This is a genomic window from Streptomyces sp. NPDC058664, from assembly GCF_042716635.1.
Classification (GTDB): domain Bacteria; phylum Actinomycetota; class Actinomycetes; order Streptomycetales; family Streptomycetaceae; genus Streptomyces.
Map to the genome: position 1 here is coordinate 233,909 of NZ_JBHXRW010000002.1, position 57,231 is coordinate 291,139.

The following is a 57,231-nucleotide window of genomic DNA, read 5'->3' on the forward strand; positions in this document are numbered from 1 at the left end:
GGGGCGCCCGGGGTCTTTCTAGATAGCGGGGTGGCGCCGCCTGGGGTCGCCCCCCGCCCGGGCGCCCCTCGGTGTGCTCCGGTGCGGAGCGGGGTAACGCTACTGGTTCTGGTTCTCGCCGCGGTAGAACTCGAAGACCCAGCCGAAGAGGCCGACCAGGATCAGCGGGGCGGAGAAGTACAGGATCCACCAGCCCATCGCGATGGCGAGGAAGGCGAGCGCACCGCCGATGCCCAGCGAGAGCGGCTGCCAGCTGTGCGGGGCGAAGAAGCCCACTTCACCGGCCTCGTCCGCGACGTCGGCCTCCTTGTCGTCCTGTGCCATGGCGTCGACACGCTTGGCCGTGAAGGCCAGGTAGTAGCCGATCATGATGGCCAGGCCGAAGGCCAGGAAGAGCGCCGTCGTGCCGACCGGCTCCTTGGACCAGACGCCGTACAGGATCGCCATGGCAAGGATGAAGACGCTCAGCCAGATGAACATCTTGCCCTGGATCTTCACTTGCCGGCCTCCTTGCTGCCCGCGAGGGCCTCGGCAGCGTGCCCCTTGTTCTCGAGCTGGTCGAGAGCGGCGATCTCAGGGTGGTGCAGGTCGAACGCCGGGGATTCGGAGCGGATCCGCGGCAGGGTGAGGAAGTTGTGCCGCGGCGGCGGGCAGGACGTCGCCCACTCGAGCGAACGGCCGTAGCCCCACGGGTCGTCGACCTCGATCTTCTTGCCGTACTTGGCGGTCTTCCAGACGTTGTACATGAACGGCAGGATCGACAGGCCGAGCAGGAAGGAGGAGATCGTCGAGATCGTGTTCAGCGCGGTGAAGCCGTCGGCGTCGAGGTAGTCCGCGTAACGACGCGGCATGCCCTCGGCACCGAGCCAGTGCTGCACCAGGAAGGTGCCGTGGAAGCCGATGAACAGCGTCCAGAACGTCATCTTGCCGAGCCGCTCGTCCAGCATCTTGCCGGTGAACTTCGGCCACCAGAAGTGGAAGCCGGCGAACATCGCGAAGACCACGGTGCCGAAGACGACGTAGTGGAAGTGCGCGACGACGAAGTACGAGTCGGAGACGTGGAAGTCCATCGGAGGCGAGGCCAGGATGACGCCCGTCAGACCACCGAAGGTGAAGGTGATCAGGAAGCCGATCGTCCAGAGCATCGGTGTCTCGAAGGACAACGAGCCCTTCCACATCGTTCCGATCCAGTTGAAGAACTTCACGCCCGTCGGTACGGCGATGAGGAACGTCATGAAGGAGAAGAACGGCAGGAGCACGCCGCCCGTGACGTACATGTGGTGCGCCCACACCGTCACGGACAGACCGGCGATCGCGATGGTCGCGGCCACCAGACCGATGTAGCCGAACATCGGCTTGCGGCTGAAGACCGGGATGACCTCGGAGACGATGCCGAAGAACGGCAGCGCGATGATGTACACCTCAGGGTGTCCGAAGAACCAGAAGAGGTGCTGCCAGAGCAGCGCTCCACCGTTGGACGCGTCGAAGATGTGCGCACCGAACTTGCGGTCCGCCTCCAGGGCGAACAGCGCGGCCGCCAGGACCGGGAAGGCGAGCAGGACCAGGACACCGGTCAGCAGCACGTTCCAGGTGAAGATCGGCATGCGGAACATCGTCATGCCGGGAGCGCGCATGCAGATGATCGTGGTGATGAAGTTGACCGAACCGAGGATCGTGCCGAAGCCGGAGAAGGCCAGACCCATGATCCACATGTCGGCGCCGACGCCCGGCGAGCGGACGGCGTCCGACAGCGGGGAGTAGGCGAACCAGCCGAAGTCGGCCGCACCCTGCGGGGTGAGGAAGCCGGCCACCGCGATGATCGAGCCGAACAGGTACAGCCAGTAGGCGAACATGTTCAGCCGCGGGAACGCCACGTCGGGCGCGCCGATCTGCAGCGGCATGATCCAGTTCGCGAATCCGGCGAACAGCGGCGTCGCGAACATCAGCAGCATGATCGTGCCGTGCATCGTGAACGCCTGGTTGAACTGCTCGTTCGACATGATCTGCGTACCCGGACGGGCCAGCTCGGCGCGCATGAAGAGCGCCATGAGTCCGCCGATGCAGAAGAAGACGAACGACGTGACCAGGTAGAGCGTGCCGATCGTCTTGTGGTCGGTGGTGGTCAGCCACTTGACCACGACATTGCCGGGCTGCTTGCGCCGTACGGGCAGCTCGTTCTCGTACGAGTCCTCAGCTGCGGCGGCACCCTGGGTTTCGTTGTGGATGCTCACAGTTGGTTCTTCTCCGCATTCCTGGCCGGGTCCGTCTGCTCGATGCCAGACGGGATGTAGCCGGTCTGCCCCTTCTCGGCCAGCTCCTTCAGGTGCTGCTGGTAGCGCTCCGGGGAGACCACCTTGACGTTGAAGAGCATCCGGGAGTGGTCGACACCGCACAGCTCGGCGCACTTGCCGAGGAAGGTGCCTTCCTGCGTCGGGGTCACCTCGAAGGAGTTCGTGTGACCCGGGATGACGTCCTGCTTCATGAGGAAGGGGACCACCCAGAAGGAGTGGATGACGTCACGCGAGGTCAGGACGAACCGGACCTTCTCGCCCTTCGGCAGCCACAGGGTCGGGCCCGGGTTGCCGGTCTGCGGGTTGCGGTCGCCGGGGATACCGGCGTCGTAGACACCGCCGGCGTTCTCCGGGAAGTCCTTGAGGAACTTGTCCGGGATCGAGGCGAGGTTCTTGTCCGTCTTGGCGTCGCCCGTCACACCGGGCACGTTCTCGACGTAGTTGAAGGCCCAGCTCCACTGGTAGCCGACCACGTTGACCGTGTGCGCCGGCTTCGGGGTGAGCTCGAGGAGCTTCGACTCGTCGCGTGCGGTGAAGTAGAAGAGCACCGAGACGATGATGAGGGGGGTGACCGTGTACAGCGCCTCGATGGGCATGTTGTAACGGGTCTGCGGAGGTACCTCGACCTTGGTCCGGCTGCGCCGGTGGAAGATGACGGCCCAGAGGATCAGGCCCCACACCAGGATTCCGGTGATCAGAGCGGCAGCCCACGAGCCCTGCCACAGGGAGAGGATCCGAGGAGCCTCTTCCGTGACGGGGGTGGGCATTCCAAGGCGGGGGAAGTCTTCCCAGTTGTACGAGCAGCCGGTGGCTGTCGCCAGGATCAGGCCCGCAGTCAGCACCTGCGGCAGCTTCCGCCGCATCGGGCGCCGCGACGAGCGGTCGGAGCCGTTGGGACTCACGTAGCGCCTTCCCGAGAGTCTCGGCCCGCGCTTGGTCGGCCACGGCCGTCCGTCTCGCTGGTCGGTCGCCGCCCCGTGCCGCGGGCAGGGGTTTGGATGTTTATGCGGACCAAACCCTACTGGACGCTATTTGGGGTCGCGCGGGGAGGGTGCCCAACGCGCCGTCCAAGTCCCCGAAGGGGTGGACCCGGGGGTTCCGGAGGGAGGCCGGACGCGTCCGTTCGGCCGCCTGCCGGTGCGCCACGCCCCCCTTCTGACGAGGGCTCATGGGGGGGCGAGGCGGGGGATGCGGGGGGGCGAGTGGGGTGGGCGTGGTGGGGCGCCGGGCCGGGTGCGGTGGAGCACCGGGCCCGGGCGTGGCGGGCTGTCCGGCCCGGGGGAGGCGGGTTGTCCGGCCCGGGGGAGGCGGGTTGTCGGGTCCGGGGAAGGGTGGGCTGTCGGGTCCGGGCCCGGCGAGGGCCCGCGCGGCCGGTGCGGTGGGGCCCCGGGCCCGGGTTGCGGCGGGCTGTCGGTTCCGGGGCGGCAAGGGCCCGCGCCCTGGCGCGGCGGGGTCCCGGGCCCTGGCGCCCTGGTGCGGTGGGGACCCGGACCCTGGTGCGGTGGGGGTGCCGGGGTGGGCCGGGGGCAGGCTCTACCGTGGATGGATGCCGTACTTCGACGCCGCGTCCGCCGCCCCGCTGCACCCCGTCGCCCGTCAGGCGCTGCTCGCCTCCCTGGACGAGGGCTGGGCCGATCCGGCCCGGCTGTACCGGGAGGGCAGGCGGGCCCGGCTGCTCCTCGACGCGGCGCGGGAGGCCGCGGCGGAGGCCGTGGGCTGCCGCCCGGACGAGCTGGTGTTCACTCCTTCGGGGACGCGCGCGGTTCACACGGGGATCTCCGGGGCCCTCGCGGCGCGTCGGCGTGTCGGAAACCGGCTCGTGGTCTCCGCGGTCGAACACTCCTCCGTCCTGCACGCGGCCGAGACGCACACGGCGGCCGGCGGCACCGTGACCGAGGTGCCGGTGGCGCGGTCCGGGGCGGTCGACGCGGCCGTCTTCGCGGCGGCCCTCGGCCCCGGGACGGCCCTGGCGTGCCTCCAGTCGGCCAACCACGAGGTCGGGACCGAGCAGCCGGTGGCGGAGGTCGCCGAGGCCTGCCGGGCGGCGGGCGTGCCGCTGCTCGTGGACGCGGCGCAGTCGCTGGGCTGGGGGCCGGTGGACGGCGGCTGGTCGCTCCTCGCGGCGAGCGCGCACAAGTGGGGCGGTCCGGCGGGGGTGGGGCTGCTCGCCGTGCGCAAGGGGGTCCGGTTCGCGCCGCAAGGCCCCTCGGACGAACGCGAGTCGGGACGGGCGCCCGGCTTCGAGAACCTGCCGGCGATCGTGGCGGCGGCGGCCTCGCTGCGGGCGGTCCGGGCGGAGGCGGCGGCCGAGGGAGCACGGCTGCGGGCCCTGGTGGACCGGATCCGGGCGCGGGTGCCGGAGCTCGTACCGGACGTGGAAGTGGTGGGTGACCCGGTGCGCCGGCTCCCGCACCTGGTCACCTTCTCCTGTCTGTACGTCGACGGGGAGACGCTCCTCCACGAGCTGGACCGGGAGGGTTTCTCCGTTTCGTCCGGTTCGTCGTGTACGAGTTCCACGCTGACGCCCAGCCATGTGCTGCGGGCGATGGGGGTGCTGAGCGAGGGGAACGTCCGGGTGTCCCTGCCGGCCGGCACCGCGGCGGGGGACGTGGACGGCTTCCTCGACGTCCTGCCGAGGGTGGTCGCGGGGGTACGGGAGCGGCTCGGCGCGCCGGCCGCTTCGGCGGCCCCGGCGGGCGCGTCCGGGCCGCTCGTCGTGGACGCCCTGGGCAAGCGCTGCCCCATCCCGGTGATCGAACTGGCGAAGGTGTTCGGAGAGGTCCCCGTGGGCGCCACGGTGACGATCCTGTCGGACGACGAGGCGGCGCGTCTGGACATTCCGGCGTGGTGCGAGATGCGGGGGCAGGAGTACGTGGGCGAGGAGGCGTCGCCTCGGGGCGGCTCGGCGTACGTGGTGCGGCGGGTGGCCTGATCCCCGGCCGCCCGCGCCCGGTCGCCGCCCGCTGCGCCGGGCCCCTGCCTGCCCCGCGGGCCCTCGCCCCGCTGGGCCGGGCCCCCCGTGTGGGGGGGGCGGGCCGGGTCCCCCACCCCCCGTGTGGGCAATCGTCCCGCAGGGCGGGACGGGTGGGCACACGGGACGGCGCCCTCGGCAGGCGCCTCCGCCCCTTGCGCCTGAACCCTCACCACCAGCGGCGGTGCACCCGGGGTGCGGGCTGCACGAACTGTGCGGCGCCCACCGGGTGCGGGTTCGGGCGCGAAAGCCTGGGCCCGGCAAGGGGGCACCGTTCCGTTGTGCCCACCCTCCCCCAAGCTCCCGGCTTCGCTCGAGCAGGGGGGACCCCCATCGCCCCAGCGGAACAGATGCCCACAACGGGGTGAGCGCCGCCCAGCGGGACGCGTGTCCGCAGCGGGGTGGGCGCCGGCCGGCGGAACGGATGCCCGCGACGGGGTGGGCGAGGGTGGGTGGGCGTCGCGCCCCGCCGGGCGGGTGGGACCGCTCGGCGGAACCGTTGCCCACGGCGGGGTGGGTGGGGCCGGTCGGGGTCAGGGGAGGTGGGGCTGGACCTCCGTGGCGGCGTCCTCGCCGTACGCCTTCGTGAAGCGCTCCATGAAGTTGGCGCGCCGCAGCGTGTACTCCTGGGTGCCCAGGGTCTCGATGACGAGGGTGGCGAGCATGCAGCCGACCTGCGCGGCGCGCTCCAGGCCGACGCCCCAGGACAGCCCGGTCAGGAAGCCCGCGCGGAACGCGTCGCCGACGCCGGTCGGGTCGACCTTGGCGGTCTCCTCGGGGCAGCCGACCTCGATCGGGGTGTCGCCGACGCGCTCGATGCGGACACCGCGCGAGCCGAGCGTGGTGACCCGGTGGCCGACGCGGGAGAGGATCTCGGCGTCGGTCCAGCCCGTCTTGGACTCGATGAGGCCCTTCTCGTACTCGTTGGAGAAGAGGTAGGTGGCCCCGTCGAGGAGGGTGCGGATCTCCTCGCCGTCCATGCGGGCGATCTGCTGCGAGAAGTCGGCGGCGAAGGGGATCTCCCGCGTCTTGCACTCCTCCGTGTGGCGGAGCATCGCCTCGGGGTCGTCGGCGCCGATGAGGACCAGGTCGAGTCCGCCCACGCGGTCGGCGACGGCCTTGAGCTCGATCAGCCGGGCCTCGCTCATCGCGCCGGTGTAGAAGGAGCCGATCTGGTTGTGGTCCTTGTCGGTGGTGCAGACGAAGCGGGCGGTGTGCAGGACCTCGGAGATCCGCACGGAGCCGGTGTCGACGCCGTGCCGGTCGAGCCAGCCGCGGTACTCGTCGAAGTCGTATCCGGCGGCGCCCACGAGGATCGGGTTCCCGCCGAGCTGGCCCATGCCGAAGCAGATGTTGGGGCCGACGCCGCCGCGGCGGACGTCGAGGTTGTCGACGAGGAAGGAGAGGGACACCGTGTGGAGCTGGTCGGCCACGAGCTGGTCGGCGAACCGGCCGGGGAAGGTCATGAGGTGGTCGGTGGCGATGGAGCCGGTGACTGCGATACGCACGGCGGGGTGCTCCTGCGGGATTCGATAGGGGCGCGCGGGGCGCCGGTGAGCGACAGTTCACGCTACCGGGTGGGGCGCTCCCTGCCGAACAGTGGAAACTACCCCAGAGTAGGCCTTTTCTCCGGAGTGGTGCGGTGCATACGGTGCGCCCATGACCATGCATCCCGCTCCTCGTGAGCGACACGAGTCCGAGCTGAGCCTCGCGCAGCTGTGCGGTGACGGTGCCCGGATGGCCCCCCACTGGGTCACTCCGGTCTCTCCCGCGCCCGCTCCGGTCTCCCCCGCGCTGATCCACGGGGTCGTGGTTCCGGCGGCCTCGGCACGGCTGATCGACGCCACCGCGGAATACGGGGGCTGACGGACGGAACCGCCGGCCCGTCCGCTCCGTCCCATCGGCGTCCGGTCGAGACGAGGGAGCGTTACGGTGAGCGGTACGGAGAGCGTACGGAGGCGACGGAGCGTCCTGGCCGCCTCGGTGGCGGCGGGTGTGCTGCTCGCCGGGGGCGGTGGCGTCTACCTGGCCACCGCGGCGTCCGGCGGCGGTGACGGCCCCGCCACCCGGGCCGCCGACGCGGCCGGGCCGCCCCCGCCGCTGAGCCTGGAGGGCGACGGTGGCAGCGGCACGCGGGGCGGTCCCGGGATCGCGCCCGGCGAGCCGGATCCCGGAGGCGGCCCGAGCGGGACCGTCTACACAGCCAAGGGCCCACTCCCCCAAGGGCCCTCCTCGGCCGCGGTCCACCGGCCCGAGGGCCTGGTCACCTCGGCGGAGGTGACCAGGCTGGCCGAAGCCCTGGGCATCTCCGGGAGTCCCTCCCTGGTCGGCGAGGTGTGGACGATCCGCCCCGAGAAGGACGGTTCGGGGCCCCGCCTCGACGTGGCGCGGAAGGCGCCGGGGAACTGGACGTACTCCTGGTACGACGGCGGCCCGGCCGGCGACACCTGCCTGAAGGGCAGGGCGTGTCCGCCGCCGGGAGAGACGAAGCCCTCGCCGGGCGGTACGCCGCTGAGCGAGGCCGCGGCGAAGGCGGCGGCCGCTCCCGTCCTGAAGGCGCTCGGCCAGGACGACGCGAAGGTCACCGCGACCCAGGTGATGAACGGTTCGGTACGGGTGGTCAACGCCGATCCGGTGATCGGCGGGCTGCCCACCTACGGCTGGTCCACGGGGCTGCACATCGCGCGGGACGGCCGGACGGTCGCCGGGAGCGGGATGCTCAAGGAGCCGGCCGAGGGGGCCGTGTATCCGGTGACCGGAGCGGCGAAGGCGCTCGCCGAGCTGAACGAGGACTCCAAGGGCACCGGTCCGATCGGCATCGGGGGCTGCGCCACCGCGCCGCCGGCCGGCGAGGTGCCCGACGCCGGACGGCCGGACGTCGGGACCGGCCAGGAGCCGGCGCCGGGGAACGCCGCCCCGACCCCGCCCTGCCAGACGATCGTGGACCGGGTGGCCCCGGAGCAGGTTCCGGTGACGGGCGCCGTGTTCGGCCTGGCCGCGCGGGACGTGGACGGCGGGCGGCTGCTCGTACCGTCGTGGCTGTTCACGGCGGACCCGGCGGACGGGGCGCCGTACACGGTGGTGCGGACGGCGGTGACGCCGGAGTTCCTGGCGCCGCCGGCGAAGCCCTCGCCGACGCCGACGCCGTCTCCCGAGGACGGTACGGCGCCGGTGCGGCAGGTCGAGTCGTTCCGGACGGACGAGGCCGGGCGGAAGCTGACGGTCACCTTCTGGGGCGGGGTGTGCAGCACGTACACCGTCACCGCCGACGAGCGTTCCGACCGGGTCGTCGTCCGGGTGTCGGAGGCTCCGACCGATCCGGACAAGGTGTGCATCGCGATCGCCGTGGAGGTCACGAAGACGGTGACGCTCGACGCTCCGCTCGGCTCGCGGCCGGTGGTCGACGGGGCGAGCGGGGAGGCGGTGCCCCGCCGCTGAGCCCCGTGGGACATGCGTGAGGGCGGCGGCCCGGGGGTTCCCGGGCCGCCGCCCTCACGTATGCGCCCCGGCCGGTGCGGCTCGACCGATGGTGCTCGGCCGGTACCGCTCAGCCGCTACGCCCTAGCTGAACGAGTCGCCGCAGGCGCAGGAGCCCGTGGCGTTCGGGTTGTCGATGGTGAAGCCCTGCTTCTCGATGGTGTCGACGAAGTCGATCGAGGCGCCGCCGAGGTACGGAGCGCTCATCCGGTCGGTGACGACCTTGACGCCGTCGAAGTCCTTCACGACGTCGCCGTCGAGCGAGCGCTCGTCGAAGAACAGCTGGTAACGCAGGCCGGAGCAGCCGCCGGGCTGAACGGCGACGCGCAGGGCCAGGTCCTCGCGGCCTTCCTGGTCGAGGAGGGCCTTGACCTTGGCCGCGGCGGCGTCGGACAGGAGGATGCCGTCGCTGACAGTGGTCTTCTCGTCCGATACGGACATCTGCTTCTCTCCCGGTGTGTACGGAGACTGCTTGCCGACGGTTGCAACCGACGGTGCCCCGGATTCATTCCGGGCCGAGTGGGGTGTTCCCTCTTTCATGCTCGCACACCCTGTCCAGCGACGGGGACGATGAGGCGGAGGTCCCGGACCAGCGAATTCGTCACATCGACACTATGGACATCGTCAACGTGACGTGAAGCGGTTATGATAGATAACGTCATTTCGACGAAAAGGCTCCCCGAAGAATCTCCGAAGAAAGGGTGCGTGACGTGACCACGGCCCAAGCCCGTCATGAGCTCGACGTACAGCCGACGCCGCTCGCCCTGCTCCTGCTCGGCCGCGAGGCCGACCCCAAGAGCGAGCGCGGTGTGGAGTGCCCCGGCGACCTGCCGTCGCCGTCCGACCCGGACCTCGTGGAGCGCGCCCGCGCGGCCAAGGAGAAGCTCGGGGACAAGGTCTTCGTGCTCGGCCACCACTACCAGCGCGACGAGGTCATCCAGTTCGCCGACGTCACCGGCGACTCCTTCAAGCTGGCGCGCGACGCGGCGGCGAAGCCCGAGGCCGAGTACATCGTGTTCTGCGGTGTGCACTTCATGGCGGAGTCGGCCGACATCCTCACCGGCGACGACCAGAAGGTCGTCCTGCCCGACCTCGCGGCCGGCTGCTCGATGGCCGACATGGCCACCGCCGAGCAGGTCGCCGAGTGCTGGGACGTGCTGACCGAGGCCGGCGTCGCCGAACAGGTCGTGCCCGTCTCGTACATGAACTCCTCGGCCGACATCAAGGCCTTCACCGGCAAGCACGGGGGCACGATCTGCACCTCGTCGAACGCCGAGCGGGCCCTGAACTGGGCCTTCGAGCAGGGCGAGAAGGTGCTGTTCCTGCCGGACCAGCACCTGGGCCGCAACACCGCCGTCCGCGACATGGGGATGTCCCTGGACGACTGCGTGCTCTACAACCCGCACAAGCCGAACGGCGGGCTGACCGTCGAGGAGCTGCGCGCCGCCAAGATGATCCTGTGGCGGGGTCACTGCTCGGTGCACGGCCGCTTCTCGCTGGACTCGGTGAACGACGTGCGCGAGCGCATCCCCGGGGTGAACGTGCTCGTCCACCCCGAGTGCCGCCACGAGGTCGTCGCCGCCGCCGACTACGTGGGCTCGACCGAGTACATCATCAACACCCTGGAGGCGGCCCCCGCCGGTTCCAAGTGGGCGATCGGCACCGAGCTGAACCTGGTCCGGCGACTGGCGAACCGCTACGCCGACCAGGGCAAGGAGATCGTCTTCCTCGACAAGACGGTCTGCTTCTGCTCGACCATGAACCGCATCGACCTGCCGCACCTGGTGTGGACCCTGGAGTCCCTGGCCGAGGGCAACCTCGTCAACCAGATCCAGGTCGACAGGGAGACGGAGAGCTTCGCGAAGCTGGCGCTCGAGCGGATGCTCGCTCTGCCGTAACGGTTCTCCCCTCGTATGCGCCGAAGGGCGCCCCGCACGATCGCGGGGCGCCCTTCGGCGTACTGCCGAGCCCGGGGCTCAGTCCAGGACGTCGAGCAGGGACGCGTCCAGCGGGGAGACGTCCGGCTGCTCCGGATTGTCCGTCGGGTCGCCCTTCTTCTTGCCCTTCTTGCCCTTCGACGTCCTCTCCTCGCCCTTCTTCGCCGCCTTCTTCTTCGCGCGGCGCTCCTTGCGGAGCTCCACCATCGCGTAGAGCGTCGGGACGAGGAGCAGGGTCAGCAGCGTCGAGGTGATGAGACCGCCGATCACGACCACGGCCAGCGGCTGGGCGATGAAGCCGCCCTCGCCGGTGATGCCGAGGGCCATCGGCAGCAGGGCGAAGATCGTCGCCAGGGCGGTCATCAGGATCGGGCGGAGCCGGTGCCGGCCGCCCTCGATCACCGCTTCGACGACGCCCAGTCCCTGGGCCCGGTACTGGTTGATCAGGTCGATCAGGACGATCGCGTTGGTGACGACGATGCCGATGAGCATCAGCATGCCGATCATCGCCGGGACGCCCATCGCGGTGTCGGTGACGACCAGCAGACCGATCGCGCCGGTCGCCGCGAACGGGATCGACACCAGCAGGATCAGCGGCTGGATCAGCGACCTGAAGGTCGCGACGAGCAGCATGAAGACGATCGCGATGGCCGCGAGCATCGCCAGGAACAGGTTGGTGAAGGCCTCGGTCTGGTCCTCGGAGACACCGCCGATGCTGGCGGTGGCGCCCTTGGGCAGGTCCAGCGCGTCGATCTTCTGCTGGAGGGTGGCGCTCACGGCGCCGGTGTTGTCGCCGACCGGCTTGGCCGTGATCGTCGCGGCGCGGGCGCCGTCGATCCGGGTCATGGAGACCGGGCCGGGGACCAGCTCGACGGTGGCGATGTCGCCCAGCCTCACCGGGCCGAGGGGCAGCGCCTTCAGCCCCGCCAGGGTGGTGACCGGCCGCGCCGAGGTGATGAGGACGTCCCGCTCGCTGTCGTCGAGGATCGCCTTGGCGGCCGGGGTGCCCCGGACGGCCTGGGCGACGACCATGCCGAGCGAGGCGGAGTCGAAGCCGGCGTCGGCCGCCGCGGGCTTCGCCGTGACGGAGACGCGCGGGACGGACTGCGACAGGTCGCTCTGGACGTCGGTGACGTCCTCGATGCCGGCGATCGCGGTCCGGACCTGCTCGGCGGCCTTCTTGAGGACCTCGGCGTCGGCGGCCTTGACGACCACGCTCAGGTCCTGGCTGCCGAAGCCGTCACCGGCCGCGAGCTTGGTGTCGCCGACGCCGTCGAGGGCGGCGAGGCCCTTCTCGATGGCGTCACGGGTCTTCTCGTACGAGGCGGATTCCTCCAGGCTGACCTGGTAGGTGGCCTGGTTGGTGCCGGTGCCGCCGCCGAAGGCCGCCATGAAGCCGGACGAACCGACGTTGACCTGGTAGTCCTTGACGCCCTCGGTGTCCGCGAGGAGCTTCTCGATCTTCTTCGCGGCCTCGTCGGACGCGTCCAGGGAAGTGCCGGGCGCCAGCTCCTGCTGGATGCTCAGCACCTCCTGCTCGCCCTGGTCGAAGAAGTTGGTCTTCAGGAGCGGGGCCATGCCGAAGGTGACGATCAGGACGGCGAAGGCGATGGCGATGCTCGTGAGCCGACGCCGGGTCGCGAACTTCAGGACGGGCACGTACAGGCGCTGGAGACGGCTCTTCTCCTCCTTCTCCTCGGCCAGCCTGCGGGCCTCGGCCAGGTCCTCGGGAGTGCCCTTGGGGGCGCGCAGGAACCAGTACGAGAGGACCGGGACGACGGTCAGGGAGACGAGCAGCGAGGCCAGCAGGGCCGCGGTGACGGTCAGCGAGAACGAGCCGAACAACTCGCCGATCATGCCGCCGGTCAGACCGATCGGCAGGAACACCGCGACGGTGGTGAGGGTCGAGGAGGTGACCGCGCCCGCCACCTCGCGGACCGCGGTGAGGATGGCGGTCTGCCGCTCCTCGCCGTAGCCGAGGTGCCGCTTGATGTTCTCCAGGACCACGATCGAGTCGTCGACGACCCGGCCGATGGCGATGGTGAGCGCGCCGAGCGTCAGCATGTTGAGCGAGAGGTCACGGGTCCACAGCACGATGAGCGCGAGGACGACCGAGAGCGGGATGGAGACCGCGGTGACCAGGGTGGAGCGGATCGACGCGAGGAAGACCAGGATCACCAGGACGGCCATGACGAGGCCCAGCGCGCCCTCGGTGGTCAGTCCGGAGACCGCCTTGGCGACGGCCGGGCCCTGGTCGGAGACCACGGTCAGCTCGGCGCCCGCGCCGAGGTCGGCGCGCAGCTCCGGCAGCTTCTCCTCGACGGCGTCGGAGATCGCGACGGCGCTGCCGTCCTTGTCCATGGTGGCCATGACGGCGAGGCTGGGCTTGCCGTTGGTACGGGTGAGGGAGACGCGCGGCGACTCCTCCTGGCGGACGGTGGCCACGTCGCCGAGACGGACCGCCTTGCCCTTGCCGGGGACGGCCGCCGGGATGCGGAGGTCCTCGATCTGCTTCAGCGAGGTGTAGCCGCCGCCGACCTGGATGGTGCGGCTCTTGCCCGTCTCGGAGAAGGAGCCGGCCGGCAGGGTGCCGCCGCCGGAGCGGAGGGCCTCGGCGAGCTTCATGGAGCTGAGTCCGGCCGCGGCCAGCTTCCGGTCGTCCGGGGTGACGGAGACCTGGAGGTCCTGGACGCCGCTGACCGAGACCTGGCCGACGCCCTCGATGCCCTCGAGGGCGGGCACGACGGTCCGGTCCAGGAGGTCGGCCAGGGCCTGCGGGTCCTGGTCGGAGGCGGCGGCGAGGACGACGGTCGGAATGTCGTCCGTCGAACCGGCCACGACCTGCGGGTCGACCGTGTCGGGCAGCTGGGCGCGGGCCCGGTTGACGGCCTGCTGGACGTCGGCGACGAGCTGCTTCGTCGATTCGTCGCCGTAGTCGAAGGAGGCCATGACGAGGGCCATGCCCTCGGAGGCGGTGGAGGTGACCGACTTCAGCCCGTCGACGGCCTTGAGGTTGTTCTCCAGGGGCTCGACGACCTGCTTCTCGACCACGTCGGGAGAGGCGCCCTGGTAGGGGGCGAGGACCGAGACCATGGGCAGCTCGATCGAGGGGAACAACTGCTGCTTCAGCTGCGGTATCGCGATCGCCCCGAACACGAGGGCGACGATGGAGATCAGCCCGATCAGGGCCCGTTGCGCGAGGCTGAATCTGGACAGCCAGGACATGGGGTCTCTCTTCTGTGGCGTACTCGTCGACAGGCGGGAGCAGCCAGGACCCCGGTCCGGATCCACCGGATCCGCCGGAGGCGCGCCCCCCCCATCCATACGATCTGCCATCGGGGCCGGGAATTCCTCGCCCCCCGGGTCCACATCCTTATCCCCCGCATACCGCGTCTGGAGTACGCCGGGGGCCCCGGTCACTCCACCCTCGGGCGGACCAGTCCCGATTCGTAGGCCGTGACCACCAGCTGGGCCCGGTCGCGGGCGCCCAGCTTCGCCATGGCCCGGTTGACATGGGTCTTCACGGTGAGCGGGCTGACGTCGAGCCGCTCGGCGATCTCGTCGTTGGACAGGCCTCCCGCGACGAGCACGAGGACCTCGCGCTCCCGGGCGGTGAGCGCGGCGAGCCGCTCGGTCCTGGCCCGGCCGCCCTCGCCCACGGCCGCCGTGCCGGCGCCCTGTGCGAGGAACGACGCGATCAGGCCCTTGGTGGCGGCCGGGGACAGAAGGGCCTCGCCCGCGTGCGCGATCCGGATCGCGCCGAGCAGTTCCTCGGGCTCGGCCCCCTTGCCGAGGAAGCCGGAGGCCCCGGCGCGCAGCGACTGCACGACGTACTCGTCGACCTCGAAGGTGGTCAGCATGACGATCCGCACGCCGGCGAGCTCCGGGTCGGCGGTGATCATGCGGGTGGCGGCGAGGCCGTCGGTGCCCGGCATCCGGATGTCCATCAGGACGACGTCGGCCCGCTCCGAGCGGGCGAGGGCCACGGCCTGGGCGCCGTCGGCGGCCTCGCCGACGACCTCCATGTCCGGCTCGGAGTCCACCAGGACCTTGAAGGCGCTGCGGAGCAGGGCCTGGTCGTCGGCGAGCAGCACCCGGATGGTCATGTGTCCTCCCCCGTACGGGACGTCACCGGCAGTATCGCCTGCACCCGGAAGCCGCCGCCGTACCGGGGGGCGGCGGTCAGGGTGCCGCCGAGCGCGCCGACCCGTTCGCGCATGCCGAGCAGCCCGTGGCCGCCGGCCGGTGCGGGGTCGGGGGCGGCCGGGGGGCGGCCGTTGTCGAGGACGGTGATCTCGACCGTACGGCCCACCCGGACGACGCTCACCTCCGCCTCGGCGTCCGGTCCCGCGTGCTTGCGGACGTTGGTCAGGGCCTCCTGCACGATCCGGTACGCGGCCAGGTCGACGGTCGCGGGCAGCGGCTTCTCCCCGTCGGTACGGGCCAGGGCGACCGGGAGCCCGGCCTTCCGGAAGCTGTCGAGGAGCCCGTCGAGGACGGCGAGGCCGGGGGCCGGTTCGGTGGGGGCCTCCGGGTCGCCGGACTGGCGCAGCAGGCCGACGGTGGCACGCAGCTCGTCGAGCGCGGAACGGCTGGCCTCCCGCACGTGGGCGAGGGCCTCCTTGGCCTGGTCGGGACGCTTGTCCATGACGTGGGCGGCGACACCGGCCTGGACGTTCACCAGGGCGATGTGGTGGGCGACGACGTCGTGGAGGTCACGGGCGATCCGCAGCCGTTCCTCCGCGACCCGGCGCCCGGCCTCCTCCTCGCGGGTCCGCTCGGCCCGTTCGGCGCGCTCCCGTATCGCGTCGACGAAGGCCCGGCGGCTGCGGACGGCGTCCCCGGCGGCCGCGGCCATGCCGGTCCAGGCGAAGACGCCGAGGTTCTCCTGCGCGTACCAGTGGGTCGGGCCGAAGGTCATGGCGGCGGCGGTGAGCACCGCCATCGTGGCGAGGCCGACGCGCCAGGTGGTGGGGCGGTCGGTGCGGGAGGCGACCGTGTAGAGCGCGACGACGGCGCTCATCGCGATGGGGGCGGGCCGGGTGTCGTTGATCAGCTCGAAGAGGCTGATCATGACGGTGAAGCAGAGCACCCGGAAGGGGTGGCGCCGTCGCAGCACGAGCGCGACGGCGCCGGCGACCATGATCAGCACGCTCCACACGTCGGGCGTGTGGTCGCCGAACGTCGGCCCGTCCGGACTGCCGTGCGGGTCGGTGAAGGACCCGGCGATCATGCAGACGAGCGCGCCGAACGCGATCGTCGCGTCGAAGGAGAGCGGATGGCCGCGGAACCAGTCACGGAGACGGGTGTAGAGCGTGCCGGTGGCGGGGCCGGTGGAGGTCACGGGGGACAACGGTACGGGGGCGGGGCGCGGCACCGGTAGCGGCCGGTTCCGGAGCGGTACGGGGTGGTACGGAGTGGGGGCGGTGCCCGGGCCGGGCTCGGGCGCGGTGCGGTGCGGTGCGCGGGGCCCGGGCGGGACCGACGGCCGGAACCGGGATCAGGACGCGGTCCGGGGCCGGGATCGGGATCGAAGCCAGGGGCCGGAATCAGATCCGGGGACCGGCCAGGACCGGAACGGAACCAGGGGCCAGGGGCCAGGACCGGGGCTGGAGCCGGGGCCAGGGGCCAGGACGGAGTCGAGGGCCAGGGCCGGGGCCGGTGGTTGTGTTCGGAGAGCGCGGTGTCCCGCCGCCCCGGTCGGGGGGTGGCGGGAGACCGGTGGTTCGTGCGTCAGCCCGGGATCAGGCCGTCGTCCGAGAGCATCTTCCTGACCTCGTCGAGGCTCGCGTCCGGCGCGGGGAGGATGAGCTCCGAAGGTTCGAGGGCCTCGTCGGGCAGCGGCTCGCCGAGCCGCCGGACCGCGTTCAGAAGGGCGACCAGTGTGCCCCGGAACCCTTCCCCGTCCCCCGATTCAATCTCTTCGAGCAGCTCGTCGTCGAGCCTGTTCAGCTCGACGAAGTGGCTGTCGGCCAGCTTCCACTGGCCCTCCCCCATGATCCGTACGATCATGACGCGTCCTGTCTGTCGGCGTCGGTTGCGAGCCGTCGTCTACTTCTCGAAGCGCGGGTGGGACTGCTGCTGCGTGCGGTCCTGCGGCGCGGCCGCGCCACCGCCCTCGAGCGCCTGCTGCTGCGCCGACGGGCCGCCGGCCAGCTCCGCCTTCATGCGCTGGAGCTCCAACTCGACGTCCGTACCGCCGGAGAGCCGGTCCAGCTCCGCCTGGATGTCGTCCTTCGCGAGACCGGACTGGTCGTCAAGGGCTCCGGAGGCGAGCAGCTCGTCGATCGCGCCCGCGCGCGCCTGGAGCTGGGCGGTCTTGTCCTCGGCCCGCTGGATCGCGAGACCGACGTCGCTCATCTCCTCCGAGATGCCGGAGAAGGACTCGGCGATCCGGGTCTGCGCCTGGGCCGCCGTGTAGGTCGCCTTGATGGTCTCCTTCTTGGTGCGGAAGGCGTCCACCTTGGCCTGGAGACGCTGGGCGGCGAGAGTGAGCTTCTCCTCCTCGCCCTGCAGCGTCTGGTGCTGCACCTCCAGGTCGCTGACCTGCTGCTGGAGCGCGGCGCGCCGGGACAGCGCCTCGCGCGCCAGGTCCTCGCGGCCGAGCGCCAGCGCCTTGCGGCCCTGGTCCTCCAGCTTGGCGGACTGGCCCTGCAGCTGGTTCAGCTGGAGTTCGAGCCGCTTGCGGGAGGTGGCGACGTCGGCGACGCCCCGTCGCACCTTCTGCAGCAGCTCCAGCTGCTTCTGGTAGGAGTAGTCGAGCGTCTCGCGCGGATCCTCGGCCCGGTCCAGGGCCTTGTTCGCCTTCGCGCGGAAGATCATCCCCATACGCTTCATGACACCGCTCATGGGCTTCGCGCGCCCCCTTCTGACGGACTTCGGCTCAGCTCTTCGACAGGATCCACACTACGGGCCCTGTCTCCATTACCGCACTGTTCGGAGCGGGATGCGCTCCTCCCCAAGGACGACTGCGTCCCGCTTCCCCTCCCGCCCAGGGAGTAGACGGATCTCGGGGAAAGCACGCCCGTCCTTCCGTACGTACCGCCGAAGACGCAGTCCGTTAGCGGATCGTTCCCGCCCGGCATGGGGTTCATGCCCACCACCCCGTACCCTTGGGTTTTGTGTTCCGTAGCCGTTCGAAGGACGAGAAGGCCCCCACCGACAAGGTGACGGCGGACCTCTCCACCAAGCAGCCCCGCGACCCCGAGGCCCCCAAGGGCCGCCCGACCCCGAAGCGGAGCGAGGCGCAGACCCAGCGCCGTCGCGCCGTGACGGTGCCGACAGACCGCAAGGAGGCCGCCAAGCGCCAGCGCGAGGCACGCCGCTCGGACCTGGCCCGTCAGCGCGAGGCGCTGGCCAGCGGCGACGAGCGTTATCTGCCGGCCCGCGACAAGGGTCCGGTCCGCCGCTTCGTGCGCGACTTCGTCGACTCCCGGTTCGCGATCGCCGAGTTCTTCCTGCCGATGGCCGTGGTGATCCTCGTGCTGTCGCTGTTCGGCAACGCCAACCGGTCGCTGCAGAACATCTCCCTGCTGCTGTGGCTCGGTGTGATCATCCTGATCGTCATCGACTCGATCGGCATCTGGATCCGACTGCGGAAGCAGCTCAACGCGCGCTTCCCGAACGAGCCGAAGCGCGGCGCCGTCGCGTACGGCCTGATGCGCACGCTCCAGATGCGCCGACTGCGGCTGCCGAAGCCGCAGGTCAAGCGCGGAGAGCGGCCCTGAGCGCCGACAGCTCGGAGCCCGTCGGGCGCGCTTTCGGAGCGGCGACGTCGGAGGCGGGTGGCCCCGTGCTGCCCGCCGTCGCGCACTGGCCCGCCGGATCCGGCGGGCTGCGCGACACCATCCGGCAGGAGATCGTCGCCCGCCAGCTCGACGAGCAGATATCCGGCCGCTATCCCGTGGGGCAGCGGCTGCGGATCCTCGACGCGGGCATGGGCCAGGGCACGCAGGCGCTGCGCCTCGCGCGCGCGGGGCACACGGTGACCGGCCTCGAGGCCGATCCCGACCTCCTCAAGACGGCTCGCGAGTCGCTGTCGACGGAGCCCGCCGGGATCCGGGAGCGGGTCCGGCTGATCGAGGGCGACGGTCGCGAGACCGGCGTGCACTTCCTGCCCGGCAGCTTCGACGTGGTCCTCTGCCACGGCGTGCTCATGTACGCGGACGAGCCGGACGCGCTGCTCGCGGGCCTGGCCCGGATGCTGGCTCCCGGCGGCCTGCTCTCCCTGGTCGTACGGAACGCGGACGCCCTCGCCATGCGGCCGGGGCTCGCCGGGGACTGGCAGGGCGCGCTCACCGGCTTCGACTCGGACGTCTACACGGACGACCACGGCGTGAAGGTGCGGGCCGACCGTCTCGACGCGCTGACGGCGACGCTCGCGGGGATCGCGGCGCCGCTGCACGCCTGGTACGGGGTGCGGGTCTTCACGGACGGCGTCCCCGCCGAGGCGGGCCTGCCGGCCGCCGAGGAGCTGGACCGGCTGCTCGCCGCCGAGGACCGGGCGGGTCGCACGGAGCCGTACCGGCGGGTGGCGGCACTGCTGCACCTGTGCGGGGTACGGGGCTGAGACCGCCGGGAGCGGATACGGGAGCGGGTACGCGGACGCGTGCCGGGGCCGCGACGACCGGGCGCCGGTGCGGGGTCCGGCACCCCTGATCGGGTGCGTTCGTCGGGCCCAGCCAAGGGGCGAAACGGATACTCCGGACATGGACGTATCCCGTGCCCACGCCCGTACTCCCCGCCTCCTCCTTCCCCTCACCTCCGTGACCTGCGCCGTCGCGCTCGTCGGCGGCTGCTCCACCGCCACCGGGGACACGCCCGCGCCGGAGCGCTCCACCCGGGCGGCGGCGCCGCTCGCCGCGAACGAGCTCCAGGACGACTACCAGGCCGTCATCAAGAACGTCCTGCCGTCGGTCGTGCAGATCGACGCGGCGAACAGCCTCGGCTCCGGGGTCGTCTACGACGAGAAGGGTCACATCGTCACCAACGCGCACGTCGTCGGCCAGGAGAAGACCTTCAAGGTCACCGCCGCCACCGGCGGGCAGCCGGTGGCGGCCCGGCTCGTCTCCTCGTACCCCGAGCAGGACCTCGCGGTGATCAAGCTCGAATCCCTGCCGCAGGGGCTCAAGCCGGCGAAGTTCGGCGACTCGTCGGCCGTCGACATGGGGCAGATCGTGCTCGCGATGGGCTCGCCGCTCGGCCTGTCCGGCAGCGTGACCCAGGGCATCGTCTCGGCGACCGGCCGCACGGTCAGCGAGGGGCGGACCGGCGGCGGCACCGGCGCGACCATCGGGGACATGGTCCAGACGTCCGCCGCGATCAACCCGGGCAACAGCGGGGGCGCGCTGGTGAACCTCGACAGCGAGGTCATCGGCATCCCGACGCTCGCGGCGACCGACCCGGAGATGGGCGGGGGTTCGGCGCCCGGGATCGGGTTCGCGATCCCGGCGTCGATGGTGCGGACCGTCGCGGACCAGATCGTCAAGAACGGCAAGGTGACGGACTCGGGCCGGGCCGCCCTGAACATCACCGGCCGTACGGTCCTCGACGACAACTACGAGCCGGCGGGCGTGGCGGTGGTCGAGGCGCCGGCGAACGGCGCGGCGGGCAGGGCGGGTCTGAGGCCGGGTGACGTGATCACCCGGCTCGGCGACACCGACATCACGACGATCACGTCCCTGTCGGAGGCGCTGGCCTCGCGCCGGCCGGGCGACAGGGTGACGGTGACGTACGTGCGGGGCACGGCCACGAGGAAGGTGGAGGTCACGCTCGGCGAGATCTGACGGTCGCCTCCGGCGGGCGGGGGCATGCCCGGTCGTACGGCCCGGCCGCCGTCGGTGCGCGTGTCCCGGCCTCCGGCCGGACCGGTGTTCCCACCCGCACCACCCGTACTACTCGACAGAGGCGCGGGCCTCCCCGCGGGCGGCCGCCGTCGGCGTCTGCGGCCGGGGACGCTCGGCCCCGGCCGCAGGCCGAAGTGTGAGCCTCCGGCCGCAGGCCAGGCGTGGGGCGGGGGCCGGCCCCCGCCCCCTGGCCGCCGGGCGCTCTAGCCCTCCGCGTCGAGGGACATCGGGCCGTAGATCTTCGTGCCGTCCTCCGAGAGCGTCACCTGGGCCGCGCCGCCGCCCAGGAGGTCACGCCAGTGTTCGCCGAGCCAGCTCTCCGCGTCGCCCTGGGTGGTGAACTCCTCCGGAGTCACCACCGGCTCGACCTCCGTGCCGTCGGACTTCTCGAACCGCCACGTCCATGCCATGTCCGCCTCCTGGCGCTCACCGGATGATCGGTTTCCTGCCCGCAGCGTAGCCGGGCGCGCACCGCTCGCGGTGGCGCGGGAGGATCTGAGGGTGGAACTGACTCTGCTCGGCACCGGCGCCCCGCTCGGGCTGCCCCGCCCCGACTGCCCCTGCGCCGTGTGCGCGCTCTCCCGCGGGCCGCGCACCCGCGCCGCGACGGCGCTGCTCGTGGACGGGGCCCTGCTGCTCGATCTGACTCCGGGGGCCGCGCTTGCGGCGGCCCGTTCGGGCCATTCGCTCGTGGGTGTGCGGCAGGTGCTGCTGACGCATCCGCACGACGGGCCCGCCGTCGAGGTGCCCGCCGGGCTGCCGACGGCGGGGCGGGTGCCGGACGGCCGGGAGTTGACGCTGATCAGCGGGCACCGGGTGCGGGCCGTCTCGATGGACTCCCCCGGTACCGGGTACGAGGTGACCTCGGCGGAGGGTCTGCGGCTCCTCTATCTGCCGCCGGGCGGAGCCCCCGCGGGGCTTCCGGAGGACCAGAAAGTGCCGTACGACATGGTGGTCGCCGATGTGACGGGCCGTCCGGACGGGCTGGCCCGGCTGCGGGCGACCGGGGCCGTCGGGCCGGCGACCGAGGTGATCGCCGTGCATCTCGACCACGACGTGCCGACGGGCGCCGAGCTGGACCGGCGGCTCGCGGCGGCGGGGGCGCGGGCGGTGCCGGACGGGACGACGCTGTACGTGGGCGAGTACCACGAGGTGCCGGACGTGCCCCGGCGAACCCTGGTGACCGGCGGGGCCCGGTCGGGGAAGTCCGTGGAGGCCGAGCGGCGTCTGGAGTCCTTCCCCGAGGTGCTGTACGTGGCGACGGGCGGTGGCCGTGAGGGTGATCCGGAGTGGGCGGAGCGGGTGGGCCTGCACCGGGAGCGGCGGCCGGGTTCCTGGCGTACCGCCGAGACCTGTGACCTCGTACCGCTCCTCGAGGAGGAAGGGCCCGCGCTGCTCGTCGACTGTCTGTCGCTGTGGCTGACGGACGCGATGGACCGGGTGGAGGCCTGGGACGACGAGCGGTGGGCGGCCGGTGGGCAGCGGGAGCTGCGGAAGCGGACGGCGGAGCTGGTGGCCGCGGTGCGGGCGACGCGCCGGACGGTGGTCGCGGTGACGAACGAGGTGGGCTCGGGGGTGGTGCCGGCGACGGCGGCGGGGCGGCGGTTCCGGGACGAGCTGGGCCGGTTGAACGCGGCGTTCGCCGACGAGTGCGAGGAGGTCGTCCTCGTGGTCGCCGGTCAGGCCCTCGTACTGCGCGGGTAGGGTGCGAGCACTGAAGGCTCGCTGATTTGTCTCAAGGCGGAACCCGTGAATCTGGACGACTTCTCCGATCTGATCGAGCGCCCCGACGGCGGGATCCGGCGTGACGCCGAGGAGCGCCGTGAGCGGCTGACCGTGCCGCCGGGGGCGCTCGGCCGGCTCGACGAGCTCGGCGAGTGGCTGTCGGCCGCGCAGGCCTCGGTCAAGGTGCGGGCGATCGAGCAGCCCCGGGTGGTGCTCTTCGCGGGCGACCACGGGGTGGCCTCGGTCGGTGTGTCGGGCCGTCCGGCGGGCACGGCGCACGAGTTGGTGCGCGCGGTCCTGGACGGGGCGAGTCCGGTCGCCGTGCTCGCCCGTTCGACGGGCGTGCCGGTGCGGGTCGTGGACGCGGGTCTCGACTGCGACCCGGAGCTGCTGCCGGCCGAGGTGGTGCGCCACCGGGTGCGGCGCGGCAGCGGCCGGATCGACGTGGAGAACGCGCTGACGGCCGAGGAGACGGAGGCGGCCGTCCGCCTCGGTATCACCATCGCCGACGAGGAGGCCGATTCCGGCACCGATCTGGTGGTGCTCGGAGATCTGAGTGTCGGTGGGACGACGCCCGCGGCCACGCTGATCGCGGCCCTCTGCGGGACGGACGCGTCCGTGGTGACGGGCCGGGGCGGCGCCGGGATCGACGATCTGGCGTGGATGCGGAAGTGCGCGGCGGTCCGGGACGCGCTGCGGCGGGCCCGGCCGGTCCTCGGCGATCAGCTGGAGCTGCTCTCGGCGGTCGGCGGGGCGGATCTGGCGGCGATGACCGGCTTCCTGCTCCAGGCGTCGGTGCGGCGGATGCCGGTGATCCTGGACGGTGTGGTGGGGGCGGCCTGTGCGCTGGTGGCGCAGCGGGCGGCGTTCCGGGCGCCGGACTGGTGGCTGGCGGGTCAGGTGAGCGGGGAGCCGGCGCAGGCGAAGGCGCTGGACCGGATGGCGCTCAACCCTCTGCTGGACCACGGCGTCCATGTGGGTGAGGGAACCGGGGCACTGCTCGCGCTTCCCCTCGTCCAGGCCGCGGCGGCGTTCGCCGCGGAGCTGCCCGAACGTCCGGATCCGACCGCTCCGGACGGTGAGGCCACTTCGGCCGCCGAGGGCGCTCCGGTCGTCGGTGGCGCTTCGGCCGTCGAGGCCGCTCCGGGCGGGGAGAGCTGAGCGAGGACGGACTCGTCGACTCCGGAGGCGGCCACGTGCGACGCGCGCGTGGCCGCCTCCGGCGTCGCCGCACGGCAAGCGGTGCCCCATATGATCGCTTTTCATGGGAGAGGTCCGTTTGTCCGCCGAAGGAACGCCCCGGGGCACCACCGCCCGCTCGCGCCGCAGCGCCGCGTTCGCCGTCTGGTACCTGCGCGTCGTCACGTTCGTCAATTTCCTGAGCGCCGTCTGGGTCTCCTTGGGGCAGGACCTGCGCCGGCACAACGAGGACAACTACTTCACCCCGTACATGCTCACGGCCGGTTTCGCCTCGGGGGTCTTCACCCTCTTCCTGGCGATCACCATGCGGCGCCGCAAACGGGCCGCGTGGATCCTGAATCTGGTGCTCAGCGGACTCTTCCTGCTGCTCTTCGCCCTTGTGATGTTCTTCCCCGAGGTCCGGCAGCACGCCCAGAACTGGATCTCGCTGGTCCTGACCGCCGCCTTCGTCGTGGCGCTGCTGCTCGGCCGCAAGGAGTTCTACGCGAAGGGCGACCGCTCCAACCCGCGGCTCGCGGCGGCCGTGGCCGTCGGCGGACTGCTCGTCACCTCGCTCCTCGCGGCCGTCCTGGTCACCGTCACCAACACCTCCGCCGGCCACTCCACCTTCCTGGAGCGCTGGCGGTACGGCGTGATGCGGTTGGTCACCCTGGCGGCCGACGACTCCCGCTTCGCCGGAATCGCCACCCCCGGGTGGGTCGACGTCACCATCAACGTCCTGTCCACGCTGCTGCTCTTCGCGGTGCTCTTCGCCGCGTTCCGCTCGCGCCGGGCCGTGGACCCGCTGACCGAGGAGGACGAGGAGCGGCTGCGGACGCTGCTCGACAAGTACGGGGAGCGTGACTCGCTCGGCTACTTCGCGCTGCGCCGCGAGAAGAGCGTGGTGTGGTCGCCGAGCGAGAAGGCCGCCATCGCCTACCGGGTGGTCGGCGGGGTCTCGCTCGCCTCGGGCGACCCGATCGGCGACCCCGAGGCCTGGCCCGGCGCCATCGAGCCGTGGCTGGCGGAGGCGCGCGAGCACGGCTGGATCCCGGCGGTGATGGGCGCGAGCGAGGAGGCCGGCACCATCTACGCCCGGCACGGCCTCGACGCCCTCGAGCTGGGTGACGAAGCGATCGTGGAGACGGGCGAGTTCTCCCTGGACGGGCGGGCCATGCGGACGGTCCGGCAGGCGTTCAACCGGGTCAAGCGGGCCGGGTACGAGGTGCGCATCCGGCGTCACGAGGACATTCCGGCCGAGGAGATGGCCGAGTTGCTCCGCAAGGCGGACGACTGGCGTGACGGGGCCACCGAGCGCGGCTTCTCGATGGCGCTCGGCCGGCTCGGGGACCCCCGGGACGGGCGCTGCGTGATGCTGGAGTGCACCGACGGGCAGGGCGAGCTGCGGGCCGTGCTCTCCTTCGTCCCCTGGGGTCCGAAGGGGCTCTCGCTCGACCTGATGCGCCGTGACCGCGAGTCCGAGAACGGCCTGATGGAGTTCATGGTCATCGAACTCCTCCAGCGCGCCGAGGAGATCGGGATCACCCAGGTCTCGCTGAACTTCGCGATGTTCCGCTCCGTCTTCGAACGTGGCTCGAAGCTCGGGGCGGGGCCCGTGCTGCGCATGTGGCGTTCGCTGCTCAGCTTCTTCTCCCGCTGGTGGCAGATCGAGTCGCTGTACCGCGCCAACGCCAAGTACCGACCGATCTGGGAGCCCCGCTTCATGCTCTTCGAGAAGAGCGCGGACCTGCTGCGCATCGGTCTCGCCGCCGGGCGGGCCGAGGGCTTCCTGGAGGCTCCCGGGCTGCCGAAGTGGCTGCACCGCAGGCATCTGGAGAGCGGCCGTTGAGCCCCGCCGTGCGGGAGTTCGCCCGCCGCGAGTGGGGGCCGCTGTTCGCCGCCGTACGGGCGGGGCTCGTCGCCGAGAGGTGGCGGGCGGTGCCGATGACGCTGGCCGCCGTCTGCCTCACCGCCGTCTTCCAGGTCGTCCAGAACCAGGAGTGGGGCTACCAGCCGGTCCAGGACATCGGTTCCGTACGGGCCGAGGACCCGCTCTGGCTCGCGCTGCTGCGGACCCCTCTCTCGCTGTTCGTCCCCGCGCTCGACCTGCCGGTGTGGGGCGCCCTCGCGCAGGTGCTCCTGGTGTTCGGGATCGCCGAGATCTGCATCGGGCGCCGACGGGCGCTCGGCATCGCCTGTCTGGCGACCCTCGCGGGGACGCTGTACGCGCGCGTGGGCATCGCGCTCGGGCCGGACGGTCCGCTCGGGCTGCCCGCCTCCGACGCGCGGGTCGTCGACACGGGTCCTTCGGCGGCCGTGGTCGGGCTCGCCGTCTACGTCTCCTGGCGCTACGGGGCTCGGTGGACGGGTGCGCTCGTGGTGGTGGCGATGGTCGTGGAGGTGATCGTCAAGCCGAACCTGGCGGGCAAGGAGCATCTGGCGGCCATCGCCGGCGTCCTGGTCCTGATCGGGTTCCAGGCCTGGCGCGAGCGCGGTCAGGAGGGGGTGGAGCCCCCTCCCGGGACCCGCTCCTGGAAGCCGCCGATCAAGTCCTGAGCCCGGCGCCGGATCTTCGTCCAGCGCTTGTCGTGGCGGTACGTACGGATCCGGGAACGGGCCCGCGCGCGGTGGCGGCGCCCGTAGAACCGGCGTGACCACCAGGAGCCGGGGCGGGCGAGGCGGACGGCGCCGACGATCGCCACGAACGGGACGAAGACCCCGAGGACGGCCATCCGGAACTTCCCCTTCACCAGGGTGATCAGGATGAGGAGGAAGTTCAGCGCCAGGGTGAGGAGGAAGGTGACCCGGTCCTGGCGTTCGTCGGCGGTCATGTCGTCGACGCCGAGCGGCGAGAAGCCGCTCAGGGCGAGCCCGGCCAGGGCCGTGGTGAGGACGACCACCTCGACGCTCTTGCGGCCCTGGTCCGTCCAGTACACGTCGTCGAGATGGAGGATCAGCGCGAACTCGTCCAGGACGAGCCCCGCGCCGATCCCGAAGACCACGGCGAAGACGATCCCGCCGATCCCGTGCCGGTCGCTGGCCACCGCGCCGAAGCCGCCGATGACGGTGAGGACGACGCCGGGTACGACGTGATGGATGTGGAGCCCGCCGGAGGAGACGTTCTTGAAGGGCCCCCTGCCCGCCCGGATGAGCCGGGTGACGGTCCGGGTGACCAGGAACGTCACGACGAACGAGGTCAGCGCGAGCAGCATGGGGAGCTTTCCCGGCTCGACGATGTTGCGGGAGAACCAGTGACCCATGCCACCCCGTTCCGATATGCGTGGTATGCGCGTGATGCGCAATCTACCGTCCGGAAGCGGCGATTACCCTGCCCGGATGGACGGCCTGCGTTTCGCCTTCGGCACCCTCACCGTGTTCCCCGCCCGCATCACCCGCTGGGACCGGGACGCGGCGCGCGCCGGCATGCTCTGCGCCCCGCTGGCCGGTCTGGTCGTCGGACTCTCCGCCGCCACGCTCGGCGGAACGTTCCTGCTGCTCGGTTCGGGGCCACTGCTCGCCGCCGTCGTCACCACCGCCGTCCCCGCCGTCCTCACCCGCGGTCTCCACCTCGACGGCCTCGCGGACACCGCCGACGGCCTCGGCAGCGCCAAGCCCGCCGAGGACGCGCTGCGCATCATGAAGCAGTCGGACGTCGGCCCGTTCGGCGTCGTCGCACTGCTCCTCGTCCTGCTCGCCCAGGTCGCCGCGCTCTTCGAGCTGTACGGGGAGAGCTGGGCGCACGGCGCGGCCGGCGCCGTCCTCGCCGCCACCGTCGCCCGCCTCGCCCTCACCCACGCCTCCCGCCACGGCGTCCCGGCGGCCCGCCCCGAGGGCCTTGGCGCGATCGTCGCGGCGACGGTCCCGGTCCGGTCCGCGACCCTCGCGACCGCCCTCGTCCTGGTGGGGTGCGCGGCGACGGGCCTCCTCCTCTCCCCGTACGACGCGGTACGGAACGTCCTCGCGGCCGGCGCGGCCCTGGGCGCGGCGGCGCTGCTGCTCCGCCGGTGCGTACGGCGGTTCGGCGGGGTGACGGGCGACGTCTTCGGCGCGGTGGAGGAGACGGCGGTGACGGCGGCGCTCGTGGCGCTGTCGCTCGGGTGAACATCAGCAGGGGCGGCGCCACACTCCGAGGTCGTACCGCTTCTGCATCGAGCTGAGGCCCAGTTTCCGGGCTTCGGGGCAGAACCGGTCGGTCGGCAGTTCGTACTCGACGTGGAAGACCGCCTTGCCCGCGGTCACGAACGGGGCGAGGCGGTCGCATTCGGTGTACTGGGCGCACTGTTCGTTGACCGCGAAGTCGAAGTCGGGGAGCAGCTGCGGGATCTGGTCGAGGTCGTTCTTGAGGCCCACCGCGAGGCCCCGCTCGTGGGCGAGGCGGGCGATGAGGCGGTTGTAGCGGAGCTGGTCGGCGGCGGTGAGGGGGAAGCCGGTGCGGTTGCGGTAGCCGTCCATGTTGTCGGGTTCGACGGCGTCGAAGCCCTTGGCACGGCACATGTCGAGGCGTTCGGCCATGAGGGGTTCGAGGACGTCGGTGCGGCGGATGTCGAGCCAGCGCTCGCCCTCCCAGCCGTTGCCCTCGCCGAGGACGGACTTCGGGAAGCGGTCGGCGTCCGGGCGGAAGTCCTCCCAGGCGCCGGTGGAGAGGTAGCAGATCACCTTGCGGCCCCGGCGGTGCAGGTCCGCGACCGTCGACGCCGGATGGTCGAAGCCGTCGATGTCGTACACCGGGACGTCGACCGTCGGGTCGAGCCGGCCGCTGAGCTGCCACTGCCAGGCGAGGCCCGGCGCCGGCCGCCACCTCTCCTCCGCCGTTTTCGGGTCCGGGTCGGGGCCCGTCGTACAGGCCGTGGCGAGCAGCAGCAGGCCCGCGAGCAGGGGAAGGAGTCGTCTCATCGGGCGGGCTCCTGGAGGTGCGGAAGGGTGCCCCAGGGGTGCGCGCCCGTGCCGGGGACGGCGCAGTGCACCGGGGTGAGGGGGCGGAAGCCGGGCGGGGCCGCGTAGACGAGGTGGCAGTAGTGGGCGGCGACCGGCAGGTCGAGCGTCCGGTACGTGTCCCAGGGGCCCTCGAAGGTGACGAGGAGGTCGGCGAACTCCGCGTAGCCCGGGTCCGGGTGCGCGCCGTGGTTGAGCACCAGGGTCGCGGCGCCGGCGGACCGGGCCGCGACCGCGAGCCGCCGGTAGTGGCCGAGGACGTCGGGCGCGGTCGGCACCTGGTCGAGGAAGGCGCCGTCGGTGCCGTACCAGTCGCGGTGGCGGAGGAGGTCGGTGACGACCTCGGCGTGCGGGCGGCGCCCGTAGGCGGTGTCCGCGTAGCCGAGGAGCCGTACGCCGGCCCGCCGCAGCCGTCCGGCCGCCTCGGCGAACGCCGGGTCGGGGGCCTCACCCGCGCCGCTCGCAGGGTTGACGACGACGCCGTACAGGGACGGCGCCGCCTCGACGAGGGCCGACCAGGCATCGGGGCGGTCGGCCGGGTGCTCGTAGAACGGCACCAGGAGGAAACGATTCACGGGCCGAATCCCTAGGCGCGGTGGGCGGTCGGTCGTACCAGCAGAACACAGGTGAGGACGGCGAGCACCGCCGCCGCTCCCCCGGCCGCCACCGGCCCCGCCGCCGGTTCCACGGCCTGCGCCGCCGCCGCGAGCAGACAGACGGCGGCCGCGCTGAGCACCGCGCCGAAGGCCTGGAGCAGCAGTCCCAGCCAGAGCACCGTCCCGATCAGGAGCAGCGTGACGAGCCGCGGGAGGGCCGGCAGGGGTGCCCCCGGCCAGGCCAGGGTCACGGCGAGGGTGAGGGCGACGAGGACGGCGAGGTAGCCGCCGAGGCAGAGCGCGAGGGCGCCGGTGACGGCCCGGCGGAACTCGCGGGCCGTGGTCAGGGTCCGCAGCCGGGTCAGGCTCTCGCCCCGGAAGCGGTGCAGCAGCCACTCGGCGGGCCCCATGGAGAGGGTGAGCGCGACGACCACCCCCGCGCCGCTGACCAGGGTGTCGCCGATGCCCGTCTGGAGGACGAGCAGACCGCTGCCGAGACCGAAGAGGCCGTACGGGAGGGAGGCGGCGCGCGGGGGGCCCGCGCGTCCCGCCACGCCGCGCCGCGCGCCCGGCCGGAGGACGAGCGCGGCGAAGCCGACGCCCGCGGTGAGCGCGGTGAGGAGGAGGGCGACGCGCAGGGGTCCCGGCAGGTCCCGGTGGAAGGCGGGGAGGGCCCCGGCGAGCGGCAGCAGCGCGCAGAGCAGGGCCCGTTCGCGGCCGAGGACGAGGAGTACGGTCGCCGCGGCGAGGTAGAGCGACTGCCCGGCGGCGAAGAGGGCCGCCGGGGTCTCGCCCGGTGTGGCGGTCGCGAAGGCGGCGACGGTCCCGGCGAGGGCGCCCGCCGGGGCGCCGGTGAGCAGGGCGCGGGCGGCGGCGGGCCGGTCGCCGAGGCCGAGCCAGGTGTACGCGCGGTGGGCGAGGGACTGGTTCCACACCCAGCCGGTGACGGCGCCCGCGAGGAGCGGAACCGTTCCGCCGGGGAGCCCGAACCGGCCGGGCTCCCCGGCGAGCAGGGGCGCGGCGAGGACGTACGCGAGTCCTGGCAGCGCGAAGACGAGCCCGCGCAGGAGACAGCCGGCGAGCCCGGTGTGCCAGGCGTCGCTCCGTGGTGCCTCCGGCGCGGGGTGGCGCCGCTCCACGCGCGCGTAGAGGTCCTCGGCGAGGGCGAAGGAGTCGGCGCGGCCGTAGGTGAGCCGTATGTGGTCGTCGGTCATGCCGTCGGATTCCAGGAGGGCGGCGATCTCGTCGGGGTGGACGGCCACGGCGACGAACCCTTCGAGCCGCTCGGTGAGTTCGTCGAGCGGATCGGCCGCGAGTCCGCCCCCGGCGGCGGGCGGGGCGTCGGCGGCGGCCGGGTACGCGCCGGAGGGCCGGGGCGGTGCGCCCGTGCCCCCGGCGGGCGGGTTCGTGGCGCGCCCCGTGCGGTCCTCGCGGCGGGGGCGCGGGATCGCGGACAGCGGGGCCCCCGCCGCCGGGGGTTTCAGCCAGAGTGAGCCGCTCACGCCGGGGTGCCTCCGGTGACGAGGGCCGCGGAGGTACGGCGCGGCGTGGGGATGCGCAGGCGCAGGGGCGCGGGGACGAGGGGCAGGGCCGGGCGTGGAGGGCGGGCGTCGGCCAGTTCCCGGTAGATCTGCCGGAAGCCGTCCACCGAGCGGTGCAGGGTGAACCGGTCGATCACCCGCTGCCGGGCGCGCCGGCCGAGTTCGGCGCGCCGGGCCCCGTCCCGGAGGAGTTCACCGACGGCGGCGGCCATGACGGCCGGTTCGCGGGGCGGAACGACGATCCCGGTGTCGCCGACGGCCTCCCGTACCCCGCCGACGTCGGTGGAGACGGTGGCCCGGCCGCAGGACATGGCCTCGATGAGGGAGAAGGGGAAGCCCTCGCTGATGGAGGAGAGCATCACCACGCTGCCCGCCGCGTAGGCGGACGGGACGTCGGAGATCCGGCCCTCGAAGCTGATCCCGTCGGCGACGCCGAGTTCGGCGGCGAGCTTCTCCAGGCGGGTCAGGTAGTCCTCGTTCCCGGCGGGTACCGGACCGAACAGGCGGAGCCGCAGCGCGGGGAGTTCGGCGCGGCAGATCGCGTACGCCCTGATCAGGGTTTCGAGGTCCTTGATGGGGTCGACGCGGCCGCACCAGCTGAGGGTGGGCGTCTCCGGTTCGGGTCCGGCCTCGGGGAAGAGGGCCGGGTCGACGCCGTTGTAGACGGTGCGGATGCGGTCGGCGGGGGCGCCGCCGCGCTCCTCCCAGCGCCGGTTGTACTGGTTGCAGGGGGTGATGAGGTCGGCCTTGCGGTAGCCGAGGGTGTTGAGCTCGCGGTAGAAGCCGAGCATGAGGGCCTTGACGGGCCAGCGCTGCGCCTCGGTGCGGTAGCCGAGGTAGCGCTCGCGGAGGTAGATGCCGTGTTCGGTGAGCAGGAAGGGCACTCCTTCGAAGTGCTGCGCGGCGAGCGCGGGCAGCGTGGCGAGGCCGCTGGAGACGGCGTGCGCGACGCCGCCGGCGGATATCCGGGCGGCGAGGGGGCGCAGGGCGTGTTCGAGCAGGTCGGTGGCGGTGAGCGCGTCGTGGACGGTGGGCCGGGCTTCGAGCGTCGGCAGGTGCGGCATGGTCCAGATCCACATCAGGGAGCGCAGGGCGGTCTCGGAACGCAGGGCGGTGGTCAGCCGCCCCTGCCGGGCGAGTTCGGCCAGCTCGTACAGGCCGGTGCCGAAGTCGCAGCCCGCCCCGGGGTCGAGGAGGGCGAGCAGGAGGCGTTCGTACGCGTCGAGGAAGCGGCGGCGGGCACGCCCCCGCAGGGGCCGGCGCGCGCGAACGGGCGCGGCCGGACCCTGCGGAAGTCCCCAGAGGGGGTACGCGGTGTGCCGGGTGACGTTGGACGGCAGCTCCCAGGTGACGGGTTCGCGGCCGCTGCCGGTGAGGGCGAGGATCTCGAAGTCGACCTCGGGCATGCCGCGGACGAGCTGGTCGCACCAGGTGCTGACGCCGCCGTGGACATGCGGGTAGGTGCCTTCGGTGAGCATGGTGACATGACGGTCACTGCTCGGCATGTGCGGTTCCCCCCAGAACGTGCTGGTCAGGCGGTCGGGAGCGTGAGTGTGACGCTGGTCTGGAGCGGTTCGGGCGCGGTCCAGGCGGAGCGGGTTCCGGCGTAGGGCGAGCCGAAGGCGGTGGAGCCGAGGAGGAGTTGCTTGCGGGTGCCCTCGGGGGCGGTGATCGGCGCGGTGACGCCGGCGGGTGCCTTGACGGTGACCGTGGAGCCGATGCGGTAGGCGGTGACCTTGCCGGCGGCGACGGCCTGGTCCCAGGCGGCGCGGCGGTTCAGCTCGGTGCCGACGTCCCTCTGCCGGGGGTTCACCACGGGGGCGCTGGGGGCGAAGAGGGCCCGGTAGTCGGCGAGGACCTTGTCGAGGACGGGGTAGAGGAGGCGTTCCTCGGCGAGGTTGGACTGGTGCACGTAGTGCGGCCGTGGGTCGTTGCCCATCACGTGGGAGAGGGCGGTCCTCGCCTCCTGCGGGACGATGTGGTCGGCGTAGCCGGTGGTGGTGGGGAGCGGGGCGGGCAGGCAGGTGGAGGCCGGGTTGATCTCGCAGACGCCGCTGCCGCCGTCGGCGCGGGAGGTGTAGACCCAGTTGTACTCGTCGGTCATCTCGGCGGCGGTGCCCACGTTGTAGTACACGTTCATGGGGTGGCGGGGCACGGTCCTCGCGGCGCCGGTGGTGGTGCCGAGGGAACGTTGCTGCGGTTCGCGGGAGTTGTCGCTCGCGATCCACTTGACGCCGTTGTCGGCGAGGGCTCCGGCGAGGTTCGGGTTGTCGACGGGCTGCTGGGGCAGGGTCCTGAGGCCGGAGTGCTCGCCGGTGACGAGTTCGGCGCGGTCGACGGAGATGCCCTTGCCGACGGCCCAGTTGTGGTTGTTCCGGATCTGGCCGGAGAGTGCGGAGCGGCTGACCCAGAGGGTGTTCCCCGCGGTGTCCTTGGCGCACTGCCAGGGGACGACGGTGTTGTCCTGGACGCAGCCGAGGAACGGGTGGGTGTAGGTGTGGTTGATCCACCGGTACTGGGCGCGGTCCGCGACGAGCCGGTCGGTGAGCGGGTCGCTGCCGCCGTGCTCGGTCCTCCACTGCTCGCCCTGGCCGCCGTTGTAGACCATGTCGAGGGTGAAGCCGGAGGCCTTCTGCCAGGCGGCGGCGTACTGGGCGTCGGCGACCGTCATCCGGATCGGGTTCACGCCCTCTCCGTCGTCCCCGACGCAGTCGAAGTCGCCGGGGGTGCAGTTGAGTGCCGTGTCCCAGCGGGCGTCGGGAGCGAAGACGTCGTCGACGTGGACGGAGAGGTAGTTGCGGCTCTGGCCGAGGTGGACGCCCTGGGTGAGCCATTCGACGATGCCGCGGGCGAGGGCCCGGAACTGCCGCTGGTGCTGGTTGTAGGCGAAGGTGACGACGAGTTCGCGGCGCCCGTCGACGGCGTACTCGCCGACGAGGCTGGCCCGGCCGGCGCCGTCGACGGGGACGTCGACGTAGCTGGTGTAGCCGGCCCGGGGGCGGCCCGCGTAGCCGTAACTTTCGGCGATCGAGGGGTCGTTGTCCTCGAAGGTGAGCGCGCCGGACAGGTACCGGAAGGGGCCGGTCCGACCGGCGGCGGTGACGCCCGCGGTGACGCCGTCGAGGACGCCGGACCAGCCGCCCTCGTTGGTGTAGTCGAGGCCGACGCCGGGGTGCGACCAGGTGTAGGCGTCGACCTGCGGGATGCCGAAGGTCCGCTCGTAGGCCTGGAGGGCGGTGTGCTCGGCGGAGTCCGGCCCGAAGGCGGTCTCGTGCGGCAGGACGACGCCCTGGTACTTGGCGCGGGGACGCCCGTCGACGGTGTCGCTGAGGAAGGCGGGATCCAGGACAGGCCGGTTCGGGTCGTTGAGGTCGATCCTGCGGTACGGGACGCCGGAGCCCTTCAGCTCGGCGGTGATCGCCCCGACCGCGCTGCCGCCGTCGTCGACGACGAGGACGGTGAGGTCGATCCGGGGCACGGGGGCGGCGAGGGCCTGCGCGGACGGGACGACGGTGGCGAGCAGCGCGGCGGCGGCGAGGGCCGCGGTACGGGCTCCGCGGGATGCGGTGCGGGCGGTACGGGCTCGGGTACGGGCGGTGCGGGGCGCGGTTCTGGGCGTACGGATTCGGCCGGAGTCCATCGGGTGGTGTCCCCCCTCGGCAGGTCCCTCCGCGCCAGGACCGGGGCGGGGGAACTGTGGAGATGCTGCAGATGATGCGAAGACGGGTGCGTCGTCCTCGCGTGACTGAGGCGAGTGTGAAGGAGCGCTCCGGGCCGGAACGGTAAACATGAAAGAGACACCACGGATGAGTGAATCGCCGCCGCCGTGAGCGAACCGGATGAGCGAGCGTAGGCTCGTTCTCGGCGCTCTCCGGGCCGAAATACGATGCGGCGGGCACGGTCGGCCTATCCCTCGACCGCCACAGAACTCAATGGAAGCGAGATTTCACCACCGTGACTGCTCTCACTCTCAGCACTGCCGGCGCGGCGACGCTGCGCGCCGACGCCCTCGTCGTCGGCGTCGCGAAGTCCGGGAAGACGCTCGTCGTCGCCCCGGGCGCCGAGGCCGTCGACAAGGCCTTCGAAGGCCGGCTCGCCGCCGTCCTGGAGACCCTGGGCGCCTCGGGTGCCGAGGGTGAGGCGACGAAGCTGCCCGCTCCCGCCGGTCTCAAGGCCCCCGTCGTCCTCGCCGTCGGCCTGGGCTCCGCCCCCGAGGACGGCGAGCCCTACGCCGCGGAGACCCTGCGCCGCGCCGCCGGTACGGCCGCCCGCGTGCTGACCGGCACGAAGAAGGCCGCGTTCGCGCTGCCGATCGCCGCCGCCGAGGACGCCGCCGCCATCGCGGAGGGCGCCCTGCTCGGCGCGTACGCCTTCACGGCCTACCAGGAGAACGGCAAGGACGCGAAGAAGCCGCTCGCCGAGGTCGCCCTGCTCGGTGCCAAGCCGCGCGACAAGGCCCACAAGGCCGCCGCCGAGCGCGCCCAGGCCGTCGCCGAGGAGATCAACCGCGCCCGCGACCTGATCAACATGCCGCCGAACGACCTGACCCCGGCCGCGTTCGCCGCCGCCGCCCAGGCCGCCGGCAAGGAGCACGGCCTCAAGGTCCAGATCCTCGACGAGAAGGCGCTCGCCAAGGGCGGCTACGGCGGCATCCTCGGCGTCGGCAACGGCTCCGTGAACCCGCCGCGCCTGGTCCGGATCGCGTACACCCACCCGAAGGCGGAGAAGACCCTCGCCCTCGTCGGCAAGGGCATCACCTACGACTCGGGCGGCATCTCCCTGAAGCCGGCCGGCCACAACGAGACGATGAAGTGCGACATGAGCGGCGCCGCCGCCGTGTTCTCCTCCGTCGTCGCCGCGGCCCGCCTCGGCCTCGAGGTCAACGTCACGGGCTGGCTCGCCCTCGCCGAGAACATGCCGTCCGGCTCCGCCACCCGCCCGGGTGACGTGCTGCGCATGTACAGCGGCAAGACCGTCGAGGTCCTGAACACCGACGCCGAGGGCCGTCTCGTCCTCGCCGACGCGCTGACCCGGGCCTCCGAGGAGCACCCGGACGCGATCGTCGACGTGGCGACCCTGACCGGTGCCATGGTCCTGGCGCTCGGCAACCGCACCTTCGGCATCATGGCCAACGACGACGAGTACCGCTCGGCGATCCACGAGATCGCCGAGGAGGTCGGCGAGGCGTCCTGGCCGATGCCGCTCCCCGCGGACCTGCGCAAGGGCATGGACTCCCCCACCGCCGACATCGCCAACATGGGCGAGCGGATGGGCGGCGGCCTGGTCGCCGGTCTCTTCCTCCAGGAGTTCGTGGGCGAGGGCATCACCTGGGCCCACCTGGACATCGCGGGTCCGGCCTTCCACGAGGGCGCCCCCTACGGCTACACCCCCAAGGGCGGCACCGGCTCCTCGGTCCGCACCCTGGTGAAGCTGGCCGAGCGCACCGCCGCCGGCGAGCTCTGAGCACACCGTGACGGGGACGGCCCCGGGCCTGGCGCCCGGGGCCGTCCCCGTCGCCGATGTTCGCTCGCGACGAAATCCGTAGGTTCGTACGCCCGGGTGAGCCCTCCGTACGGACGATCGGCCGTCTCAGAGCACGGCCCCGCGTCCCGCCGTCCGTCAACAAGTGCGAAGATGGGTTCTCGGCAGGACAGGGCCCCCACCACAGGGCCGAAATAAAGCGGCCGGACACCAGCCGCCGCCCGGTCACTGAAGACCGGCGACGAGCGCACATGCATGGAGGACGTGACGTGGCGAACGACGCCAGCACCGTTTTCGACCTAGTGATCCTCGGCGGCGGTAGCGGCGGTTACGCCGCGGCCCTGCGCGGAGCGCAGCTGGGCCTGGACGTCGCACTGATCGAGAAGAACAAGCTCGGCGGCACCTGCCTGCACAACGGCTGCATCCCGACGAAGGCCCTGCTCCACGCCGGCGAGGTCGCCGACCAGGCGCGCGAGGCCGAGCAGTTCGGTGTCAAGGCCTCCTTCGAGGGCATCGACATCAAGGGCGTGCACAAGTACAAGGACGACGTGATCTCGGGCCTGTACAAGGGTCTGCAGGGTCTCGTCGCCTCCCGCAAGGTGACCTACATCGAGGGCACCGGTCACCTGTCCTCCCCGACCTCCGTCGACGTCGACGGCCGTCGTGTCGAGGGCCGTCACGTCCTCCTCGCCACGGGCTCCGTGCCGAAGTCGCTCCCCGGTCTGGAGATCGACGGCAACCGGATCATCACCTCGGACCACGCGCTGACCCTGGACCGGGTCCCGGAGTCCGCGATCATCCTCGGCGGCGGTGTCATCGGCGTCGAGTTCGCCTCCGCGTGGAAGTCGTTCGGCACCGACGTCACGGTGATCGAGGGCATGAAGCACCTCGTCCCGGTCGAGGACGAGAACAGCTCGAAGCTTCTTGAGCGCGCGTTCCGCAAGCGCGGCATCAAGTTCAACCTCGGCACCTTCTTCCAGTCCGCCGAGTACACCGACGGCGGCGTCAAGGTCACCCTGGCCGACGGCAAGACCTTCGAGGCCGAGGTGCTGCTCGTCGCCATCGGCCGCGGCCCGGTCTCCGCGGGTCTCGGCTACGAGGAGCAGGGCGTCGCGATGGACCGCGGCTACGTCCTGGTCGACGAGTACATGCGCACCAACGTGCCGACGATCTCGGCCGTGGGCGACCTCGTCCCGACGCTCCAGCTCGCGCACGTCGGCTTCGCCGAGGGCATCCTCGTCGCGGAGCGCCTGGCCGGCCTCAAGGCCGTCCCGATCGACTACGACGGCGTGCCGCGGGTGACGTACTGCCACCCCGAGGTCGCCTCCGTCGGCATCACCGAGGCCAAGGCCAAGGAGATCTACGGCGCGGACAAGGTCGTCGCCCTGAAGTACAACCTCGCGGGCAACGGCAAGAGCAAGATCCTCAAGACCGCGGGCGAGATCAAGCTCGTCCAGGTCAAGGACGGTGCCGTGGTCGGCGTCCACATGGTCGGTGACCGCATGGGCGAGCAGGTCGGCGAAGCGCAGCTGATCTACAACTGGGAGGCGCTGCCGGCCGAGGTCGCGCAGCTCATCCACGCCCACCCGACGCAGAACGAGGCGCTCGGCGAGGCCCACCTGGCCCTGGCCGGCAAGCCGCTGCACTCCCACGACTGACGCTGACGTCATCACAGGGCGCGACGACCACTTTCCGCAATTCGTTAGGAGCAACTGAAACCATGTCGGTTTCCGTAACCCTGCCGGCGCTCGGCGAGAGCGTCACCGAGGGCACCGTCACCCGCTGGCTCAAGGCCGAGGGCGAGCGCGTCGAGGCCGACGAGCCGCTGCTCGAGGTCTCGACCGACAAGGTCGACACCGAGATCCCCGCCCCCGCCTCGGGCATCCTGGCCTCCATCAAGGTCGCCGAGGACGAGACGGTCGAGGTCGGCGCCGAGCTGGCCATCATCGACGACGGCTCCGGCGCCCCCGCCGCTGCCGCCGCTCCGGCCGCCGAGGCCGCTCCGGCCGCCGAGGCCGCCCCCGCCGCCGAGGCCGCTCCGGCCCCGCAGCAGGAGGCCCCGCAGGCCGCCCCGTCCACCGAGGCCGAGGCCCCCGCCCCGGCCCCGACCGCCGAGGCGGCCGCCGGCGGCGGTTCCGCCGAGGGCACCGACGTCGTCCTGCCCGCGCTGGGCGAGTCCGTCACCGAGGGCACCGTCACCCGCTGGCTGAAGTCGGTCGGCGAGGAGGTCACGGAGGACGAGCCGCTGCTCGAGGTCTCCACGGACAAGGTCGACACCGAGATCCCGGCCCCGGCCTCCGGTGTCCTCCTGGAGATCGTCGTCGCCGAGGACGAGACCGCCGAGGTCGGCGCCAAGCTGGCCGTCATCGGCGTCGCGGGTGCCGCCCCGGCGGCCGCCCCGGCCCCGGCTCCGGCCGCTCCCGCCGCCCCGGCCGCTCCGGCCGCTCCGGCTCCGGCCCCCGCGCCGGCCGCTCCGGTCGCCGCTCCGGCTCCGGCCGCCCCCGCCGCTCCGGCTCCCGCCGCCCCGGCCCCGGCTCCCGCCACCCCGGCTCCGGCCAAGGCCGCTCCGGCTCCCGCCGCCCCGGCTCCGGCCGAGGACGGCGCGTACGTGACCCCGCTGGTCCGCAAGCTCGCCACCGAGAACGGTGTCGACCTCGCGGCCGTCAAGGGTTCGGGCGTCGGCGGTCGTATCCGCAAGCAGGACGTCCTCGCGGCCGCCGAGGCCAAGAAGGCCGCCGCCGCCGCTCCGGCTCCCGCCGCCGCTCCGGCCGCCGCCAAGGCTCCGGCCCTGGAGGCCTCCCCGCTGCGCGGTCAGACCGTCAAGATGACCCGCATGCGCAAGGTCATCGGCGACAACATGATGAAGGCGCTGCACGGCCAGGCCCAGCTGACCTCGGTCGTCGAGGTCGACATCACCAAGCTGATGAAGCTGCGCACCCGTGCCAAGGACGCCTTCGCCGCCCGTGAGGGCGTCAAGCTGTCCCCGATGCCGTTCTTCGTGAAGGCGGCGGCCCAGGCGCTGAAGGCCCACCCGGTCATCAACGCCCGGATCAACGAGGACGAGGGCACGATCACCTACTTCGACACCGAGAACATCGGTATCGCGGTGGACTCCGAGAAGGGTCTGATGACCCCGGTCATCAAGGGTGCGGGCGACCTCAACATCGCCGGCATCTCGAAGAAGACCGCGGAGCTGGCCGGCGCCGTGCGCGCCAGCAAGATCACGCCGGACGACCTGGCCGGTGCGACCTTCACCATCTCCAACACCGGTTCGCGCGGCGCGCTGTTCGACACGATCATCGTGCCCCCGAACCAGGTCGCCATCCTGGGCATCGGCGCCACCGTGCGCCGTCCGGTCGTCATCAACCACCCGGACCTGGGTGAGACGATCGCGATCCGCGACATGACGTACGTCGCGCTGTCCTACGACCACCGTCTGGTGGACGGCGCCGACGCCGCCCGCTACCTGACGTCGGTCAAGGCGATCCTGGAGGCCGGCGAGTTCGAGGTCGACCTCGGCCTGTAAGAGCGTGGCCTCCTTGGCAACGTAACGAGCCTCACCTGCGGCGCCCCCGTCCGGAAGTGTTTCCGGGCGGGGGCGCCGCCGTATTGTCTTTAGAGTCAACACTCCCCGAGGAGCCTTCATGACCGTCCCCGTCGTCCACTCGCTGCGCGAACAGATCCGCGAGCACATCGTGGAGGGGATCGTCAGCGGCCGCTGGAAGCCGGGCGAGCGGATCGTGGAGCGCCGGATCGCGACCGAGCTGGAGGTCTCCCAGACCCCGGTCCGCGAGGCGCTGCGCGAACTGGAGTCGCTGCGCCTGATCGAGTCGGCGCCGAACAAGGGCGTGCGGGTCCGCAATCTGACCGCGGCGGACCTGGAGGAGAGCTACCCCGTGCGGGCCGGTCTCGAGCAGATCGCGGCCGAGCTGGCGGCCGGGCGGCTCGCGACGGACTGCTCGGCCCTCGAACCGCACGTGGCGGCCCTTTACGAGGCGGACGCGGTGTCCGACGGGACGGCGCAGGTGCGGCACACGGTGGCCTTCCACCGGGAGCTGGTGAAGGCGGCGGGGAACAAGGTCCTGCTGCACACCTGGGAGACGCTCGGCATCGAGGTCTTCACGGCCCTGTCGATCCGCTGGCTCGGCACGGTCCAGAAGTCGTACGCGGAGGAGCACCAGGAGCTGGTGGAGGCCTTCCGCCGGGGCGATCCGAACATCGGCGCCCTGGTGAAGGCGCACGTGCTGGGCTGCGCGCCGCGAGCCTGAGCCACGCTTGTACGCACAGTGAGCGGGTCCGCCTCGGGGCGGGCCCGCTCATTCGTGCGAGCACCCTCTCACAAAGCCCTCCCACCTGCGAGAACAAGGCAAAACCGAGGCACCGGGTGCCCCATTTCGCGGCACCCTGTGCCGACTTTTTCGATCTGAAGAGGTTTTCCTCTTCAACCCTTTGATCGATCATCGATCGCCGGTTTACAGTCTTCGGCGGGCCGCTACCCGGCCCTTCGCCCTGTCCTGCCAGACAAGGCACCCCTTCTCCACCCCCACCTGTCCGGAAGGCGGCGATCATGACCGATCCCGTAGGCAAGATTCCGAGCGAGCTCGACCAGCTCCCGGACCGTGACACCGAGGAGACCGCCGAGTGGGCGGCCTCCCTGGACGCCGTCACCAAGGCCGCCGGCCCCCACCGGGCCGCCTACCTGATGCGTCGTACCCTCCAGCACGCCGAGGGCGCGGGCCTCGCCCTGCCCAAGCTCCTGGAGACGGACTACGTCAACACCATCCCGACCTCCGCCGAGCCGACGGGCGCCGCGTTCGACGGCGACGAGGACATGGAGCGCCGGATCACCGCCTGGAACCGCTGGAACGCGGCCGCGATGGTCTCCCGCGGCTCCAAGTACGGCGTCGGCGGCCACATCGCCACCTTCGCGTCGGCCGCCTGGCTGTACGAGACCGGCTTCAACCACTTCTTCAAGGGCAAGGAAGCCGACGGTTCCGGCGACCAGCTCTACATCCAGGGTCACGCCGCCCCCGGCATCTACGCCCGCGCGTTCCTGGACGGCCGCCTGAACGAGGCGCACCTCGACAACTTCCGGCAGGAGTCCGGCGGCAACGGCCTGCCCTCCTACCCGCACCCGCGCCGCCTCCCCTGGCTGTGGGAGTTCCCCACCGTCTCCATGGGACTCGGCCCGCTCTCCGCGATCTATCAGGCGCGCTTCAACCGCTACCTGACCAACCGCTCCATCAAGGACGTCTCCGCCTCCCACGTGTGGGCGTTCCTCGGTGACGGCGAGATGGACGAGCCCGAGTCGACCGCGGCCCTCGCCCTGGCCGCCCGCGAGGGTCTGGACAACCTGACCTTCGTCATCAACTGCAACCTGCAGCGCCTCGACGGCCCGGTCCGCGCCAACTTCAAGATCGTGCAGGAGCTGGAGGCCCAGTTCCGCGGCGCCGGCTGGAACGTCGTGAAGTCGCTGTGGGGCAACGCCTGGGACGAGCTGTTCGCGCTCGACACCACCGGCGCCCTCGTCCGCCGCCTCCGCGAGGTGCCGGACGCGCAGGTCCAGACGTACCAGACCCGCGACGCCGCCTACATCCGCCAGGACTTCTTCGGCAAGGACCCGGCGCTCGTCGCGATGGCGCAGCTGCTGAGCGACGACAAGATCCTGGAGTGCTTCCACCTCTCGCGCGGTGGCCACGAGCCGCGCAAGGTGTACGCCGCGTACAAGGCCGCCGTGGAGTTCAAGGGCGCGCCGACGGTCATCCTCGCGCAGACCGTCAAGGGCTTCACCCTCGGTGAGGGCTTCGCGTCGAAGAACGCGAACCACCAGATGAAGAAGCTCTCCACCGACGAGTTCAAGAACATGCGCGACCTCCTCGAACTCCCCATCTCGGACGCGCAGTTCGTCGACGGCCAGGTGCCCTACGGCCACCCCGGCGCCGACTCCCCCGAGGTCCGCTACCTCCAGGAGCGCCGCGCGGCCCTCGGCGGCCCGGCCCCGGCCCGCCGCACCCAGCCGCTCGCGCCGCTGCCCGCCCCGGCCGAGAAGGCCTTCGCCGCCTTCGACAAGGGCTCCGGCACGCAGTCGATGGCCACGACGATGGCGTTCGTCCGCCTGGTCAAGGACCTGATCCGCGACAAGGAGACCGGCAAGCGCTGGGTCCCGATCGTCCCGGACGAGGCCCGCACCTTCGGCATGGAGAGCCTCTTCCCCTCCCTCGGCATCTACTCGCCGAAGGGCCAGACGTACGAGCCGGTCGACCGCGACCAGCTGATGTACTACAAGGAGGCCGTCAACGGCCAGATCCTCAACGAGGGGATCACCGAGGCCGGTTCGATGGCCGACTTCATCGCCGCTTCCACCGCGTACTCCACGCACGGCGAGGCGATGATCCCGTTCTACATCTTCTACTCGATGTTCGGCTGGCAGCGGACCGCCGACCAGATGTGGCAGCTCGGCGACCAGCTCGGCCGCGGCTTCCTCGTCGGCGCCACCGCCGGTCGCACGACCCTGACCGGTGAGGGCCTCCAGCACGCCGACGGGCACTCGCCGGTGATCGCGGCCACGAACCCGGCGGCGCTCACGTACGACCCGGCGTTCGCCTACGAGGTCGCGGCCATCGTCAAGGAGGGTCTGCGCCGGATGTACGGCGAGGCCGCCGAGGGCGAGGACCAGAACGTCTTCTACTACCTCACCGTCTACAACGAGCCGATGCCGCAGCCGGCCAAGCCGGCCGGCATCGACGAGGGCATCGTCAAGGGCCTCTACCGCTTCAACACGGCGGAGTCCGCGGGCCTCGACCTCCCCGCGAACGCCGCGCGCATCCAGCTCCTCTCCTCCGGTACGGCCATCCACTGGGCCCTGGAGGCGCAGAAGCTGCTCGCCGCCGAGTGGGGCGTGGGCGCCGACGTGTGGTCCGCGACCTCCTGGACGGAGCTGCGGCGCGACGCCCTGGAGGCCGACGCGGCGCTGCTGCGCGGCGAGGAGCGGGTGCCGTACATCCGCCGGGCCCTGGAGGGCGTCGACTCCCCGGTCCTCGCCGTCTCCGACTACATGCGCCAGGTCCCGGACCAGATCGCGCAGTGGGTCGAGCAGGACTGGTCCTCGCTGGGTGCCGACGGCTTCGGTCTGTCGGACACCCGTGACGCGGCCCGCCGCCACTTCGGCGTCGACGCCCAGTCGATCGTCGTCGCGTCCCTCGCGCAGCTCGCCCGTCGCGGCGAGGTCCCGGCCTCGGCCGTGAAGGAGGCGCGCGAGCGCTACGGCCTGTAGTCCGGCCGGTTGATCGGTCCCAAGGGCCGGGGCGTACCTGTCGGTACGGCCCGGCCCTTCGGCGTCACCGGGCCCGCCCGTTCAGGCCTGGGCGAAGCCGGGGGTCCCGGGCGCGGGCCGGGCGCCGGAGCGTGCGCGGGAGGCCGGTTCCGGCGCGGCGGACAGGGCACGGTGCATGGCTTCGAGCTCCCGGAGGGTGCTCGCGCGCTGTTCGGCCAGAGTGCCGAGCGGCTGGTACTTGCTGTCCGCCAGGATCGCGCCTATCGCGGAGCGGAGGCCCGCGATCCCGGTCATCGTTTCCGCGACCCCGTCACGGGCCTCGTCCAGGAGCGCGGCGGCCTCCGCGTGCGCCTCGTCCACGACGGCCCGGGCCCGGCGTTCGGCGTCCGTCCGCAGCCTTTCGGCCTCCAGGCGGAGCTGCTCGGCGCGGTGCTCGATCTCCGCGAGGCGCTTCTCGGCCTTCGCCTGACGCGAGGCCAGGTCCCGCTCCGACTGCTCGCGGCGCTTCGCCAGGTTGGTCTCGAAGTCCGCGGCGGCCTGCGCGGCCTTGGCGCGCGTCTCCTCGAAGAGGGCGTCCGCCTCCTCGCGCCTGGCCTGCACGTCCCTCCGGGCGGCGGCGAGGATGCGGGCGCGCTCGTCGTCCACGTCGATGCCGGCGGGGACGGGAGGCGTCGGAGCGGCGGCGACGGGTTCCGTCAGCGCGCGGAGCCGGGCGAGGACGGCCGCCGCCGACTCCGGCCGGTCGGCCGGCTCGCGGGCCAGCAGCTCCATGACGAGCGCGCTCAGCTCCGCCGGGATCACGGGATCGTGGTGGTGCGGCGGGACTTCCGTGCCGTGCAGCTTCTGGTTGATCAGGCCGAGCATGTTGTCGGAGGCGAAGGGCGCGCGGCCCGTGAGGGCGAAGTAGAGCACGCAGCCCAGGGAGTACAGGTCGGTGCGGTGGTCGACGGTCCGCTCGCCGAGGGCCTGTTCCGGTGACATGTAGAGCAGCGTGCCGATGGCGACGCCGGTGCCGGTGAGCCCGCCGACCCTGAGCGTGTCCCCGAGGAACTTGGCGATGCCGAAGTCGAGGATCCTGAGGTCGCCGTCCTCCGCGAACATCACGTTGTCGGGCTTGATGTCCCGGTGGACGATCCGGCGGGAGTGGGCCGCTTCGAGGGCGGTGGCGAGCTGCCGTGCCCAGGCGACGGCGACGTGCCAGTGGGGGCGCCGGTCGAGGACGGTGCGGGTGAGGGTGCGGCCGGTCAGCAGCTCCATCACCATGTACAGCGCGCGTTCGCCGTCGAGCACGGCTGATCCGCAGTCGTGTGCCGTGACCGTGTACCGGCCGGGCAGGCTCGCCGCCGAGCGGATCTCGCGGCGGAAGCGCAGGAAGGTCTCCTCCTCGCCCATCTCCGGCAGCGCGGTGACGAGCTTGACCGCCACGCTCCGCTGCATGCGGCGGTCGAGGGCGCTCCACACCTGCCCCATCCCGCCGCGGCCGAGCCGGGTCTCCAGCTCGTACCGTCCGTCCAGCACCGTCCCCCGCATCGTGCCCCTCCCCGGTGGTCCCCTCAGGAGTCCGTGACCCCAAGTCCCCAGTATGGGTGGCAGTCTGGGACGCATGCGTGCCGCCCGCCTCATCAAGATGGTCCTGCTGCTCCAGTCCCGTCCGTCGATGACGGCCGCCGAACTGGCCGAGGAGCTGGAGGTGTCGGAACGGACCATCACCCGTGACGCCCTCGCCCTCTCCGAGGCGGGGGTTCCGGTGTACGCGGACCGGGGCAGGACCGGGGGGTACCGGCTCGTCGGCGGGTACCGCACGCGTCTGACGGGTCTCGCGCGCGGCGAGGCCGAGGCGCTGTTCCTCTCCGGGCTGCCGGGCGCGCTGCGGGACATGGGCCTGGCGGACGCGGCGTCGGCGGCCCGGCTCAAGGTGTCGGCCGCGCTGCTGCCGTCGCTGCGGGACGCCCCGGACTCGGTGGCGCAGCGCTTCCTGCTCGACGCGCCGGGCTGGTACCAGGAGCCGGAGACGCCGGAGATGCTGGCGCCGATCGCGGAGGCCGTCTGGGACGACCGGATGATCGCCGCCCACTATCGGCGCGGTGACCGTGAGGTGGAGCGGGAGCTCGCCCCGTACGGGCTCGTCCTGAAGGCGGGCGTCTGGTACCTGTGCGCGCGTTCCGGTACGGCGTTCCGTACCTACCGGGTGGATCGCTTCACGGCCGTCGCCCTCACCGAGGAGCGGTTCGTCCGGGACGAGGCCTTCGACCTGCCGGCCTTCTGGGCCGAGCGCGCGGCGGAGTTCGCCCGGTCGATCCTGCGCGCGGAGGTGGTCGTACGGCTCTCGGAGGCGGGGGCCGGCCGACTGCCGCACGTGACGGACCGCGCGGCCGCAGAGGAGGCCCTGGCGGCGGGGACGCGGGACGCGGAGGGCCGGGTGACGGCGACGCTCGCGGTGGAGAGCGAGGAGGTCGCCTTCGCCCAGCTGCTCGCCCTGGGAGCGGAGGCCGAGGTACTCGCCCCGGCCTCCTTGCGTGCCCGGTTCGGGGAGGCGGCCCGCGCGATGGCGGGGTTGTACGCGTGACGCCGGGCCGTACCCGTGAACCGCGCCTAGCGGTAGTCGTTCACGTCCGGTTTCCCCGTCTCCCCCGCGACGATGAAGCCCCAGGCGTCCGGCTGCGAGCCGTCCGCGTCGGTGAAGCCGTACTCCTTCGCCAGCTGGCCGCTGGAGAGCGACCGTCCGTTCCAGCGGTGCCGGTCGGGGTCGGCGGCGAGGGCTGCGACGGCCCGGCCCACGTACACCGGTGACTCGGCGACCGCGAAGTCGGGGATCTTCTCGACGGCGTCGCGCCAGTTCTCCTCGGTGACGCCGAACCCGGCGAGCATCTGCTCGGACCTGAGCCAGCCCGGGGTGAGGGCGACCGCCGTGCCGCCGTGCTCCTCCAGTTCCTTCCCGAGGCCGAAGGCCATGCGGAGGGGGGCGTTCTTGGCGAGGTCGTAGAAGAGGTTCTCGCGGAACCGGGTGCCGTTGTACGCGGTGGTGCCGTCGGTGACCTCGACGACCAGGCCGCCCCGGTGGCGGACGAGGAGCGGCAACGCCGTGTGCGAGGTGATGACGTGCGTCCGCACGCCGAGTTCGAGCATCCTGAGGCCGCCGGTGAGGTCGTTCTCCCAGGTCTTCTTCCCGAAGACGAGGAGGTGCTCGCCGCCCCACACGTCGTTGACGAGGACGTCGAGCCGCCCCCGCTCCCGGTCGATCCGGTCGACGAGGGCCCGGACCTGCTCGACCTCCAGATGGTCGGTGGGGACGGCGACGCCCTCGCCGCCGGCGGCCGTCACCAGTTCGGCGGTCTCCTCGATGGTCTCGGTCGCCCGGCCGACCTCGCTGATCTTCTCGCGGGTGGTGCGGCCGGTGACGTACACGGTGGCTCCGGCGGCCCCCAGCTGGACGGCGATGGCCCGCCCGGCTCCCCGGGTGGCGCCCGCGACCAGGCAGATCCGTCCGTGCAGCGGCTTCGTCTCAGTCGTCATGCGACCAGACTGGCAGGAAAACACGACACCTTCTGTCCGGTTTCATTTCGGGCTTTCCGGGTGCGTCGCACCCCCCGAACCACGATGCTGGTCCCGTGATGGACGAGACCGAGTTCTGGCAGATCATCGACTCCACCCGCGAGGAAGCCGAGGGCGACCCCGAGGAACAGGCCGATCTGCTCGTGGAACGGCTGACCCGGCTGGACCCCGACTCCGTACTCGACTACGCGCGCCACTTCGAGGCCCGCTACAACCGCGCGTACCTCTGGGACCTGTGGGGCGCGGCGGCCGTGCTGTTCGACGGGGCGGGGGACGAGACCTTCGACTCGTTCCGCTGCTGGCTCATCGGTCAGGGCCGGGAGGTCTACGAGGGCGCGGTGCACGATCCGGACGCGCTGGCGGAGCTGCTCGGCGACTTCGACGTGGAGATCGACGGGGACGGTGAGGAGATCGGTTTCGCGGCGGACGAGGCGTACGAGCGGCTGACCGGCGCCGAGACCCCCGATCTGGGCATTCCGATGCCGGGTGGGGAGCCGCTCGGCACGCCCTTCGACCTGTCGGACGACGAGGCGCTCGCGGCCCGCTTCCCCCGGCTCTGGGCCCGCTTCGGAGCCGGGTAGGGCGCAGGGCCGCGAAGCCGCTCGTCAGAAGTGCGTGCCGCCGTCGACGCGGATCTCGGTGCCGGTGATGAACGCGCCGTCCTCGCTCGCCAGCATGGCGACGACGCCCGCGACGGTCTCGGGTCCCGCGAAGCCCTGGCCGAGGGCGGGGGCAAGCTTCGCGAAGAGGGACCAGTCGGTGTCCTCGGGCAGGCCGGGGCCGACGCTCTGGCGGCTGGCGCCGCTGCCGTCGGTCATGCCGGAGGAGATGGAGCCGGGCTGGACGGCGGTGAAGCGGATGCCCTGCTTGGCGTACTCGGCGGCGAGGGCGTGGGTCATGGACTGGATGCCGCCCTTGCTGGCCGCGTAGGCCGCCATGTAGGGGTGGGCGAACATCGCGGAGGTGGAGGAGAAGTTCACGACGGCGGAGCCGTTGCCCTCCAGGAGGGCGGGGATCGCCTCGCGGATCACGAGGAACGTGCCGGTGAGGTTGATCCGTATCACCTGCTCGAAGGAGTCCAGGCTCGTCTCGTGCGTGTGTGAGGAGCGCAGCACTCCGGCCGCGTTGACCAGGACGTCCAGGCCGCCGAGCGCCTCGACGGCGGCGGCGACACCGGCGCGTACGGAGACCTCGTCGGCGACGTCCACGACGACGGTGGTGAGGCGGTCGGCGGCGTCGCCCGCCTTGGCCGCGGTGTCCTTGAGGCCGTCCTCGCTGATGTCGGCGGCGACGACCCGGCCGCCCTCGGCGAGCACGCGGAGGACGGTGGCCTGGCCGATGCCGGAGCCGCCGCCGGTGATGAGGGCGCGGCGTCCTTCGTAACGGGTCAGCTGGTTCATGGCGTCAACCTTTCGTTGTCAAGCGGTGTGGAATGCTGCCACCGTACGCCCAAGTGGCACGTTTTGCCATAGTTGCGTGTTGTGCACGTTCGGCGGTCGCGGGCGTACGCTTCGTACGGTGAGCACCAAGCCCGAGGGCGCCACGCCCCCCACCCGGACGCTGACGGAACGCCGCAAGGCCGCCACCCAGCTGGACATCGCGCGCGCCGCCGCCGAACTCTTCACCGAGCACGGCCCCGACGGCACCACGGCCGAGGACATCGCCCTGCGCGCCGGGGTCGCGCTGCGCACCTTCTACCGGTACTTCCGCTCCAAGCAGGACGCCGTGGCCCCGCTCCTCGCGGGCGGCGCCGACCGCTGGCGGGAGAACCTGGCCGCGACGCGGCCGGGCGCCGCCCTGCCCGAGGCCCTGGAACGCTCGATCGCCGCGTCGCTGACCCCGGCGGACGAGACGGCCGCCGAGGGGCTGCGCTGGACCCGGGGGCTGCTGCGCGCGGCCGCCGAGGACCCCGCCCTGCGGGCCGTCTGGTACCGGGTCAACCAGGAGTCCGAGGAACGGCTGCGGGAGGTCGTCGCCGGGCTCGCCGGACCGGACGCCGACCCGCTGGAGGTACGGCTCGCGGCGGCGGCGGCCACGGACGCCATCCGGATCGCCCTGGAGAGCTGGGCGGAGACGGAGGCACCGGTGCGCGGCGCGGGCGCACCGGCGGAGCTCGCGGTCCGGTGCCTGCGGGAACTGATGGGCGGAATGCGCCTGTTGGGACCGGCCGACGGCGCTACGGACCCGGGCGTCGGCCCGTGAACGACCGGCCGGTGAGCGACCGGTCCGTGAACGAGCGGCCGGTGAGCGAGCGGTCCGTGAAGGCGTCGTCCGCGTACCCGCCTCAGCCCGTGAGCGACCGGCCCATGAGCACGTCGTCCACGTATGCGCCGTCGAGCAGGAACTCGCCCGGCAGGACGCCCTCCACCGCGAAGCCCTCGGAGGCGTAGAGCGCCCGTGCGGGGGCGTTGTGGCCGAGGACCCGGAGGGTGATCCGGAGGGCGCCGTCCGCGCGGGCCTTGTCCGCCGCGGCCCTCAGCAGCGCCCGCGCCACGCCCCGCCCCCGGGCGGGCCCGGCGACGACGAGGCCCTGGATCTGGCGGACGTGGGCGTTGGCCGCGAGCGGGGTCGGCGGCACCACCCGGACGTAGCCGACGACGGCGCCCCCGCGCACCGCGACCAGGTGGTCCTCGGGCCGGTGGCGGGCGTCGAAGAAGGGCTCGTACGGCGGGACGGGCGCGGGCAGCACCGCGTGCAGGGGCGACCAGGCGGCCCGGTCGAGCGCGGCGAGGGCGTCCTCGTCCCCGGCTTCGGCCCCGCGTGTCCGTGTCTCCGGCTCCTTCATGGCGGTCACTGTGTCACGTGCCGGGCGGAGGAGGGCAGGATGGCCCCATGCAGCGTTCCGCCACCCGCAAGCGTGTCGCCGTCACCGGCGCCTCCGGGCTCATCGGTTCGGCCCTCGTCCGCTCCCTGCGCGCCGACGGCCATGACGTCCTCCGGCTCGTCCGCCGGCCCGCCCGCACCGCCGACGAGGTCGAGTGGGACCCGAGACGGCTGTACGTGGACGCCGCCGGGCTCGTCGGCGTCGACTCCGTCGTGCACCTGGCCGGTGCCGGCGTCGGCGAGCGCCGCTGGAACGAGGCGTACAAGCGGGAGATCCGGGACAGCCGGGTACTCGGCACGACGGCGATCTCCCAGGCCCTCGCCTCGCTCGCGGACCCGCCCGAGAGCCTGGTCTGCGGTACGGCACTCGGCTGGTACGGGGACACCGGCAGCCGCGCGGTCGACGAGAGCGCCCCCGCCGGCACGGGCTTCCTGCCCTCGGTCTGCGTGGAGTGGGAGGCGGCGGCGGCCCCCGCCGAGGAGGCCGGCATCCGGGTCACCTACGCCCGCACCGGCCTGGTGGTGGCACGCGAGGGCGGCGCGTGGGGACGGCTCTTCCCCCTGTTCCGCGCCGGGCTCGGCGGACGGATGGGCGACGGCCGCCAGTACTGGTCGTTCATCTCCCTCCACGACGAGGTGGCCGCCCTGCGCCACCTGATCGACACCCCGTCGCTCTCGGGCCCGGTGAACCTGACGGCGCCCGACCCGGTCACCAACCGCGAGGTGACGGCGGCGATGGGCCGGGTCCTGCGCCGGCCGACCCTGTTCACCGTTCCGGCGCCCGCCCTGCGGGTGGTGCTCGGGGACTTCGCGCAGGACGTGCTGGGCAGTCAGCGGGTGCTGCCGGGGCGCCTGTCGGAGACCGGCTTCGACTTCGCGTTCCCGACGATCGACGACTCGATCAGGGCGGCGGCCCACTGAGCACGGCGTTCCGCCGCCCTCCTGCGCTCCCTCGTGCCGCACGCACCCCCGCGCGCGCTGCTGGCACCCGCGGGGGCGCTGCCTAGGCTCGACACGAACCGCGAACTCGGGCATTCCGGAGGCCTGTTGGGGGCATAGGCCTCCCACCGGCCGCGCCGACCTGGGGAGGGGCACGTGCTCAGCAGCGCAGACAGCGCAGGAACCGCACAGCGAACGGACGCCGCGAAGGCCGTCGACGTCGTCATCGTGGGAGCCGGGGTCGCGGGGCTCGCGGCCGCCCACCGGCTGACCGGCGCGGGGCTCTCCGTCGCCGTCCTGGAGGCCGAACCCCGGATCGGGGGGCGGATGGGGACCGAGGCCGTCGACGGCTTCCTGCTCGACCGGGTCGGGCCGCTGCTCACCCTGTCCTACGAGGAACTGCGGGCCACCCCCGGGCTCGACGGCCTGGTGCTGCGCCCGTTCGCCCCGGGGGTGCTCGTGCACAGCGACGGGCGGTACGCGCGGTGGGGCGTCCCGCGTCCGCGCCGGGCCGCCGGAGCGCCCCGGGGGGCGAGCAACCGGAGCGTGGGGGGAGCGTTCAGCGTGGCGCGCGCCCTGGCGAGCGCCCCCCGGCATCCGGCCGCCTCGCTCGACCAGGCGCGGCTCGGCGCCTCCCTCGTCCGGCTCGCCGCCACCCCGACGCAACGGATCCTCGCCCGCCCCGAGCGGACCGCGCGCGAGGCCCTCACCGCCAGGCTGCCCGCCAGGACCGTCCAGGGGGTGCTGCGGCCGCTCCTCGCGGCGCTCCTCGGCGACCCGGACCTCGGCACGTCGAGCCGCCGCGCGGACCTCGCGCTGCGCGCCTTCGCCCGGGGCAGGGCGGCTGTCCCCGAGGGCGGTTCGGCGGCGCTTCCGGAGCGGCTCGCCGCCGCGCTGCCGCCGGGCACGGTCCGTACCGGCGTACGCGTCACGGAGGCGTCGATCGCGCGGGTCACGACGGACGAGCACGGGGTGTTCCGCTGCCGTTCGGTGGTCCTCGCCACGGGGGCGCGGACGGCGGCCGCGCTGCTGCCCGGCCTGCGGACGCCCGACTTCCACTCCGTGACGGTGCTCCACCACACGGCGCCCGTGGCACCCACCGGGGAGCCGGCGCTGCTCCTGGAGTCCGACCCGGGCGGGCCCGTCGCGCACACCGCCGTGATGAGCGCGGTCGACCCGCGCCGGGCGCCCCGGGGCCGGACCCTGATCACCTCGACGGTGCTCGGGACGCCGCCCGACGACACCGAGCGGCGGGTCCGCAAGCACCTCGCCACGCTGTACGGCACGTCGACCGACGAGTGGGAGCTGCTCGCCCAGCACCACACCCCGGACGCCTACCCGGCGATGACGCCGCCGCACGACGCCCGCCGCTCGGTCCGGCTGCTCTCCGGGCTCTACGTCTGCGGCGACCACCGGGCCACGAGCGGCCTCCAGGGCGCGCTCTCCTCGGGCGACCGCGCGGCCCGCGCGCTCCTCCGTGACCTGGGCGTCCACGCACCCACGGAGGAGGCCCCCGAGGAAGCGGCCTGACGGCCCCGACCGGCGGCGGCCCGGTTCGGCGGCGGGCCGGGGCCGCCGCCGGGCGGGCCGCGACCCCCGCCCCACCGTTACGGCCCGCCACCGGGCCGGCTGCGACCGCCGTCAGACCGGTTACGACCCGCCACCGGACCGGGCTCCGCCCACTGCCCACTCCGTTGGGGGCAATCGTCCGCCAGGGGCGATGGGGGTCCCCCCTGCTCGAGCGAAGCCGAGAGCTTGGGGGAGGGTGGGCACAACGGACGGCGCCCCCTGCCGGGCCCAGGCTTCCGCGCCCGAACCCGCACCCGGTGCGCGCCGCACAGTCAGTGCGACCTGGCCCCGCACCCCGGGTGCACCGCACAAGTGGTGCGGGTCCAGGCACAAGGGGCGCAGGCGCCGCCGAGGGCGCCGTCCCGTGTGCCCACCCGTCCCGCCCCAGCGGGACGAATGCCCACACGGGGGGTGGTGGGGCCCGGCCCAGCGGAGTGAATGCCCACACGGGGGGCGGCCGTCCTAGGCGGGTGGGCGCCCGGTCCAGCGGGGTGAACGCCCACACGGGGCGGCCGACCCACACAGGGGCAGCCGGCCCACACGGGAGGTGGCGGCCGGCCCGGGTGGGTGCCCCGGCATCGGCCCGGTGGTGTCGGTCCGACAGGGGGCAGGGGCGGCGGCCCGGATACGTCGGGCCCCGGGGGCTGCAGGTTCGTGGTCAGCCGATGGCGGCTACTCGGTCGCGGTACGTGCGGGCCGCCGCCGCGTCGCGGTACGGCTCCAGGCGTCGTTCGAAGTCGCGTACGTACTCCACCGCCCGCGCCGACCGCATCTCCGAGGCCTGCTGCGCGGCCTCCGCGCCGAGCGCGCAGGCCTGGTCGAGTTCGCCGAGGGCGAGCCGGGAGGTGGCCAGGACGACCCGGCAGAAGAGGCGGCTGCGGGCGAAGCCGGGGGGGCGGAGCTGGAGGGCGCGTTCGGCGTGCTGGGCGGCCGGGCGGTACTGCTGGAGGTCGCGGTGGCAGTGCCCGAGCTCGTCGGCGAGCTGGGCCTCGTCGAACATCCGGGCCCAGTACGGCACCTCGTCGCCGGGCCGGGCCGCTTCGAGGGCCCGCTCGGCCCGTACGAGCGAGGCACTGCACACCCGCGCCTCGCCGAGGACCGCGTGCCCGCGCGCCTCGATCGCGTGCAGCATCGCCTGGACGACGGGCGGCGCGGCGGGCCCGACACCCTGCTGGGCGACCCGGGCGAGCTGTACGGCCTCGCGCCCGTGGCCGAGGTAGACGGCCTGGCAGCTCATGGTGAGGAGCACGTACGAGCCGTAGGCCCGGTCACCGGCGGCCTGGGCGAGGCGCAGCGCCTGGACGAAATAGCGCTGGGCGAGGCCGTGGGCGGCGATGTCGTACGAGGTCCAGCCGGCGAGCCGGGTGAGGTCGGCGGCGGCGGCGAAGAGACGGCGGCCGACGGACTCCCCGTAGGTGCCGCGCAGCATCGGCTCGGCCTCGTGCTCCAGGTAGCGGACGAGGGCCTGGCGGGCGTGGCCGCCGCCGTAGGCGTGGTCGAGGGTGCGGAAGAGTTCGCCGACCGAGCGGAGGGCGGCGACGTCCCCGCTGGAGACCCGCTGGCCGGGTCCCCGGTCCGTACCGCGCTGCCGGGGCACGGAGAAGCGGCCCTGCGGCGGGACCCGGGGGTCGTGCGGGAGGCGCGGGTCGTGCGGGAGGCGGGCCTCGGCGGTCATCGGCGCGGGCGGGGCGGGGACGCGGGGGCCGGGCGGCTGGTCCCCGCGTGCCACGCGGTCGTCGGCGCGCCCGATCAGCCAGTCGCGGCTGGGGACGACCAGGCCCGCCGGAGTGAAGGCGATCTTGCGGAGTTCGGCGTGGCTGCCGGAGTCCTTGCGCCACAGCCCGCTGACGATGTCGACCGCCTCTTCGGGGGTCGCGGCGAACTCCAGGCCCGCGTAGACGGGCGCGCAGGCGTCGAGGCCGAGGTCCTGGGCGGAGAGGCGGCGGCCGAGACGGCGGGTGAAGACCTCGGCGATGAGGGCGGGTGTCGTGCCGCGCGGCTGCTGGCCGCGGAGCCAGCGGGTCACGGAGGTCTTGTCGTACCGCAGGTCGAGACCGTGTTCCAGACCGAGCTGGTCCACCCGTCTCGCGAGCCCGGCGTGGGAGAACCCGGCTTCGGCGATGAGCGCGGCGAGCTGGCGGTTCGGGATGCGCTGCGGTGGTCGTTCCGTCATCAGCTGTGCGGTCTCCTGCCTTCCGGGTCCGGGCGGCAGCCCCGTCGGACCCTCATGGAACGGCGTGAATTTAGCGGTCTTCACGGCCCCTACCGCCACCTTCGCCCCACATTCATCCGATCGTGTGAGGATTGAGGGTGTCGCTGACGTAGGTGGCCCCGTCCACCTGCCGGAGGGGTGTCCCCCGCACCGCCGTACAGTGGCATGGGCGCGAATGACGCATCGGTGCCGAGCCGGCCCGGGATGATCCCCGGTTCCCCGCATCCGGCACCAGGAGGAGGCATGGCCGTGAGTGAGCTGCGATTCGTCCGCCTTGGTTTCGGCGAGGAAGCCGTCGACTACCAGGTGGCCTGGGACAAGCAGCGCGAGGTGCACGCCGCGCGGTTCGCGGACGAGATCGACGACACCTGTCTGCTCCTCGAGCACCCGCCGGTCTACACGGCCGGCCGGCGCACGGCGGAGAACGAGCGGCCGCTCGACGGGACGCCGGTGGTGGACGTCGACCGCGGCGGCAAGATCACCTGGCACGGCCCCGGCCAGCTGGTGGGCTACCCGATCATGAAGCTGCCCCGCCCGGTGGACGTCGTCGCGCACGTCCGCCGCCTGGAGGACGCGCTGATCCGCACGGCCGCCGAGTTCGGCGTGGAGACCAGCCGGGTCGAGGGCCGCAGCGGGGTCTGGGTCCTCGGCGACCCGGTGGAGCAGCGCCCCGCGCTCGGCGGGCTCTCGCTCGACTTCGACCCGCGGCTGAACGACGAGGAGTTCGACCCGCGCCTGAACGGCCCCGAGTACGCCCCGTCCAACGCCGGCCAGCGCCGCGAGGACCGCAAGCTCGCCGCCATCGGCATCCGGGTCGCCAAGGGCGTCACGATGCACGGCTTCGCGCTCAACGTGAACCCGGACAACGCGTGGTTCGACCGGATCATCCCGTGCGGCATCCGCGACGCGGGCGTGACCTCGCTCGCCAACGAGCTGGGCCGGGACGTCTCGATCGCGGACGTGCTGCCCGTGGTGGAGCGCCACCTGCGGGAGGTGCTCGAACAGGCGGACCTGAAACCGCGCGAGATCGAGCGTCCGGTGGAGACGGCCCCGGCCTGAGGAATGCAGGGCGCTGGCCAGAGGTTGGCCAGACGTAGTAAGGCATGGAAAGCAACGGCGTACCCTGGGGGGCGCCGAAGAATCGAAGCTACAGGAGCCGATGTGTCCGCAGTCGCACCCGACGGACGCAAGATGCTGCGCCTGGAGGTCCGGAACGCCCAGACCCCCATCGAGCGCAAGCCCGAGTGGATCAAGACCCGGGCGAAGATGGGGCCCGAGTACACGAAGATGCAGAGTCTCGTGAAGAGCGAGGGGCTGCACACGGTCTGCCAGGAGGCGGGCTGTCCCAACATCTTCGAGTGCTGGGAGGACCGCGAGGCGACCTTCCTCATCGGCGGTGACCAGTGCACCCGACGCTGTGACTTCTGCCAGATCGACACGGGCAAGCCCGAGGCCCTCGACCGGGACGAGCCCCGCCGCGTCGGCGAGTCGGTCGTCACGATGGACCTGAACTACGCCACCATCACGGGCGTCGCGCGCGACGACCTGGAGGACGGCGGCGCCTGGCTGTACGCGGAGACCGTGCGCCAGATCCACCAGCAGACGGCGGAGCGCGCCGAGGGCCGCACCAAGGTCGAGCTGCTCGCGCCCGACTTCAACGCGGTGCCGGAGCTCCTGGCGGAGGTCTTCGCCTCCCGCCCCGAGGTCTTCGCGCACAACGTGGAGACGGTGCCGCGGATCTTCAAGCGGATCCGCCCCGGTTTCCGTTACGAGCGCTCCCTCGACGTCATCACCCGGGCGCGGGACTACGGTCTGGTCACGAAGTCGAACCTGATCCTCGGCATGGGCGAGACCCGCGAGGAGATCAGCGAGGCGCTCCGGCAGCTGCACGACGCGGGCTGCGAGCTGATCACGATCACGCAGTACCTGCGCCCCTCGGTGCGACACCACCCCGTCGAGCGCTGGGTGAAGCCGCAGGAGTTCGTGGAGCTGAAGGAGGAGGCCGACGAGATCGGCTTCTCCGGCGTGATGTCGGGCCCGCTGGTCCGTTCCTCGTACCGCGCGGGCCGTCTGTTCCAGCAGGCGATCGAGAAGCGCGGCGCGGTGGACAACGCCACCCAGGCTGTGTGAATCCGAGCACAAGCAGTTACCGGCCAGTAGCGGCCGGATCCGGCGCGGCCCGTACGCTCCCGCAGCTCAGCGGGGACGTACGGGCCGCTTCGGCTTCCCCCGGACCGTCCACTTGGCCGCGCCGACGTTTCATCAGTGTTTGACCACCGGGTCACGTCCTGGTAACACCGATCTGTGAGCGTGGTTTCACTCGCCGCCACCACCCGCTCACACCCCCGCCTCGTCTCACCCGTAATCGAGGGAGGACCCCGCCATGCCGGCCGCATCGACGCACGTCCGCGTCACCGCGATCCCGTCCGTCACCGACGCCCTGAAGGCCGTGGAGGCACTGCTCCTCGGCTCCGGGCAGCGCACCGCCCGGCGCAACGCCTGGAACTCCGTCCTGGAGGACCGCCGCCGCGCCAAGGACCGGGTGGAGGCCCAGCACGTGATGGAGGTCGCGTCGGGCCGTACTTCCCGGGCCACGTAAACTTCAGGACATGGCGAGGAAGGCAAACACGGGCAGCGCTGACGCTGCGAACCAGGGGCGGCTCAAGCAGATCGCCCTCACGTACAAGATGACCCGGAAGGCCGACCCCAAGGTCGGACTTGTCGTCGCAGGCGTGGGCATCGTCGTACTCGGTGTCCTCCTCGCGATCGGCTTCCTCATCGGACACCCGGTCTACCTGGGCATCCTGGGCTTCGTCCTGGCGCTCCTGGCGGCGGCCATCGTGTTCGGGCGGCGCGCCGAGCGCGCGGCCTTCGGGCAGATGGAGGGC

The 57,231-nt window shown here is 72.6% G+C and carries 48 protein-coding genes (1 of these 48 running past the window's edge); 26 read left to right on the forward strand and 22 right to left on the reverse strand.

From position 1 onward, the window contains the following. Nucleotides 1-99 precede the first annotated feature (99 nt). From ACFWUY_RS02770 to coxB, 3 genes are read right to left on the reverse strand one after another with little or no spacing between them, the layout of a single operon-like run. Nucleotides 100-498, reverse strand: coding sequence for a cytochrome c oxidase subunit 4 (locus tag ACFWUY_RS02770; RefSeq protein WP_384101234.1), 399 nt, complete (start codon nt 496-498; stop codon nt 100-102). Continuing rightward, a complete protein-coding gene (gene ctaD, locus ACFWUY_RS02775; RefSeq protein WP_384101238.1) occupies nt 495-2,231 on the reverse strand; it encodes a cytochrome c oxidase subunit I in 1,737 nt (578 codons plus the stop codon). The genes ACFWUY_RS02770 and ctaD overlap by 4 nt, the downstream gene beginning before the upstream one ends. Next, entirely contained in the window at nt 2,228-3,193 is a 966-nt protein-coding gene (coxB, locus tag ACFWUY_RS02780) for a cytochrome c oxidase subunit II (RefSeq protein ID WP_384101241.1), read from the reverse strand. The genes ctaD and coxB overlap by 4 nt, the downstream gene beginning before the upstream one ends. Before the next feature lie 644 nt (nt 3,194-3,837). Here coxB and ACFWUY_RS02785 point away from each other — a divergent pair. Then, nucleotides 3,838-5,223 (forward strand): cysteine desulfurase/sulfurtransferase TusA family protein, encoded by a 1,386-nt coding sequence (locus ACFWUY_RS02785; RefSeq protein WP_384101244.1) that lies wholly within the window; start codon nt 3,838-3,840, stop codon nt 5,221-5,223. A 572-nt stretch (nt 5,224-5,795) separates the two neighbouring features. Here ACFWUY_RS02785 and ACFWUY_RS02790 read toward each other — a convergent pair. Further along, nucleotides 5,796-6,770, reverse strand: a complete 975-nt coding sequence (locus tag ACFWUY_RS02790) for a carbohydrate kinase family protein (RefSeq protein WP_384101249.1) — start codon at nt 6,768-6,770, stop codon at nt 5,796-5,798. 151 nt (nt 6,771-6,921) lie between these two features. Between ACFWUY_RS02790 and ACFWUY_RS02795 the strand changes: the two genes are divergently transcribed. Together ACFWUY_RS02795 and ACFWUY_RS02800 are read left to right on the forward strand one after the other, a co-directional pair. Continuing rightward, nucleotides 6,922-7,128: a hypothetical protein gene (locus ACFWUY_RS02795; protein ID WP_384101252.1), complete on the forward strand. Its 207-nt coding sequence runs from the start codon at nt 6,922-6,924 to the stop codon at nt 7,126-7,128. 66 nt (nt 7,129-7,194) lie between these two features. Further along, the gene (locus tag ACFWUY_RS02800; RefSeq protein ID WP_384101254.1) at nt 7,195-8,700 is read left to right on the forward strand and encodes a hypothetical protein; all 1,506 of its coding nucleotides are present in this window, start codon (nt 7,195-7,197) and stop codon (nt 8,698-8,700) included. A 123-nt stretch (nt 8,701-8,823) separates the two neighbouring features. Here the strand turns inward: ACFWUY_RS02800 and ACFWUY_RS02805 are convergent, their stop codons facing one another. Then, nucleotides 8,824-9,180 (reverse strand): iron-sulfur cluster assembly accessory protein, encoded by a 357-nt coding sequence (locus ACFWUY_RS02805; RefSeq protein WP_015033024.1) that lies wholly within the window; start codon nt 9,178-9,180, stop codon nt 8,824-8,826. A gap of 260 nt (nt 9,181-9,440) precedes the next feature. Between ACFWUY_RS02805 and nadA the strand changes: the two genes are divergently transcribed. After that, the gene (nadA, locus tag ACFWUY_RS02810) at nt 9,441-10,637 is read left to right on the forward strand and encodes a quinolinate synthase NadA (protein ID WP_384101256.1); all 1,197 of its coding nucleotides are present in this window, start codon (nt 9,441-9,443) and stop codon (nt 10,635-10,637) included. A gap of 78 nt (nt 10,638-10,715) precedes the next feature. On the opposite strand, the gene ACFWUY_RS02815 is transcribed toward nadA, so the two are convergent. The 5 genes from ACFWUY_RS02815 to ACFWUY_RS02835 form a co-directional block, all read right to left on the reverse strand. Continuing rightward, nucleotides 10,716-13,901 carry an efflux RND transporter permease subunit gene (locus ACFWUY_RS02815; RefSeq protein WP_384101258.1) on the reverse strand — a complete coding sequence of 1,062 codons (3,186 nt, stop codon included), beginning with the start codon at nt 13,899-13,901 and terminating at the stop codon, nt 10,716-10,718. A 191-nt stretch (nt 13,902-14,092) separates the two neighbouring features. Then, nucleotides 14,093-14,782, reverse strand: coding sequence for a response regulator (locus tag ACFWUY_RS02820; protein ID WP_384101260.1), 690 nt, complete (start codon nt 14,780-14,782; stop codon nt 14,093-14,095). After that, a complete protein-coding gene (locus tag ACFWUY_RS02825) occupies nt 14,779-16,020 on the reverse strand; it encodes a sensor histidine kinase (RefSeq protein ID WP_384101264.1) in 1,242 nt (413 codons plus the stop codon). Before ACFWUY_RS02825 ends, ACFWUY_RS02820 begins: the two co-directional genes overlap by 4 nt. Before the next feature lie 389 nt (nt 16,021-16,409). After that, nucleotides 16,410-16,688 carry a hypothetical protein gene (locus tag ACFWUY_RS02830; protein WP_384101268.1) on the reverse strand — a complete coding sequence of 93 codons (279 nt, stop codon included), beginning with the start codon at nt 16,686-16,688 and terminating at the stop codon, nt 16,410-16,412. 39 nt (nt 16,689-16,727) lie between these two features. Further along, a complete protein-coding gene (locus tag ACFWUY_RS02835; protein WP_384101271.1) occupies nt 16,728-17,525 on the reverse strand; it encodes a PspA/IM30 family protein in 798 nt (265 codons plus the stop codon). Between the two features lie 272 nt (nt 17,526-17,797). Here ACFWUY_RS02835 and ACFWUY_RS02840 point away from each other — a divergent pair, with 272 nt between their 5' ends. From ACFWUY_RS02840 to ACFWUY_RS02850, 3 genes are all read left to right on the forward strand, one after another. Next, nucleotides 17,798-18,403 carry a DUF3043 domain-containing protein gene (locus ACFWUY_RS02840; RefSeq protein ID WP_384101273.1) on the forward strand — a complete coding sequence of 202 codons (606 nt, stop codon included), beginning with the start codon at nt 17,798-17,800 and terminating at the stop codon, nt 18,401-18,403. Nucleotides 18,404-18,468: 65 nt separating this feature from the next. After that, nucleotides 18,469-19,245 (forward strand): class I SAM-dependent methyltransferase, encoded by a 777-nt coding sequence (locus ACFWUY_RS02845; protein WP_384101275.1) that lies wholly within the window; start codon nt 18,469-18,471, stop codon nt 19,243-19,245. A gap of 139 nt (nt 19,246-19,384) precedes the next feature. Next, complete coding sequence (locus ACFWUY_RS02850; RefSeq protein ID WP_384101278.1) at nt 19,385-20,461, forward strand: S1C family serine protease; 1,077 nt, start codon at nt 19,385-19,387, stop codon at nt 20,459-20,461. A 263-nt stretch (nt 20,462-20,724) separates the two neighbouring features. On the opposite strand, the gene ACFWUY_RS02855 is transcribed toward ACFWUY_RS02850, so the two are convergent. Further along, nucleotides 20,725-20,931, reverse strand: a complete 207-nt coding sequence (locus ACFWUY_RS02855) for a hypothetical protein (RefSeq protein ID WP_384101281.1) — start codon at nt 20,929-20,931, stop codon at nt 20,725-20,727. A 91-nt stretch (nt 20,932-21,022) separates the two neighbouring features. On the opposite strand from ACFWUY_RS02855, the gene ACFWUY_RS02860 reads away from it, so the two are divergent. The 4 genes from ACFWUY_RS02860 to ACFWUY_RS02875 all read left to right on the forward strand — a co-directional run bounded on the left by ACFWUY_RS02860 (nt 21,023) and on the right by ACFWUY_RS02875 (nt 25,981). Further along, nucleotides 21,023-22,225, forward strand: coding sequence for a bifunctional adenosylcobinamide kinase/adenosylcobinamide-phosphate guanylyltransferase (locus ACFWUY_RS02860; RefSeq protein WP_384101283.1), 1,203 nt, complete (start codon nt 21,023-21,025; stop codon nt 22,223-22,225). Between the two features lie 45 nt (nt 22,226-22,270). Further along, nucleotides 22,271-23,407, forward strand: a complete 1,137-nt coding sequence (cobT, locus tag ACFWUY_RS02865; RefSeq protein WP_384101288.1) for a nicotinate-nucleotide--dimethylbenzimidazole phosphoribosyltransferase — start codon at nt 22,271-22,273, stop codon at nt 23,405-23,407. A gap of 103 nt (nt 23,408-23,510) precedes the next feature. After that, nucleotides 23,511-25,274 (forward strand): phosphatidylglycerol lysyltransferase domain-containing protein, encoded by a 1,764-nt coding sequence (locus ACFWUY_RS02870; protein WP_384101290.1) that lies wholly within the window; start codon nt 23,511-23,513, stop codon nt 25,272-25,274. Beyond that, entirely contained in the window at nt 25,271-25,981 is a 711-nt protein-coding gene (locus tag ACFWUY_RS02875; protein WP_384101293.1) for a hypothetical protein, read from the forward strand. Before ACFWUY_RS02870 ends, ACFWUY_RS02875 begins: the two co-directional genes overlap by 4 nt. Here the strand turns inward: ACFWUY_RS02875 and ACFWUY_RS02880 are convergent. Next, nucleotides 25,921-26,685 carry a hypothetical protein gene (locus ACFWUY_RS02880; RefSeq protein WP_384101295.1) on the reverse strand — a complete coding sequence of 255 codons (765 nt, stop codon included), beginning with the start codon at nt 26,683-26,685 and terminating at the stop codon, nt 25,921-25,923. The genes ACFWUY_RS02875 and ACFWUY_RS02880 overlap by 61 nt on opposite strands. A 76-nt stretch (nt 26,686-26,761) precedes the next feature. Between ACFWUY_RS02880 and ACFWUY_RS02885 the strand changes: the two genes are divergently transcribed. Then, a complete protein-coding gene (locus ACFWUY_RS02885; protein WP_384101297.1) occupies nt 26,762-27,526 on the forward strand; it encodes an adenosylcobinamide-GDP ribazoletransferase in 765 nt (254 codons plus the stop codon). Nucleotides 27,527-27,529: 3 nt separating this feature from the next. Here the strand turns inward: ACFWUY_RS02885 and ACFWUY_RS02890 are convergent, their stop codons facing one another. Genes ACFWUY_RS02890 through ACFWUY_RS02910 form a run of 5 tightly spaced genes read right to left on the reverse strand, consistent with a single transcriptional unit; the run spans nt 27,530 to nt 34,134 of the window. After that, nucleotides 27,530-28,318, reverse strand: a complete 789-nt coding sequence (locus ACFWUY_RS02890) for an endo alpha-1,4 polygalactosaminidase (protein ID WP_384101300.1) — start codon at nt 28,316-28,318, stop codon at nt 27,530-27,532. Then, nucleotides 28,315-28,932 carry a spherulation-specific family 4 protein gene (locus ACFWUY_RS02895; protein ID WP_384101302.1) on the reverse strand — a complete coding sequence of 206 codons (618 nt, stop codon included), beginning with the start codon at nt 28,930-28,932 and terminating at the stop codon, nt 28,315-28,317. The genes ACFWUY_RS02890 and ACFWUY_RS02895 overlap by 4 nt, the downstream gene beginning before the upstream one ends. Before the next feature lie 11 nt (nt 28,933-28,943). Beyond that, nucleotides 28,944-30,455, reverse strand: coding sequence for a hypothetical protein (locus ACFWUY_RS02900; protein WP_384101305.1), 1,512 nt, complete (start codon nt 30,453-30,455; stop codon nt 28,944-28,946). Then, nucleotides 30,452-31,999 (reverse strand): GT4 family glycosyltransferase PelF, encoded by a 1,548-nt coding sequence (pelF, locus tag ACFWUY_RS02905; protein ID WP_384101307.1) that lies wholly within the window; start codon nt 31,997-31,999, stop codon nt 30,452-30,454. Before pelF ends, ACFWUY_RS02900 begins: the two co-directional genes overlap by 4 nt. 26 nt (nt 32,000-32,025) lie before the next feature. Beyond that, entirely contained in the window at nt 32,026-34,134 is a 2,109-nt protein-coding gene (locus ACFWUY_RS02910; protein WP_384101309.1) for a hypothetical protein, read from the reverse strand. Nucleotides 34,135-34,448: 314 nt separating this feature from the next. Between ACFWUY_RS02910 and ACFWUY_RS02915 the strand changes: the two genes are divergently transcribed. The 5 genes from ACFWUY_RS02915 (at nt 34,449) to aceE (ending at nt 43,248) form a co-directional block, all read left to right on the forward strand. Then, nucleotides 34,449-35,957: a leucyl aminopeptidase gene (locus ACFWUY_RS02915; protein WP_384101313.1), complete on the forward strand. Its 1,509-nt coding sequence runs from the start codon at nt 34,449-34,451 to the stop codon at nt 35,955-35,957. 287 nt (nt 35,958-36,244) lie between these two features. Continuing rightward, the gene (lpdA, locus tag ACFWUY_RS02920; protein WP_024759491.1) at nt 36,245-37,633 is read left to right on the forward strand and encodes a dihydrolipoyl dehydrogenase; all 1,389 of its coding nucleotides are present in this window, start codon (nt 36,245-36,247) and stop codon (nt 37,631-37,633) included. 62 nt (nt 37,634-37,695) lie between these two features. Then, on the forward strand, nt 37,696-39,501 hold the full coding sequence (gene sucB / locus ACFWUY_RS02925; RefSeq protein ID WP_384101318.1) for a 2-oxoglutarate dehydrogenase, E2 component, dihydrolipoamide succinyltransferase: 1,806 nt from the start codon (nt 37,696-37,698) through the stop codon (nt 39,499-39,501). 118 nt (nt 39,502-39,619) lie between these two features. Continuing rightward, complete coding sequence (locus ACFWUY_RS02930; RefSeq protein WP_384101320.1) at nt 39,620-40,243, forward strand: GntR family transcriptional regulator; 624 nt, start codon at nt 39,620-39,622, stop codon at nt 40,241-40,243. A 299-nt stretch (nt 40,244-40,542) separates the two neighbouring features. Further along, nucleotides 40,543-43,248 (forward strand): pyruvate dehydrogenase (acetyl-transferring), homodimeric type, encoded by a 2,706-nt coding sequence (aceE, locus tag ACFWUY_RS02935; protein WP_384101322.1) that lies wholly within the window; start codon nt 40,543-40,545, stop codon nt 43,246-43,248. Nucleotides 43,249-43,329: 81 nt separating this feature from the next. On the opposite strand, the gene ACFWUY_RS02940 is transcribed toward aceE, so the two are convergent. Then, entirely contained in the window at nt 43,330-44,778 is a 1,449-nt protein-coding gene (locus tag ACFWUY_RS02940) for a protein kinase (protein ID WP_384101324.1), read from the reverse strand. A 73-nt stretch (nt 44,779-44,851) separates the two neighbouring features. On the opposite strand from ACFWUY_RS02940, the gene ACFWUY_RS02945 reads away from it, so the two are divergent. Continuing rightward, nucleotides 44,852-45,814, forward strand: a complete 963-nt coding sequence (locus ACFWUY_RS02945; RefSeq protein ID WP_384101326.1) for a helix-turn-helix transcriptional regulator — start codon at nt 44,852-44,854, stop codon at nt 45,812-45,814. Nucleotides 45,815-45,840: 26 nt separating this feature from the next. Here ACFWUY_RS02945 and ACFWUY_RS02950 read toward each other — a convergent pair whose 3' ends face one another. Then, nucleotides 45,841-46,761: an SDR family oxidoreductase gene (locus ACFWUY_RS02950; protein ID WP_384101328.1), complete on the reverse strand. Its 921-nt coding sequence runs from the start codon at nt 46,759-46,761 to the stop codon at nt 45,841-45,843. Nucleotides 46,762-46,859: 98 nt separating this feature from the next. Between ACFWUY_RS02950 and ACFWUY_RS02955 the strand changes: the two genes are divergently transcribed. Continuing rightward, nucleotides 46,860-47,381: a DUF4240 domain-containing protein gene (locus ACFWUY_RS02955; protein ID WP_384101408.1), complete on the forward strand. Its 522-nt coding sequence runs from the start codon at nt 46,860-46,862 to the stop codon at nt 47,379-47,381. A gap of 24 nt (nt 47,382-47,405) precedes the next feature. Here the strand turns inward: ACFWUY_RS02955 and ACFWUY_RS02960 are convergent, their stop codons facing one another. Beyond that, nucleotides 47,406-48,200, reverse strand: a complete 795-nt coding sequence (locus ACFWUY_RS02960) for an SDR family NAD(P)-dependent oxidoreductase (protein ID WP_384101331.1) — start codon at nt 48,198-48,200, stop codon at nt 47,406-47,408. A gap of 79 nt (nt 48,201-48,279) precedes the next feature. Here ACFWUY_RS02960 and ACFWUY_RS02965 point away from each other — a divergent pair, with 79 nt between their 5' ends. Further along, nucleotides 48,280-49,002 (forward strand): TetR/AcrR family transcriptional regulator, encoded by a 723-nt coding sequence (locus tag ACFWUY_RS02965; protein WP_384101410.1) that lies wholly within the window; start codon nt 48,280-48,282, stop codon nt 49,000-49,002. A gap of 82 nt (nt 49,003-49,084) precedes the next feature. Here ACFWUY_RS02965 and ACFWUY_RS02970 read toward each other — a convergent pair whose 3' ends face one another. Next, nucleotides 49,085-49,585 (reverse strand): GNAT family N-acetyltransferase, encoded by a 501-nt coding sequence (locus ACFWUY_RS02970; RefSeq protein WP_384101333.1) that lies wholly within the window; start codon nt 49,583-49,585, stop codon nt 49,085-49,087. 47 nt (nt 49,586-49,632) lie between these two features. On the opposite strand from ACFWUY_RS02970, the gene ACFWUY_RS02975 reads away from it, so the two are divergent. Then, entirely contained in the window at nt 49,633-50,544 is a 912-nt protein-coding gene (locus ACFWUY_RS02975) for a TIGR01777 family oxidoreductase (protein ID WP_384101335.1), read from the forward strand. A 174-nt stretch (nt 50,545-50,718) separates the two neighbouring features. Further along, on the forward strand, nt 50,719-52,092 hold the full coding sequence (locus tag ACFWUY_RS02980; protein WP_384101336.1) for an NAD(P)/FAD-dependent oxidoreductase: 1,374 nt from the start codon (nt 50,719-50,721) through the stop codon (nt 52,090-52,092). 697 nt (nt 52,093-52,789) lie between these two features. Here the strand turns inward: ACFWUY_RS02980 and ACFWUY_RS02985 are convergent. Continuing rightward, nucleotides 52,790-54,304, reverse strand: a complete 1,515-nt coding sequence (locus ACFWUY_RS02985; protein ID WP_384101338.1) for a regulator — start codon at nt 54,302-54,304, stop codon at nt 52,790-52,792. 288 nt (nt 54,305-54,592) lie between these two features. Between ACFWUY_RS02985 and lipB the strand changes: the two genes are divergently transcribed. The 4 genes from lipB to ACFWUY_RS03005 form a co-directional block, all read left to right on the forward strand. Continuing rightward, nucleotides 54,593-55,402, forward strand: a complete 810-nt coding sequence (lipB, locus tag ACFWUY_RS02990; protein WP_384101340.1) for a lipoyl(octanoyl) transferase LipB — start codon at nt 54,593-54,595, stop codon at nt 55,400-55,402. Nucleotides 55,403-55,504: 102 nt separating this feature from the next. Next, a complete protein-coding gene (lipA, locus tag ACFWUY_RS02995) occupies nt 55,505-56,473 on the forward strand; it encodes a lipoyl synthase (RefSeq protein WP_384101342.1) in 969 nt (322 codons plus the stop codon). Nucleotides 56,474-56,726: 253 nt separating this feature from the next. After that, nucleotides 56,727-56,942 carry a hypothetical protein gene (locus ACFWUY_RS03000; protein WP_384101344.1) on the forward strand — a complete coding sequence of 72 codons (216 nt, stop codon included), beginning with the start codon at nt 56,727-56,729 and terminating at the stop codon, nt 56,940-56,942. Nucleotides 56,943-56,952: 10 nt separating this feature from the next. After that, nucleotides 56,953-57,231: the beginning of a DUF4191 domain-containing protein gene (locus ACFWUY_RS03005; protein WP_030314289.1), read on the forward strand. The gene runs 426 nt beyond the window's last position; the window shows 279 of its 705 coding nt (coding positions 1-279); its start codon is at nt 56,953-56,955; its stop codon lies off the right edge, out of view.

Bases quoted from the DNA above. Each gene is read 5' to 3' on its own strand.
- ACFWUY_RS02785 (WP_384101244.1), top strand. From the start codon at position 3,838: ATGCCGTACTTCGACGCCGCGTCCGCCGCCCCGCTGCACCCCGTCGCC.
- ACFWUY_RS02795 (WP_384101252.1), top strand. From the start codon at position 6,922: ATGACCATGCATCCCGCTCCTCGTGAGCGACACGAGTCCGAGCTGAGC.
- ACFWUY_RS02805 (WP_015033024.1), bottom strand. From the start codon at position 9,180: ATGTCCGTATCGGACGAGAAGACCACTGTCAGCGACGGCATCCTCCTG.
- ACFWUY_RS02815 (WP_384101258.1), bottom strand. From the start codon at position 13,901: ATGTCCTGGCTGTCCAGATTCAGCCTCGCGCAACGGGCCCTGATCGGG.
- ACFWUY_RS02820 (WP_384101260.1), bottom strand. From the start codon at position 14,782: ATGACCATCCGGGTGCTGCTCGCCGACGACCAGGCCCTGCTCCGCAGC.
- ACFWUY_RS02830 (WP_384101268.1), bottom strand. From the start codon at position 16,688: ATGATCGTACGGATCATGGGGGAGGGCCAGTGGAAGCTGGCCGACAGC.
- ACFWUY_RS02835 (WP_384101271.1), bottom strand. From the start codon at position 17,525: ATGAGCGGTGTCATGAAGCGTATGGGGATGATCTTCCGCGCGAAGGCG.
- ACFWUY_RS02850 (WP_384101278.1), top strand. From the start codon at position 19,385: ATGGACGTATCCCGTGCCCACGCCCGTACTCCCCGCCTCCTCCTTCCC.
- ACFWUY_RS02855 (WP_384101281.1), bottom strand. From the start codon at position 20,931: ATGGCATGGACGTGGCGGTTCGAGAAGTCCGACGGCACGGAGGTCGAG.
- ACFWUY_RS02870 (WP_384101290.1), top strand. From the start codon at position 23,511: ATGGGAGAGGTCCGTTTGTCCGCCGAAGGAACGCCCCGGGGCACCACC.
- ACFWUY_RS02880 (WP_384101295.1), bottom strand. From the start codon at position 26,685: ATGGGTCACTGGTTCTCCCGCAACATCGTCGAGCCGGGAAAGCTCCCC.
- ACFWUY_RS02885 (WP_384101297.1), top strand. From the start codon at position 26,762: ATGGACGGCCTGCGTTTCGCCTTCGGCACCCTCACCGTGTTCCCCGCC.
- ACFWUY_RS02890 (WP_384101300.1), bottom strand. From the start codon at position 28,318: ATGAGACGACTCCTTCCCCTGCTCGCGGGCCTGCTGCTGCTCGCCACG.
- pelF (WP_384101307.1), bottom strand. From the start codon at position 31,999: ATGCCGAGCAGTGACCGTCATGTCACCATGCTCACCGAAGGCACCTAC.
- ACFWUY_RS02910 (WP_384101309.1), bottom strand. From the start codon at position 34,134: ATGGACTCCGGCCGAATCCGTACGCCCAGAACCGCGCCCCGCACCGCC.
- sucB (WP_384101318.1), top strand. From the start codon at position 37,696: ATGTCGGTTTCCGTAACCCTGCCGGCGCTCGGCGAGAGCGTCACCGAG.
- ACFWUY_RS02930 (WP_384101320.1), top strand. From the start codon at position 39,620: ATGACCGTCCCCGTCGTCCACTCGCTGCGCGAACAGATCCGCGAGCAC.
- aceE (WP_384101322.1), top strand. From the start codon at position 40,543: ATGACCGATCCCGTAGGCAAGATTCCGAGCGAGCTCGACCAGCTCCCG.
- ACFWUY_RS02940 (WP_384101324.1), bottom strand. From the start codon at position 44,778: ATGCGGGGGACGGTGCTGGACGGACGGTACGAGCTGGAGACCCGGCTC.
- ACFWUY_RS02945 (WP_384101326.1), top strand. From the start codon at position 44,852: ATGCGTGCCGCCCGCCTCATCAAGATGGTCCTGCTGCTCCAGTCCCGT.
- ACFWUY_RS02950 (WP_384101328.1), bottom strand. From the start codon at position 46,761: ATGACGACTGAGACGAAGCCGCTGCACGGACGGATCTGCCTGGTCGCG.
- ACFWUY_RS02955 (WP_384101408.1), top strand. From the start codon at position 46,860: ATGGACGAGACCGAGTTCTGGCAGATCATCGACTCCACCCGCGAGGAA.
- ACFWUY_RS02960 (WP_384101331.1), bottom strand. From the start codon at position 48,200: ATGAACCAGCTGACCCGTTACGAAGGACGCCGCGCCCTCATCACCGGC.
- ACFWUY_RS02970 (WP_384101333.1), bottom strand. From the start codon at position 49,585: ATGAAGGAGCCGGAGACACGGACACGCGGGGCCGAAGCCGGGGACGAG.
- ACFWUY_RS02975 (WP_384101335.1), top strand. From the start codon at position 49,633: ATGCAGCGTTCCGCCACCCGCAAGCGTGTCGCCGTCACCGGCGCCTCC.
- ACFWUY_RS02985 (WP_384101338.1), bottom strand. From the start codon at position 54,304: ATGACGGAACGACCACCGCAGCGCATCCCGAACCGCCAGCTCGCCGCG.
- ACFWUY_RS03000 (WP_384101344.1), top strand. From the start codon at position 56,727: ATGCCGGCCGCATCGACGCACGTCCGCGTCACCGCGATCCCGTCCGTC.